Here is a 55,992-nt window from a genome sequence, read left to right as displayed (position 1 = left end):
GCAGGCCGGGGTCCCGGCCTCGACGCTGCGCGTGCTCGACCTCGGCGCGGGCAATGGGATCATGGCCGAGGAGCTCGCCGCGGTCGGCGTCGAGCACGCCGTCGGCGTCGACATCCTCACCGAGGCCCGCGACGCGGCCCTGCGCGACCGCCCGGGGCTCTACGCCGACTACCAGGTCGCGGACCTCACCCGGCTCCCCGTCGGGCAGCGGGAGACGCTGGCCGGGCACCGGCTGAACGCGCTCACCGTGGTCGCGGCGCTCGGCTTCGGCGACATCCCGCCGGCCGCCTTCCGCACGGCCTACGACCTCGTCGAGCCCGACGGCTGGGTCGTCCTGACGATCAAGGACGCGTTCCTCGAGGAGACCGACACCTCCGGGTTCGGCGGCATGATCGGCGAGTCGATCCGGTCCGGCGCTCTCGAGGTGGTGCGTCGCGAGCGCTTCCAGCACCGGCTCGCCACCGACGCCAGCCCGCTGCTCTACGAGGGCATCGTCGCGCGGAAGCGTGGTGCGCTGGCGGGCTGATCCGCGGGTGAGACCCGTGCCTCCGACTCGTCGGTAACCTGTGTCACTCCCGCCTCGGCCGGGCACTATCCCTGTCGGGGCGTGTCGGCGCGGCACGCCCAGTCGACGTGGAGGTGGTCGCCGACATGACCGTGGAGCAGCACCGCAGCCGCCCCCTGGACGGCCTGACCGGTCCGACGGTCGACCTCGCCCGTTCCCTCGAGTCGATCGTCCCGGCCGACGTGCTGGCGGAGGTCGACCCGGCCCTGTGGGGACGGACGGTCGTGCAGGTCGCCCAGGGACTCGCGACGCACCCCGCCGACGTCGGGCGCATCGTCGCGGGGCACGCCGCCCTGGCGGCCCGGATCGGGACGGCCGCCGTCGCCCGGGCGTTCGGCTCGTCTGCCGAGGGCCCGGTGCCGGTGGAGAAGGACGGCCGGTTCAAGGACCCGACCTGGGAGGAGAACCCGCTCTACTGGAGCCTGCGCCAGCAGTACCTCGCGCTGGTCGCCACGCTGCACGACCTCGTCGACGCGGCGGGCCTCGACGAGTCGTCGCGGGAGCGGGCGTCGCTGCTGGCCGACGTGCTGGGCAGCGTGCTGTCGCCGACGAACCTCCTGCCGGGCAACCCGTCGGCGCTCAAGCGCGCGTTCGAGACGGGCGGCGCGAGCGTCGTGGCCGGGTTCCGCCAGATGCTCGACGACCTGGCCACCAACCAGGGCCGTCCGCGCCAGGTCGACCGCACCGACCTGCGCGTCGGACAGGAGCTGGCGGCGACGCCCGGCAAGGTCGTCTACCGCAACCGCCTCATGGAGCTGATCCAGTTCGAGGCGCAGACCGACGAGGTCCACGAGATCCCGATCGTCGTGAGCCCGCCGTGGATCAACAAGTACTACGTCATGGACCTCGCGCCGGGTCGCAGCTTCCTCGAGTGGGCCGTGCAGCACGGGCACACCGTGTTCGTCATCAGCTACCGCGACCCCGACGAGTCGATGGCCGAGACGGGGCTGGACGACTACCTGGAGCTCGGCGACCTCGCCGCGATCGACGTCGTCCAGGAGATCACCGGGGCCGACAAGGTCAATCTCGTCGGGCTCTGCCTCGGCGGGCTCATGGCCTCGATCGCGACGGCGATGCTCCACGCCCGCGGGCAGGGCGACCGCATCAACTCGCTGACCCTGCAGAACACCCTGCTCGACTACAGCGACCCGGGGCCGGTGGCGAGCTTCGTCGACCCGGAGATCGTCGAGCGCCTCGAGCGCAAGATGGCGAAGACCGGGTACCTGCCGTCGGAGTCGATGGCGGGCACCTTCGACCTGCTGCGGGCCAACGACCTGATCTTCAACTACGTCGGGCCGAACTGGCTGGAGGGCAAGGCCCCGCCGGCGTTCGACATCCTCGCGTGGAACGCCGACTCCACGCGGATGCCGGCGAAGATGCACGCCTTCTACCTGCGCCACTTCTACCTGCAGAACGAGCTGGCGCGCGGCGAGCTCGAGCTGCTCGGCGAGCACCTCTCGCTGAAGTCGATCACCAACGACACGTTCATCGTCGGGGCGGTGAACGACCACATCGCGCCGTGGCGCACGTCGTTCACCTCGACCGGGCTGCTCGGCGGCGACGTCACGTTCACGCTGTCCAACGGCGGGCACATCGCCGGTGTCGTCAACCCGCCCGGCAAGAAGGCCAAGCACTGGATCGGCACCGTCGGCGGCGATTCGGCCCCCGACGCCGACACCTGGCTGCAGCGCGCGACCGAGGTCCAGGGCTCGTGGTGGGAGCCGTGGCGCGACTGGATCGCCGAGCGCGGGGGCGGGATGCGCACGCCGCCCGCCGTCGGCTCCGACGCCCATCCGCCGCTGCAGGACGCGCCGGGCTCGTACGTCCTGGGCACCGGCTGACCGGCATCTTCCGGTGGCGGGCGAGGGGCACGTGGGTGATGGGCGACGCACCCACGTTTCCCCTCGCAAACCCTGGGTAACGGCGTGCGTCCGTCGGTCGATCCACGGTTGACGGGCGCGGCTGCACTCGTCACCGTGTTGCACGGAGCGCATCTTCGAGGCGCCCGCCGCAACCGACCGTCCGCCTTCACCAGCCGAGGGTGTTGCCCGATGAACCGTCACGCCTCCGTCGCCCTGCGCCGCAAGGTCGACGACGCCGTGGGACCGGGGTACGACCCGATGTTCCTGCGCCTCGACCTCCTGCTCGCCAGCCGCGAGGGCCGCTGCCCGTGCGCGTCCTGCTCGTCGCGGGTCGCCGAACGCCTGGACCGCCTGGTGGCCTCGCTCCCCGAGGTGTGAGGCGCGGCCCCCCGGCTGTGACCGGCACCATCGCGCCGACGCGCCGTGTCGGGCGTGCTTGGTAAACTGAGCGCCGTCACCGACGACGCGGAGGAACGACCATGGCCACCCCCACCGCCGACCCGACCCTCGAGCAGGTCCGCGAGCGGGCCGTCGACATGTTCGCCCAGGTCCAGGAGGCCGGACTGCGCTTCGCCGGCTCGGTCGCCGAGACCTGGACCGCGGCGCTCCAGAACGTCCCCGGCGTCGGCGCCGTCACGGGTCGGGGTGCGCCCGCCGGCCTGCTGAGCTCGCCCGGCGAGGCCGTCGACCGGTTCTACGACACCGGGGTGCAGCTCCTCGAGGCGCAGCGCTCCGTCGCGCACCAGGTGCTCGACGCGGTCGCGCCGGCACTCCCGTCGTCGCGCCGCTGACGGGCATGTCCGGCCCGGGCGGGGCGTGGGAGGACCACCGCCGCGCCCTGGGCGGGTTCATCCGCAGCCAGCGCCAGCTCGCGCGCCTCTCGCTGCGGCAGCTCTCCGCCCTGAGCAACATCTCGAACCCGTACCTGAGCCAGATCGAACGAGGGCTGCACGAGCCGTCGGTCCGTGTGCTGCACGCGATCGCGGGGGCCCTCGACATCTCGGCCGAGACCCTGCTGCTGCAGGCCGGTCTGGTGCGCGAGCACGCCGGGGACACTCCGGCGGAGGCCGCGGAGCCGGCCGGATCGTCGACCGAACGGGCGATCCGGGCCGATCCGCGGCTCTCCGACGCGCAGAAGGAGGCACTGATCTCCGTGTACCGCAGCTACACCGCGGGCTCGCCCGTGCCGGGAGGCCCGCGATGAGCGCACTCGCCGTGCCGGACCCCGTGCCCGGACCCGCACCCGTCGCCCGGCCGGAGTGGGTCGGCGACCTCGTGGTCGCCGGCCACCGTCTGCACGTCGCCCACCGGCCCGGGGCGCTCGGCCGCACCCCGCTGGTGCTGGTCAACGGCATCGGCGCGAGCCTCGAGTTCCTCGACCCCCTCGTGGCCGCGCTCGACCCGGACCGCCCCGTGGTGCGCTTCGACGTGCCCGGCATCGGCGGCTCGCCGCTGCCGTGGGTGCCGCTGCCGATGGCCGGGCTCGCCGCCCTGCTCTCCGGGGTGCTCGACGAGCTCTGCTACGCCCGGGCCGACGTGCTCGGCCTGTCCTGGGGCGGCGGGATCGCCCAGCAGTTCGCGCTGCAGCACCCGGACCGCACGGCCCGGCTCGCGCTGGTCAGCACCGGGACGGGCGCGATGATGGTCCCCGCGCGGTTCACGGTGCTCGCGAAGATGCTGACCCCCCGCCGCTACAACGACCGTCGCTACCGGCACGACGCCGGCGCGGAGATCTACGTGGGCGAGGACCAGGCCGCGGTCGACGAGGTGTTCGGCCGCGCCCGGCAGGTCGCGTTCCGCGGCTACCTCTTCCAGCTGATGGCCCTGATGACGTGGACCAGCCTGCCGGTGCTGCCGCTCATCAGCGCCCCGACGCTGGTGCTCGCGGGGCGCCGTGACCCGGTGATCCCGGTGGTGAACGCGCACATCATGGGCGCGCTCATCCCCCGCGCCACGGTGCACCTGCACCAGGGCGGCCACGTCGGCATCCTCACCCGCCCGCACGAGCTGGGCCCGGTGCTCGAGGACTTCCTGGACAATTGAACAGCTGCCAATAACATCGGCGCATGACCGACTGGCGCACCTGGGTTCCCGAGCGGCTGACCTACCCGGAGGTGCCCGTCGGGGCGCTGCTCGACGGCGCGGCGCGCCGGTACGGCGACCGCGTGGCGTTCTCCCACGCGCCTCCTTCCCACCCGGGCCGCACGCTCACGTTCACCGAGCTGTGGCGCGCGGCGTGCGGGTTCGCCCACCACCTGCACGGGCGCGGCGTGGTGCCCGGCGACGTCGTCGGGGTGCACCTGCCGAACGTGCTGTCGTTCCCGGTCGCCTACTACGGGATCCTGCTGGCCGGGGCCACCTTCACGCCGGTGAGCCCGCAGCTGCCGGCCGAGGGTGTGGCGGGGCAGCTCGCGGACGCGGGGGCCGTCGCCGTCGTGGGTCTGCAGGACACGGGCTCGGGCGTCCCGCTGATCGCCACGGACGGCGTGGTGGTGGCCGACGGCGCGGTCGCCGACGAACCGCCGGTCGTCGACCTCGACCCCACCCTCGCCCGCGCCCACCTGGCCTACACGGGCGGCACCACCGGCAGCCCGAAGGGCGTGGTGCTCACCCACGCCAACGTCGTCACCAACGTCCTGCAGTACGCCTGTCACGGCAGCGGGTCGCGTCCCGTGCCGGGCGTGGCCGGGGACGTCGGCCTCGAGCAGGTCGGTCCGCCCGAGGAGTGGCCGGTCCGCCTCGGCGAGGGCACGGGCATCGCGGTCGCGCCGTGGTTCCACGCGATGGGGACGATCGGGGGGATCGGTGTCGCGGTCGTCTCCGGGGCGACGAGCATCGTCCACGAACGGTTCGACCCGGCCCGGCTGCTCGCCGACGTCGAGACCCACCGGGTGACGACGGTGTCCGGCGCGCCGCCGCTCTTCCACGCCCTGCTGGCCCACCCCGAGGCCGCGGCGCGCGACCTCACGTCGGTGCACACCGTGACGTCGGGGGCCGCGCCGATGCCGGTGGCGCTGGCGGAGCGCATCGCCGAGCGGATGCCCGAGGCCGTGATCGTCGAGGGCTACGGGATGACCGAGGCGACCATGGGGCTGACCATGGGCGCCACCGCGCGCTCGGCGTACCGCCGCGTCGGCACGGTCGGCGTCCCGGTGCCCGACACCGAGATCCGGGTCGGCCCGTCGCCCGCCGAGCCCGCCGGTGTCGGGCAGGCCGGCGAGGTGTGGGCCCGGGGACCGCAGGTGATGGCCGGCTACCTCGACCGTCCGGAGGCGACCGCGGACACGCTCGTCGACGGCTGGCTGCGCACGGGCGACATCGGCGTGGTGGGCGAGGACGGCCAGCTCGAGATCGTCGACCGCGCGAAGGACATGCTGCTCTACAAGGGCTACAACGTGTATCCGCGCGAGCTCGAGGAGCTGCTCGCGGCGCGCCCCGAGGTCGCGGCGGCGGCGGTCGTCGGCCGGCCCGACGCCGCCGTCGGCGAGGAGCCGGTGGCCGTCGTCGTCCCCGCGCCCGGCCACGCGCCGACGCCCGAGCTGGGGGCGGCGCTCGCCGGCGCCCTCGACGAGCGGGTGGCGCCGTACAAGCGTCTGCGGGCGGTGCACCTGGTCGAGACCCTGCCGGTCTCGGCGGCGGGCAAGGTGCTCAAGCGCGAGCTCCGCGACCAGCTCGGCGGCGCGCTCGGGGAGCCCGTCTGGCGGCGTGAGCAGGGCTAGAGTGTCCGCATGGCCCGGATCCGCATCGTGCGCGCCGCCGATGGACGGCAGTGGATGGTGCGCCAGAAGCTGGAGTGGACCGACCCGGCCACGGGCGAGGACTTCGAGCACGACATGCAGGGCGGCCGGCTCGCGGCCATCGGCATCGTCTCGATCATGGGCCTGCTGTGGGTGGCGCTCCTGGCCTGGTGGTTCACGGGCAGCCAGGGCGTCGTCGTCCCGATCTGGATGTGGCTGATCCTCCTGGCGATCTTCCTGTTCTTCCCGGGGCGCTGGGTGCTGCGCCGCCCGCGCACGCTGGTCGCCGAGACCCCGGGCGGCTCCGACGGGTCCGCGCCGGAGCGGTGGGTGGGCTGGGTGCGGGGCACCGCGGCCGCCCGCGAGGAGATGCTGCAGACGGTGCGCAGCCTCGAGACCCGCGCGACGCCCGCCTACGCCGACAGTCCGCTGCAGCCGGTGAGCTGAGGGGGTGAGCTGACGTGCCCGAGCTCCCCGAGGTCGAGGCCCTCGCCGAGCACCTGCGCACGCACGCGATCGCCCGCCCGGTGGCGCGCGTCGACGTCGCGAGCATGACCGTGCTCAAGACCTTCGACCCGCCGGTGTCGGCGCTCGTCGGGCGGCTGGTCACGGGGGCGTCGCGGCACGGGAAGTTCCTGGACCTGGAGCTCGACGGTCTCCACCTGGTCGTCCACCTGTCGCGGGCCGGGTGGCTGCGCTGGCACGACCAGGCGTCGGCGACGCCGCCGAAGCCGGGCAAGGGACCGCTCGAGTTCCGGGTGCACCTGGAGACCGTCGGCGGCCCCGGGTTCGACCTCACCGAGGCCGGCACGCAGAAGCGCCTGGCGGTCTACCTCGTGGAGAATCCGCAGCAGGTGCCGGGCGTGGCCAAGCTCGGTCCGGACGCGCTGGAGCTCTCCCGGGCGGGTTTCGGGGAGGTGCTGGCGGGCCGCACCGAGCGGCTCAAGACGCTGCTGGCCGACCAGCAGGTGATCGCCGGGATCGGCAACGCCTACTCCGACGAGATCCTGCACGTCGCGAAGCTCTCGCCGTTCGCCGCCGCCGGCAAGCTGGACGCCGAGGCCGTCGACCGGCTGCACACGGCGATGGTCGGCGTGCTCACCGACGCGGTCGAGCGCGCGGTGGGCCAGGACGCCGCCCGGCTCAAGGGCGAGAAGCGCTCCGGGATGCGCGTGCACGCCCGCACCGGCCTGCCCTGCCCGGTGTGCGGCGACACCGTCCGGGAGGTCTCGTACGCCGAACGGTCCTTCCAGTACTGCCCCACCTGTCAGACACAGGGCCGCGCGCTGGCGGACCGACGGCTGTCGCGTCTGGTCAAATAGCTGCCGTGCTCAGCTGGTTGACCGATCCGCGCCTCCTCGCCGCCGTCGGCGTCGTGGTGGCGCTGGTCATCGCGATCCTGGTGTACCGGCGGGTGAAGCGCCGCAACCAGTTCGCCTCCCCGCTCGAGCGCGCGACGTTCTCGACGCTGCACACGGTGTCGCTGGCCGCTCCGGCCCTGCGCGAGGGGCTCTCGGAGGGCTCGGCGCAGTTCGCCGTGCCCTACCTGCGCACGCTGCTCGACACCGAGGCCCTGTCGATGACGGGGTCGGACTGCGTCCCCCTGGCCTGGGACGGCGAGGCCGAGCACCACAGCCTCGACGTGCGCCAGTACGCCGAGAAGGTGATGCGCACCGGCCGTCAGCAGGTGGCCAGCCGCAAGGACATCGAGTGCGGCTCGCAGGACTGCCCGGTGCGCGGCATCGTCGTCGTGCCGCTCGAGGTGGACGGCAACGTCGCCGGCACCCTGGCCGCCGTCAGCGCCGACACCCCGGGCCCGGTGCTGCTGCGCGCGTCGGCCGAGGTCGCCCGGTACGTGTCGAGCCAGCTCGAGCTCGCCGACCTCGACGAGTCCCGCGCCCGGCTCAACCGCGCCGAGGTCCGGGCGCTGCGCGCGCAGATCTCGCCGCACTTCATCTACAACGCGCTCAACACCGTCGCCTCGTTCATCCGCACCGACCCCGAGCGTGCCCGCGAGCTGTTGATGGAGTTCGCCGACTTCACGCGCTACTCGTTCCGGCAGGCCGGCGAGTACACGACCCTCGCCGACGAGCTCAAGAACATCGACCGCTACCTCGCCCTCGAGCACGCGCGCTTCGGCAACCGGCTGCACGTCAAGGTGCAGGTCGCGCCCGAGGTGCTCTCGGTGGTGCTGCCGTTCCTCGCCCTGCAGCCGCTGGTGGAGAACGCCGTGCGGCACGGGCTGTCGGGCAAGCCCGGCGGGGGCACGGTGTCGCTGACCGCGGAGGACTCCGGCGCCGAGTGCACGATCATCGTCGAGGACGACGGCGTCGGCATGGACCCGAAGGCGCTGACCGAGGAGAACCGCGACGCCCACCTCTCGGGCGCCCACGTGGGCCTCGGCAACGTCGACGACCGCATGCGCTCGGCCTTCGGCCCCGACTACGGCCTGATCGTGGAGACCGAGCGCGGCGCCGGCACGAAGATCATCCTGCGCGTCCCCAAGTTCCGGGCGGGCGTGCGCGTCTGACGTCGCCCGGGGGGAGCGAGGGACTCCCCGGTGCGTCCCGGGCAGCGAGGGACGCCCTCGCTCCCCACCCGGCCGCCCGCCCGGAGTTCGCTCTGCGCGCAGAGCACCCAGTTGATCTCGGCATCATCCGGGCGGCGGCTAGCCTCGGGGTATGAACCTGCGCTTCGGCTCGGCCCTGTCCTCGGTCCTGCCCGGTCCCCTCGCGGCGGCGACGGGCCAGCGCACGGTGAGCGTGGTCCGCCTGCAGGGCGTGATCGCCGCGAACAGCGGCCCGGTGCCCCGCGCGGTCATCAACATCACCGCCGTCGAGGACGCCCTGCGCCGTGCGTTCACGGCCGACCGTGTCGACGCCGTCGCGCTGATGATCAACTCGCCGGGCGGGTCGGCCACGCAGTCCGCCCTGGTCGCCGACCGCATCCGCGGCCTCGCCGAGGAGCACGAGGTCCCGGTCCTCGCGTTCTGCGAGGACGTCGCGGCCTCCGGTGGCTACTGGCTCGCCTGCGCCGCCGACGAGATCTACGCCCACCCCACCTCGCTGGTCGGCTCGATCGGCGTCGTCTCCGGGGGCTTCGGGCTCACGGGGCTGATCGAGCGCTACGGCATCGAGCGCCGCCTGCACACCGCGGGGCAGAACAAGGCCCGCCTCGACCCGTTCCAGCCCGAGAAGGCCGAGGACGTCGAGTGGCTGCTCGGGATGCAGGGCGAGCTGCACCAGATGTTCATCGACTGGGTGCGCTCGCGGCGCGGGGACGCCCTGCCCGCCGACGACGGCCTGTTCACCGGCGAGGTGTGGACGGGGAAGAAGGCCAAGGAGCTCGGGCTGATCGACGACCTGGGCACCGCCCGCGAGGTGCTCGCCCGCCGCTTCCCCGGCGCCGAGCCCGTGACGGTCGAGCCGCGCCGCCCGCTGCTCGCGCGCCTCGGGATCGGGGGCGTGCTGGCCCCGCTCGGCGGAGCCGGCTCGACGGGGCTCGGGGTGGCCGACCCGATCGGCTCGGCGCTCGAGTGGGTCGAGCACCGGTCGCTGTGGAGCCGGTTCGGGCTCTAGGGAATCTCCCCACCGTCGCCCGGTCGGACCTACCCTCGGCAGGTCGGAGCGCGCTCGGCGCGGGGGAACGGGAGGTGGTGGACCGTGCCGGTCCCCGGCGTCCCGTGGGGTGGTCGTGACACCTCCGTCCTGAGCCACGAGCTCATCCACCGGTGGATCCACGACGGCGCCGACCCGGCCGCGCTCGACTCGGCCCGGCAGCGCCACGCCGCCCGGGGTGAGGAGCTGCGGGCGGCCGCCCAGCGGCTCGAGCGTGCCCACGGGCAGCTCGGCGCCTCGTGGCGCGGGCGCGATGCGGAGGCGGCCGCCTCGCACGTGCGCACCCTCGTGGCCCGCATGAGCCGTCTCGGTGACGCCGTCACCGGACAGGCCGGCAGCCTCCAGGGGGTCCGTGACGCCCTCGCGCGCGTCCAGACGCTCGTCGGGCCGCCGCGCGCTCCCGCACTGCCGGTGCTCGGCAGCACGCCCGCGACGCCGGGTCTGGCGGGCGCGCTGGCCGGTGGCGGGCCGACCGACGGTTTCGGCGCCTTCCAGGCCGCGCAGGCGGAGGAGCGTGCGGCCCAGGGCGCCTACCGGGCCTACCTGGAGCAGACCGGGCTCGCCGCCCGCGGCGCGCCGTCGGCCGTCGACCGGCTCGCGGGGCGCACCTCGGTGGGCGCCGCACCCGAGGTCGGCGGCACGGCCCGCGGCGCGATGGCCGGCCCCGGAGCCGTGCCGGGCGGTGGGGCGGCGCCGCCGGAGCGCGGCGGGGCCCTCGCCCGCGCCGCGGCCCCCGCGCGGCCACCCGGTGCTCCGGGAGCCCCGGGAGCGCCGGGCGTCCCGGTCGGCGGGCGAGGCGCCGTGCCGCCCGGTCGGGGGCTGCCCGGTGCCGGTCCGGCCGGCGGCCCGGCAGGCCCCGCGGGTCCCGGCCGTCCCGGTCCGGTCGGACGGTTCGTCACCCGCCTCCTCGGTGGCCCCGCGGAGGCCCCGCCGAGCGGGGGTGCCCCGGGTCGCCCCGGCGCTCCGGGCGCGGTGCCCGGCGCCGGCGCGGCCGCCGGTCCCGGCGCTCCCGGACGCCCGGCCCCCGGCGCGTCCACCGGCCGCGCCGGACCGCCCGGCACGGCGCCGAGCGCGCACGGCGCGGTGCGCCCGGTCGCGCCCACGGCCGCCGACCGCCTCACCGGCGGGAGCGGCGGGGTGGGCGCCGGTCCCGGCGGATCGCCCGCGCGACGGCGCGAGGAGCGCGGGACCGGGCCGGGCGCCGACCCGCGGACCTCCACCGACGCCACGGGGGAGACCCACGAGGCCCCGCACACCGGACGGGACACCCCGGCGCCCCCGGACAGAGCCGCCGGGCCCGCCGGCCCGACCGGGCCGGCCCTCGCCGGTCCGACGGTCGGCGTCGGCGCCCACCCCGGCCCCGGTCCCGACGCGCCCTCCGGGCACGGGTCACCCCCCGCGCCCGGCGCCGCGCCCGGCCCCTCATCTGGCCCCGCACCCGGCCCCGACGTGCCGATGGTGCCGCCGGTGACGGGAGCGGCGGGCACGGCGCCCGCCTCGACGGGGACGGGGACGGGGAGCGTGCGCCATCCCGAGTACCTCGTGGACGCCGACCCGTGGCGCGACCCGGCCGACGACCCGGACGAGCGCCGCCTCGTGACCCCTCCGGTGATCGGGGAGCAGGACGACCGGTGAGCGGTGTCGTGCTCGACCGCCACGAGCTCCTGTGGGTGCTCGAGCAGTGCGGCGCCGGGTGGCCCTACCCCCTGCGGCCGGTGCACTGGGCCGCGGAGACCGACGCGGAGGTCCGGCGCCACCGCACGGCCACCGAGGAGGCGCTGCGCGCCCGCGGCCTGCTCGAGCCCGGGCCCGCGCGGATGCTGCTCGACGCCGGGCAGGCCGTCGCGGGCTGGGCGGTCGCCGTCGACCTCGTCCGGCGGGACGCGTCGGCGCCCGTCGCGGCGGTGGCGCTCACCGACGGGCGGACCGGGGCCCTGCTCGAGTCGCCCGAGCACGCCCGCACGCCCGTGCGGGTCGCGCCGTGCGCCCCGGAGGGGCTCGCCGAGGCGGTGCTCGGGCTGGTCCCGCCCGTGCCGCCGGGCGCCGGGCCCCCCGTCCCGGTCCCGGCGGGCGCCGTGCCCGCCGACCTCCCGGCGACCGCACGGACCTCGCGGGCCCGGGACGTCGCCGAGGACCTCCTCGCGACCGTCACCGCCGTCTCCCAGGTCGGGGCGGCCGATCGCCGCGACGGCGTGCCCCGCCGTCTCGCCGCCCCCGTGTGCTGGCTCGACGGACCGCGCGGGCGGCACGTCCTGCGCACACCCCCGAACCCCGCCCCGTCCCGTCCCGCCCTGCTGGTTCCGGCAACCGGCGGACAACTGCTGACCGACATCCGTACCGTGCTGGCCGACGCGGTCGTGCCGCGTCCGTCCGGAAGGAGCACCGCATGAGCGCGCCCCAGGGACCCGGCGAGGGGGGCGGCGCCGGCGAGGCCGCGATGCGGCCGGACGAGGCGCGGGCGTTCGCGGGCAAGGTCGACGCGCTCGAGCAGGGGGTCCTCGAGGCGCAGGCCGCCCTCGACGGTCTCGGGGCGGAGTCCCTGGCGGTGGGCAGCGGTGAGGACAACGCCGCGATCGCCTCCTGGTACCGCGAGCTGGTGACGTCCGACACGGTGCCGGCCGCGCGGACGCTCGCCACCGAGCTCGCCGAGCTGCACCGAGCCATCCGGGAGAGCGCCGTCGCGTGGGAGCAGGCCGACGCCGACGCCGCGGCCTCGCTGCGCCCGGATCCGGGGCCCGTGTGACCGCTCCGAGGCTGCACGGCCGGCCCAGTACGTGCCCTCCGATCGGGTGATCCGGTCCGGCGACACCCGCGGGGGGCGCGGCTCGCCGGGAGAGAACTCCGGGGGCACGGCAGGGTGGCGAGCCGATCGGGTCCTATCGTGGACGCGGGAACCTCGGCTGGGCAGGATGGCGTGGCAGTGAACACGAGTGAGAACGACGGCCTGGTGGTCCTCGCCGTCGACGACGAAGAACCGGCGCTCATGGAGCTCGCCTACCTGCTCGAGCAGGATCAACGGGTGGGCACCGTGCTGCGTGCCTCCGACTCGATCTCGGCGCTGCGGATCCTCACCGGCGGCGACCGGGTCGATCTCGGCGGCTTCTCGGGCGGCACGCCGCCCGCGGGCCTGCCGGCGCCCGCGAAGCAGTCCGACGTGGACGTGCTCTTCCTCGACATCCGCATGCCGGGTCTCGACGGGCTGGAGCTCGCCAACGTGCTGTCCCGCTACGTCATCCCGCCCTCGGTCGTGTTCGTCACCGCGCACGACGACCGGGCGGTCGAGGCGTTCGACGTCGGCGCGGTCGACTACCTGCTCAAGCCGCTGCGCCCCGAGCGTCTCTACGCGTCCCTGTCGCGGATCCTGTCCTCGCGCGGCACCACCGTGCCGGTCGAGCCCGCCACCGACGAGGAGAGCGACGACGAGGTGATCCCCGTCGAGCTCGCCGGCACCACCAAGCTGGTGCAGCGCTCGACGGTGCGCTGGGTGGAGGCGCAGGGCGACTACGCGCGCCTGCACACCACCGAGGGCAGCCACCTCGTGCGCATCCCGCTCTCGGTGCTCGAGGAGCGCTGGTCGGACGCCGGGTTCGTGCGGATCCACCGCTCGTACCTCGTGGCGCTCCCGCTCATCACCGAGCTGCGGCTCGCCGGCTCCGGGTACGTCGTGCGGCTGGGCAGCGGTGGGGACGTCGCGGAGCTGCCGGTGAGCCGCCGGCACACGCGTGAGCTCAAGGACCGTCTCGTCCGGTCGACGAAACAGGCCTGGGGACGACGGTGACGTCCCCCGGCGGTCCGGCACGGGCCCCGGCGCCCGTGACGCGGGTCGCCGGGACCGAACGGGCCGCCGACGAGGACGCGCGCGCGGGACGGCCGTCCCCCGGGGAGGGATTGCGGTCCGTCCCCGACCCGCCGCCCGACGCCGCGGACGAGCCCGCGATGCCCGCGCCACCGGACGGCGGGACGCCGGAGGGCCCGGCGGTCCGGGCCGGCGCCGACGAGCCCGCGGTCCCCGGGGACCCCGCCGCCGACGAGCCGGCCGCCGACGAGCTCCCCGCCGACGAGCACGGGGCCCAGCCCACCTCGTCCGACCGTCGGCACGACGGCACGGGCGACGGTGACGTCGACCGCGGTGGCGACGGTGATGTCGGCGGTGATGTCGACGGTGATGTCGGCGGTGGTGTCGACGGCTGGTCCGGCACGGGACCCGACACCGGCACGGTCCGGCGGTCACGCCCGTCCCGCTCGCCGCGGACCCACGTCGGGGTGCCGACGCCGCCGAGCCCGATGAACGCCGCCACGGGCCCGACGCCGGAGACACCCGGCACGCCGGCGGGCGGGTCGCCGTCGCCGGTCCCGGACCCGCCGCGGCGCCCGATGCCGCCCACGTTCCCCTCACCCGGCCAGCCACCGCCCGGCGTCGCCCGCCGTCACGGCCGGCACGCCCGGCCGGAGCGCCCGGGCGCGGTCCACACCCCGCCGTCGGGCTACCGGCCCCGCCACGCGGCGCCCGATGCCGAGACCGAGCAGTTCGCGGCGACACCCGTCACCGGTCCCGGCGGCATCGGTCCGATGCCGCTGCCGGTGGCGCCCGACGAGGGCGAGGGCGCCGCCCCGGCGAGGTCGCCCGCCGTCGCGCCGGTGGCCCCCGCAGCCCCCGTGGGCTCAGTGGCCTCAGTGGGCTCCGTGGACGGCGCCGCGACCACCGCCGACACCCCGACCGCCGCGCCGACCACCGGCCCGTCCGCCGCCGCTCTGGCCGCCCCGGGCGGCACCTTCCTCCACACCGGCCCCGGCGTGGTCGTGCCCCCGCTGCCCGACGGCGCCTCCGGTCCGGGACGGGACGGCTTCGAGGGCTCCGACCGCGTCCGCGTCGTGCTGGCCGAGCGCCGCGTCCCGACCCGGGCGGTGCGCACGGTCGCGGAGATCGAGCAGCAGACCGAGACCGGTGAGCTGCTGCTGCGCAACCTGCTGCGCGCGCAGCTCGCCCTCGGGCTGCGTCTCGGGCTCGTCGCGGTGTTCGTCCTCGGCGCGCTGCCGGTGCTGTTCCTGGTGCTGCCGCGCACCGGCTCGGTCGAGATCGCGGGCGTCACCCTGCCCTGGCTGGTGCTCGGCCTCGCGCCGTACCCGTTCATGCTGGCCCTGGCCTGGCTCTACACCCGCACCGCCGAGCGCAACGAGCTCGACTTCGCCGACAACGTCGAGGACTGAGCCGCACGTGGACATCGCGGGCATCGTCGCGCTCGTCGCCATCGTGGTCGTCGGCGTGGTCACGATCGTCATCGGATCGCTCGGCGTCCGCGTCGCCCGCACCACCGACGACTTCCTCGCCGCGTCGCGCACCGTCGGCACCCGCGCGAACGCCGCGGCCATCTCCGGGCAGTACCTCTCGGCGGCGTCGTTCCTGGGCGTGGCCGGCATCGTCCTCAAGGACGGCGTCGACGGGCTCTGGTACCCGATCGGCTTCACGGCCGGCTACCTGGCCCTGCTGTTCTTCGTGGCGGCCCCGCTGCGCCGGTCCGGGGCGTACACGGTGCCCGACTTCGCCGAGGTGCGGCTCGACTCGTCGCTGCTGCGCACGGTCACGACCTGGTTCGTCGTGCTCATCGGCTGGCTCTACCTGCTGCCGCAGCTTCAGGCGGCCGGGCTGGCGCTCACCGTGCTGACCACCGCGCCCACCTGGGTGGGGGTGGTGGCCGTCGGCCTCGTGGTCACCGCGAGCGTCACCTTCGGCGGCATGCGCTCGATGACCTTCGTCCAGGCGTTCCAGTACTGGCTCAAGCTCACCGCGCTCGCGGTCCCGGTGCTCGTGCTGGTCGGGGTCTTCGCCCTCGGGCCGCCGCGCGACGACGCGCCCCCGCCGCCGGCGTTCGACCGGGAGACCGCGGTCGACGTGAGCACGCCGGTGACGCTGCAGGTCCCCGCGCCGGTGGAGGTCGGGGTCCGCGGCGAGGTCGACGGCACGACGATCAACGGGCCGGTGTCCTGGGCGCCGGGGCTGCACACCGTCGACGCGGGCACCGAGCTGCGGTTCCCGGCCGGTACGCCGGTGCCCGTGGTCACCGACGCCGACCCGGACGCCGCCTCGTGGTCGGCGCCGCTGACCGGGTTCGGCGAGGACGGGCACTCGCTGCTCGCGACGTACTCGCTGATCCTGGCGCTGCTGCTCGGCACGATGGGCCTGCCGCACGTGCTGGTGCGCTTCTACACCAACCCCGACGGGCGGGCGGCCCGACGCACGACCGTGGTGGTGCTGGCGATGCTGGGCGGGTTCTACCTGCTGCCGGTGGCGCTCGGGGTGCTCTCGCGGCTCTACGTGCCGCAGCTGCTCGTCACCGGGCAGACCGACGCCGCGGTGCTCCTGCTGCCCACCGCGGCGCTCCCGGGGTGGATCGGCATCGGCCTCGCGGCGCTCGTCGCGGCCGGGGCGTTCGCGGCCTTCCTCTCCACGTCGTCCGGATTGTTGCTCTCCGTCGCCGGCGTGCTCTCCACCGACCTCCTACCCCGCCGTCTGGGTGACTTCCGGATCGCCGCGCACGTGGGTGGCGTGGTGCCCATCGTGGCCGCGCTCGGCGCCACGCGGCTGGACTTCTCCCTCACGGTGTCGCTCGCGTTCGCCCTCGCCGCCTCCACCTTCTGCCCGCTGCTGGTGCTCGGCATCTGGTGGAAGGGGCTGACCGACCGGGGGGCCGTGATCGGGATGCTCGTCGGGGGCGGGGCGGCCGTCGCGGCCGTGGGGTCGACCCTCGCCGGGGTGGCCCCCGAGGGGTCGGCGGGTGTGCTGCTCGCCCGCCCGGCGCTGGTCACCGTGCCGCTCACCTTCCTGGTGATGGTGCTGGTCAGCCGGGCGACGCCGCACCGCGTGCCCGCCAACGTCGGGCGCACGCTGCTGCGCCTGCACGCCCCCGAGCGGCTCGGGCTCGGCGACGTCCGGCGTGGCGCGCGTCCTTCGGCCTGATCCCACGGTCGCGTCACGTAGCCTCCCGGCGACGCTGTGTGCACCGATGCCACACACCGTGACGTTCCGGGACGATTCGGACGAACGGGAGGACCGGAATGGTTTCGCCTCTTGCGCAGGTAGGTGAGATCGCTGTGAGTAGTCACTCAAATGGGCTAATCGGCGTGACGCACAGCGGAATAGGGTTCGGCGCGATCGTGACGACTGTGACGACGCCGGACGACCACGTGGAGACCTCGTGAGTGCCACCGACGAAACGCCCGGGGGGTCGAGCGCGCCCTCGGCCGACACGTCCGCCACCCCGTCCGCCTATCAGGAGGTGCAGAGCTCCCCGGAGTTCGCCTCCCTGCGCAAGCGTTGGCGCGGCTTCATCTTCACGATGAGCGCCGTCTTCCTCGCCTGGTTCCTGGTGTACGTGCTCCTGTCCGACTTCGCCCACGGCGTCGTCGACACCCGCCTCGGCAGCACGAACTTCACGGTCGGGCTGCTGCTCGGCCTGTTGCAGTTCGTGTCCACGTTCGTGATCGCGACGATGTACGTCCGCTTCGCCAACCAGAACCTCGACGACGACGCCGAGACGCTGCGCCAGCGCGTGGAGGAGAAGCTGTGAACACGCAGATCGGCAACCCGGCGCTCAACATCGGGATCTTCGCGCTCTTCGTCGTCGTGACCCTGCTGATCGTCTACCGGGTCAGCCGCGCCTCGAACACCGCGTCGGACTACTACGCCGCCGGCAGCTCGTTCACCGGGCCGCAGAACGGCATCGCCATCTCGGGCGACTACCTGTCCGCGGCGTCGTTCCTCGGCATCGCCGGCGCGATCGCCGTGTACGGCTACGACGGCTTCCTGTACTCGATCGGCTTCCTGGTGGCGTGGCTCACGGCGCTGCTGCTCGTCGCCGAGCTCCTGCGCAACGTCGGCCGGTTCACCATGGGCGACGTCCTGAGCTTCCGGATGCGCCAGCGCCCGATCCGCGCCGCGGCGGCCGTGTCGACGCTGCTGGTGTCGTTCTTCTACCTGCTGGCGCAGATGGCCGGTGCCGGCGGGCTCATCTCGCTGCTGCTCGGGGTGAAGAACGTCCCGGGCACGCCGTTCGACGGCCAGTCGCTGGTCATCGCCGTCGTCGGCATCCTCATGGTGGTCTACGTGCTGTACGGCGGCATGCGCGGCACCACGTGGGTCCAGATCATCAAGGCCGCGCTCCTGGTGGTCGGCGCCGCCGTGATCACCGTCTGGGTGCTGGGCCTCTCCGGCTTCAACCTGTCGGCGCTGCTCGGCCAGGCGGTGGAGAACACCGGCAAGCCGCTGCTCGACGCCGGCAACCAGTACGGCAGCTCGGTGACCTCGAAGCTGAACTTCCTCTCGCTGGCGATCGCGCTGGTCCTCGGTACCGCGGGCCTGCCGCACATCCTCATGCGCTTCTACACGGTGCCGACCGCCAAGGAGGCGCGGCGCTCGGTGCAGTGGGCGATCTGGATCATCGGCATCTTCTACCTGTTCACCCTGGTGATCGGGTACGGCGCCGCGGCGCTGCTGCCGCGCGGCACGCTGAACGCCGCGAACCAGAACGACGCGGCCCCGCTGCTCGCGTTCCAGATCGGCGGCACCCTGCTGCTCGGCATCATCGCCGCGATCGCCTTCGCGACGATCCTCGCCGTCGTGGCCGGCCTGACGATCACGTCCGCCGCCTCGTTCGCGCACGACATCTACGCGAACGTGATCAAGGACGGGAACCCGGAGCCGGGCATGGAGGTCAAGGTCGCGCGCCGGACGGCCCTCGTGGTCGGCGTCGTCGCGATCGTCGGCGGCATCCTCGCCAACGGCCAGAACGTCGCGTTCCTCGTCGCCCTGGCCTTCGCGGTCGCCGCGTCGGCGAACCTCCCGACACTGCTCTACTCGCTGTTCTGGAAGAAGTTCAACACCACCGGGGCGCTCTTCAGCATCTACGGCGGGCTCGCGATCTGCATCCTGTTGATCATCTTCTCGCCGGTGGTGTCCGGCGGACCGACCGCGATCTTCGGCGAGAGCGTCGACTTCGCGATCTTCCCGCTCCAGAACCCCGGCCTCGTCTCGATCCCGCTGTCGTTCATCCTCGGCATCATCGGCACGTTCGTCGGCTCGCGGGAGCCGGTCAACGAGGCCAAGTTCGCCGAGATGGAGGTCCGGTCGATGACGGGTGCGGGCGCGTCCCGCACCGCGGTCGACCACTAGAACGGTCGGACCACGGAGCCCGTCTCCCATCGCGGGGGGCGGGCTCCGCGGGCGTTGAGGCTGCACTGCGGGGCTGCACTGCGGGCTGCACTGCGTCCTCACGGCCCGCCGTGATGGGATGGACGCCGTGAGCCACCCCGGACTCCCCGAGATCGGACCCGGCGACATCCCGCCCGGGTCCACGCTGCTGGACGTGCGCGAGGACGACGAGTGGGCCGCCGGCCACGCCCCGGAGGCCGTGCACCTGCCGATGTCGCAGATCACCGCCCGGCTCGACGAGGTCCCCGCCGGGCCGATCGCCGTCGTCTGCAAGGTCGGCGGCCGGTCGGCGCAGGTGACGGCGTTCCTCGCGCAGCGGGGTCACGACGTCGTCAACGTGCGTGGGGGCATGCTGGCCTGGGAGGCCGAGGGACGGCCGCTGACCGCCGAGGGCGCCGGCCCGGCGGCGGTGATCTGAGAGGGGACCACCTCCCGTGATCTGTCCGCGGTGCGGGCGGCCGCAGCCGCCGTCCGACGCGCCGGGCGCGCCCCGCTCGGGGGCGACCCGGTTCTGCGTGCACTGCGGCCGCGTCCTGGCCGGGGTGCGGTGGGTGGCGCTGCCGCCCGACGCCCTGCGCCCGCGGGAGACCCGCCAGACCCGCCGTCCCTACGCCGGGCCCCCGCGCTACGGCGCGACACCGCGCTGGAGCCTGTGGGGCTGGATGCCCGCGCCCGACCCGGGTGCCGACGGCGGCTTGCCGCTGCCGCCGCCGCGCGACCCCGAGGACGTCCTGCGCCGTACCGCCGACGTCCTCGTCCGGGTCGCGACGGTGACGCTCGTGCTCGCCGGTCTCGGTGCGGTGGCCGAACTGTGGCGCTACGGGCTGCTGGTGGCCAGCCGGAACACGGCGCTCTCCGCCGCCCCCCTCGCGGTCTCCGACGGGCTCGTGACCCTGGTGGGGCTGCTCGCGCCCGTCGCGGCGCTGGCGACCGGCGCGCTGTTCCTGCGCTGGCTGCACCTCGGCCGGGAGATCGCCGGGGCGTACACGGGGACGCGCCCGGCGCGCCGGATCTGGGCGGTCGTCGTCGGCAGCGTGCTGCCGGGCCCGAACCTCACGGTCCCCGGCGCGGCGCTCACCGAGCTGGAGCACACCGCCTCGGCGCTGCCCGCCGACGCGCGGCCGTGGCCGTCGCCGACCGTGCGCCGCTGGTGGGTGGCGTGGGACGCGAGCGTCGTGCTCGGGGTGGCCGCCGTGCTGCGCGGGCTCGGAGCGAGCACCCAGGCGCTCGCCGATTCGGTGCTGCTGCACGCGGTCGCGGACGCCGCGGCGGCGGTCGCGGCGTGGGCGACCGTTCGCGTCGTCATGCACCTGACCGAGCTGCTCGCCCCCGAGCTGCGTCCCGCCGGCCGGGAGTCGGTGCTGGGGGTGGGGCCGGCGCGGTCCGACCCTGCCGACCCGCCCGCGGCCCGGGACGGCGAGGGGTCAGCCCCCGTTGCCGAGGACCGCGTTGCCGCCGGCGGCGGGCGGCGCGGTGGGGTCGGTACCGAGATCGGGTGACATCTCGCGGGCGACGAAGTCCTCGACGTGGAAGAGGTTGTCGCCCGCGCGGCGCACGATCCGCAGCAGCGTGGTCATAGAGGCGACCTCCTCGACCTGCTCCTTGAGGTACCACTGCATGAACTGCTCGCCGAGGTAGTCGCCCTCGTCGCGGGCGGTGCGCGCGAGCGTCGCGATCTGGTCGGTGACCGCGCGCTCCTGGGCGAGCACCAGCTCCACGACCTCCTCGACGGAGCCGAACTCGGCGCGCACGTCGTCGATGCCCGGGATCGACACGGGCAGGTCGTTGTCGAGCATGAACTGCACGATGCCCATGGCGTGGTTGCGCTCCTCGAGCGCCTGCGCGTAGAAGTGCGCCGCCAGCTGGGGCAGATCCAGGTCGTCGCAGTACACGGCGACGGCGGTGTACTGCTGCGACGCGGTGAACTCGTTGCGGATCTGGGCCCGGAGCAGCTCGTGGAAGGTCGTCGACGGCGCGGCCATGTCGCCGAGTGTAGGCGGAGGCCGTCGGCTCAGGTCCGGGCCGATCGCCGTCCGTGACGACTGCCATGGCGCTGGGCCGGGACGCTGCCCGACTCGGCCACCGGGATCGCGCCCGTCCAGCCGAACTGCTCGGTGTGGATGCGCGCGTCGGGCACGCCGAGCTCCTCGAGGGCGGCCAGCGAGCCGGTGAGGACCGAGGGCGAGCCGCAGACGAAGTAGTCGAGCATCCGGCGCGTGCCGGCGTCGGGCAGGACCTCGGCGAGCAGCTCGGCGTCGATCCGGCGGCCGTCGGTGCGGGTGACCTGCAGGTCGAGGCGGCGCGCCAGGGCGGTGAGCTCGTCGGCGAACAGGGGCTCGGTGCCGCGCTCGGCCAGCACGAGGCGGTGGGTGCGGGTGTCGCCGCGGTCGGCGAGCGTGCGCAGCATGCTCATCATCGGCGTGATGCCGACCCCGCCGGCGAGCAGCACCAGGCCGGCCGCGTCGGGTGCGGCCTCGTCGGTGAACGAGCCGTGCGGGCCGTCGAGCCACACCTTGCTGCCGGTGCGCAGCGTCGAGAGCAGGCCGGAGAAGTCGCCCTGGTCGCGGACGGTGAGCTCGAGGCGTCCGGTGACCCGGGCGCTCGAGGCGATCGTGAAGGGGTGCTCCTCGGTGCCGACGACGGCGCGCTTGAGCCGCAGCCACACGAACTGGCCGGGGGCGAAGCGCAGGCCGCCGCGGCGCAGGTGCACGGGGGCGAGGACGAGCGTGCTCACCGTCTCGCTCTCCCGGCGCACCCCGTAGACGACGTAGGCGCCCTGGCGGGAGAACAGGGGGCGCCACACCCAGCGGTGCGCGAGCACCCCGAGCAGCACCAGCACCAGCGCGGAGAGGACGACGCGCATCACGGGGTCGGTGACGAGGTTGCCGAGCCAGAAGACGTGCAGGCCGGCGAGGACCAGCGCGGCCGCGGCGAGCAGGACGTGCAGGCGGGCCCAGATCTCGTAGCGCGCGCCGGGCCGCCGGCCCCGGACCGCGACCAGCCCGACCAGCAGGAGCGCCGCGACCGACGTCCACCCGGCCTTGGCCGCCGCGGTGGTCGTGAAGGGGTTGAGCAGCTGCGGGTGGTTCGCGGCCGCGACCGTCAGGTGCAGGCCGACGAGCACGATGGCGAGGGTGCCGAGCCAGCGGTGCAGGCCGATGACCTTCTCCACCCCGAACGCCCGGGTCAGCGAGCGCATCCGCGAGGGCACCACGACGACCACGACGAGCAGGCTCAGGGCGAGCAGGCCGAGGCCGACCGAGAGCATCCCGACGATCGACGTCCCGCCCGCGCGCGAGGCCATGAGGACCACGGGGACCACCACGAGGGCGGCGAGCGCCGCGGTCCAGAGCGCTCGAGTCAGCTGTGCCGGCACGGCGCGGAACGGTAGGCAGTGTGGATCAGCGTCCCCGGCGCGTCTGAGAGCCCGTGCGCCGGTGGCGCGACGACGGGCGCCCACGGCGCGCCCAGGCACGGTGGATACACCCGATCGGGCGATACCGTGCTCCGTCTGCTGAGCGGCCCTCTCAGGTTCGGTCGACGAGGCACGGGGTGTCTCAGCCTGGCTGCCACGCTGACGTTGGACGTCAGGAAATCCCCCATCTCGCGCCGGAAAGCGACGGGACGGGGAGGATGCGGACGTGACGACGCGATCGACCACGCGCCTGCGCCTCCCCGCGGTACTCGCCCTCGGCGCGGCGACGGCGGCCCTCGTGCCGCCGGCGCTGCGGGCCCTGCGCGGCCGGCAGGGGACGTTCGACCGGGAATCCGCCGCGGCCGGGGTGTCGGCGCAGTTCGACCAGGACGCGGCGTCGTACGACCGCCTCGTCGGCGCGAACCCCGGCTACCACGACCACCTGCTCCTGTCGGCCCGCCGCCTCGAGCTCCCCGACCGGGGCGCCGGCACGACGCTGCTCGACGTCGGCTGCGGGACCGGCCTCTCCACGGCGGCGCTGGCCGAGACCTACCCCGCGGCCCGGATCGTCGCGGTGGACGCGTCGGCCGAGATGCTCGCCCGCGCCCGGGAGAAGACCTGGCCGGACTCCGTCCGGTTCGTGCACGCGCGGGCCGAGGACCTGCACTCCGCGCTCGCGGAGCAGGGCATCGCCGGCCCGTTCGACGGCCTGCTCGCCGCCTACCTCGTGCGCAACCTCCCCGACCGGGACGCAGGCGTCGCCGTGCTCGTCGACCACCTCGCCCCGGGCGCCCCGATCGCCGTCCACGAGTACTCGGTGGCCGACTCGACCTACGCCCGCGCGGTGTGGAGCGCCGTCTGCTGGGCCGTGATCATCCCCCTGGGCCGGCGGGTGACGGGCGACGCATCGCTCTACCGCTACCTCTGGCGCAGCGTGCTGGCGTTCGACGGCCTCGCGCGCCTCGAGCAGCGGCTGCGCGACGCCGGGCTGCGCGAGGTCCACACCCGCCCCGTCGACGGGTGGCAGCGCGGCATCGTGCACACGGTGCTCGGGCGGCGCTGAGCCCGCCCCCCTGTCGCAGCGAACGCGCTGTTCGCTGCTTCTACGCGCGCGAACTCCCCGTTCGCGACGTCACGCGACGTCGCCGAACGCCCGCCGGCGAGTGATCAACGCGGACTTTCGACGCGTAGAAGCAGCGAGATACCCGTTCGCTGCGACGAGCCGGGGCGTGCCCCCGCCGCGCCTACCCCCGGCGGCGGGCGGCGCGGACGGCGTAGGTGCGCTCCGCGTACTCGATGTCGTCGGTCCAGAGGCGCTTGGCCGCCCACTCCATCGCCGGGCGCACGAGGGCCTGGACGCGGCGGGCGTGGGCGAAGCCGGGGCGGGGGGAGTGGGCGATCGTCGCCTCGACGACAGCCGTGCGTGGACGCCCGTCGGGGTGGGGCGCCAGGGGGGTCGCGTGGGTCTCGACGACGCTGCCCGCGCCCTCCCCGTCGGTGATGTGCATGACGATCGTGCGCGGCTCCGGGCAGGTGAACCGGGCGCGCACCGGCACGCCCCAGTTCTTCGAGATCCGGAACGCCACGCGCAGGTCGAAGTGGTCGTCCTCCTCGGACGCGTCACGCCCCGGCGCGCTCTCCACCCGCAGGTCGGCGAAGGAGTGCGGGTGGAACCACGCCCCGTGCCAGGGGTCCAGCCGGTTGGCGATGACGTCGGCCGGCTCGCAGGTGCCGACCATCGACGCGACGGCCACCAGGCTCTCGTCCAGCGGCGGGCGCTCCGGCAGCACCGGCGCGTCGGTCGGCTCCTCGCGCCCGACGGCGTCGAGGCGCACCCAGGCCAGGGCGCCGTCGTCGTGGGCGGGCAGCGTGCGCCAGCCGGCGCGGCCGGACGGCCCGAGCGAGAGTCCGTGCCAGCGGCAGATCAGCTCGCAGCCCTGCTGCACGGCCGTCGACATGTCGGCGCCGAGGTGGGGGCACGCGCCCGGCCCCGCGTGCAGCTCGCCGGACGGCGAGCGCCACAGCACGAGCTCCACGCCCGCGACGGTCGTGCCGAACGGGGTGCCCGTGCGGATGTCGCGGCTCGCGCCGACGACGTACCAGTTGCCCGAGGGCCGGGCGGTCGCGCGCGAGAGCGCGGCGTCGATGACGCCGACCTTCGCCTCGCGCCACGTCGGCTCCATGGCCGCCCACTCCCGGCCGGACAGCCGCCGCAGCGGGGAGACCGGCGCGCGCCGTTCCGCCTTCTTCAGCACGGAGCGGACGCTAGGCCGGGTGCCGTAGCGGCGCAGTGACAGGGGAGCGGGCTGTGGCCGGATGCACGTCGACCTGCGCCGAACGTGCGTCCCTTCACCCGAGCGGGCCACGCTCCCACGGGCACGACAGGCACCGCGGGCCACCGCGCCCGGAGCCCAGCTCGAACCCGGCGATCGTCAGCACCTCGATCCCGGCGGCCTCCAGCCGGGCGTTCGTGGTCGTGTTCCGCTCGTAGGCGACGACGCGGCCGGGGGCCAGGGCGAGGGTGTTGTTGCCGTCGTCCCACTGCTCCCGCTCGGCCGCGATCGACTCGAGCCCGGTGTCCACGGCCCGCAGCGTGTCGATGCCCATGGCCCGGGCCGCGGCCGGTCGGAACGGTTCGGGGCCGGTGATCTGCAGGTGGTCCGGGCCGTCGGGGCGCACGGTCCACGCCTCGAGGCCCTCGAGCACCCCGGGGTAGATGACCATCGTGTCGACGTCGACCATCGTCGCCACCGTGTCGAGGTGCATCGTCGCCCGGCGCTGGGCGATCGGGACGGCGAGCACGGTGTGGGCGAGCCCGTCGGCGAACATCGCCCGCGCGAACGACTCGGCGCCGGCCGGGCTGGTGCGCTCGCCCACCCCGATCGCGAGCACGCCGGGGGCGAGCAGCAGCACGTCACCGCCCTCGACCGCCGACGGGTCGCGCGGCGCAGTCGGGGCCACGGCCCCCAGCTCGGGGTGGTGGCGCTGGGCGAGCGCGACGAGCGACGCCTCCCGCCGCCGCGCCGGCATCCCCATCGACGACGCCACGATCCGCGGCCCCACGCGCACCGACGAGTCGCGCGTGAACATGAGATTGGGCAGCGGGTCGACGGCGAAGTCGTGCGGGCCCGCCATCGCGCGCACCAGCGAGTGACCGGTGACCGTGAGCTCGGCGAACGTCCGGCCGCCCACGAGCGCGTCGGCGAGCGCGTCGTCGTCGAGCGCCGCGAGCTCGGCCCGCACCGCCCCGGCCAGCTCCCGTCCGAGCAGCCGCTCGTCCACCGCGTCGGCGATGCCGGTGTCGCGGGCGGCGGGCGCCGCGGCGAGCGACTCGCGCAGCACGTCGCCGAGCAGCAGGACCCGCACGCCCTCGGCGCGCAGCAGGTCGGCGAAGGCGTCGTGCTCGACCTGCGCCCGCTCGACCCACGGGATGCCGTCGAAGAGCAGCCGGTCGGCGTTGCGCGGTGTCAGCCGCTCGAGCTCCGGGCCGGGCCGGTGCAGGACGACGCTGCGCAGGGTGCCGACCTCGGAACCCACCTGCGGCACATCCACGGTCGGCGACCCTAGGGCGACCGCTCTACTGTGCGCGCCATGGGTCTGCTCGATGACAGGGTGGTCGTGGTCACCGGCGCCGGGCGCGGCATCGGCCGCGGTGAGGCGCTGGAGTGCGCGCGGCAGGGGGCGGCGGTCGTCGTCGCCGAGTTCGACGGCGAGGCGGGCGAGGAGGTCGCCAAGGAGATCGTCGCCGCCGGTGGGCGCGCGGTCTCCGTCGCCGGCGACGTCGCCGACGCGGACGTCGCCGACGGGCTCGTGACGGCGGCGGTGGAGAACTTCGGCGCGCTCGACGCCGTCGTCAACAACGCCGGCATCCTGCGGGACCGCACCCTGGTCAAGATGTCCGACGCCGAGTGGGACGACGTCATCCGCGTCCACCTGCGCGGGCACTTCGCGCCGACGCGCGCCGCCTGCCGCTACTGGCGGGAGAGCTCGCGGCCCGGGCACCTCGTCCACACGGCGTCGACGTCGGGGATCCTCGGCAACTTCGGCCAGGCCAACTACGGTGCGGCCAAGGCGGGCATCGCGGCGTTCTCGACGATCACGGCGATGGAGATGGCCCGCTACAACGTCACGTCGAACGCGATCGCGCCGTCGGCGCTGACCCGGATGACCGAGTCCCTGCTGCCGCCGGACGTCCGCGAGGCGCGGCAGGCGATGCTCGACCGTGGGGACTTCGACTTCTTCGACCCCGACAACGTCGCCCCGTTCGTCACCTACCTGGCCTCGGACGCCAGCTCGCACATCAGCGGCAAGGTCTTCGGCGTCCAGGGCGACTCGGTGGAGCTCTACCAGCCCTTCACGTCGGTGGCCGAGATCCGCGGCGACGGGCACAAGTGGGACCCCGAGGCGATCCCCGAGCGGATGGCCGAGCTGTTCGACGCGGCGGGCATCGACCCGGCGCCCGAGAACATGATGGCGCGCTCGCGGCACAAGCTGATCAGTTGACGGAGTGGGGACACGGACACTCGACGTCTGCGGAGCCACTCCGCTGACACGGGTCAGGCGGGGAGGAAGGGCAGCACACCGCGCAGGAGCGCCGAGCCGACGAACGCGACGACGTCGAGCAGGGCGTGGGCCCCGACGAGGGGCCAGAGCCGGCCGGTGCGCTGCCACACCCGCCCGAACACCAGGCCCATGAGCAGGTTGCCGAGCCCGCCGCCGAAGCCCTGGTAGAGGTGGTACGAGCCGCGCAGGACCGCCGAGATCGCCAGCGCGCGGTTCTCGCTGACGCCGAGGCGGCGCAGCCCGTGCAGCAGGTAGCCGACGACGAGCACCTCCTCGGCCCAGGCGTTGGCGATCGCGGAGACGATCAGCACCGGGACCGTCCACCAGTGGTCGTCGAGCAGCGACGGGATCACGGTGGTGTTCAGGCCCAGCGCGCGCGCCGCGAGGTAGAGCCCGAGACCCGGGATGCCGATGAGCGCGGTGAGCCCGACCGCACCCAGCGCGTCACGCCCCGGGCGGCGCCCGTCGAGCCCGATGTCGCGCGGACCCGACCCGGCCCGCACGAGCAGGTAGAGCCCGAGCGCGCCCCACGCCACCAGCGCGAACGACCCGGCGAGCTGGGCGGCGAGGTCGGCCCACGCGTTGCGGGCGAGGGTCTGGTCGATGGCGGTGGTCCGCTGGTCGAGCGCGACGGGCGAGGCCAGCGCGTTGAGCAACGAGACCAGACTGCGCATACCCGAGAGCCCGAGGGTGACGGCGAAGACCACCACCAGCTCGGTGCGCAGCAGCCGCCGGTCGCGCGCGCCGAGGGGCGCGACGGCCGGAGGCACCGGGCGGACCCAGCTCCGCCACCCCGCCGACGCCGTCACGACCCCCAACGTAGAGGCGGGAGATCACCGCGGCCGGGGGTGGGCGGAGGCGAGGAGGGGTAGCCCGGCGCGTGAGTCGCCACGCGCTGATCTCCGGGGCCAGCATCGCCGGCCCCGCGCTCGCCCACCAGCTCAACGCCCGGGGCTGGCGCACCACCGTCGTCGAGCGGGCGCCGCGGCTGCGCGACGAGGGCCAGAACATCGACGTCCGGGGCGCCGGGCGCGAGGTGCTGCGGCGCATGGACCTCGAGGACGCCGCCCTGGCGGCCGGCACGGGCGAGGTCGGCCTGCGCTTCGTCGACGACGACGGCGGCGCGGTCGCCGAGTTCCCGGCCGGGGAGGGCGACACGGCCGGCGGGACGGCGGAGATGGAGATCCTGCGCGGCGAGCTCTCGCGCCTCGTGTACGAGCGCACGCAGGACGCGACCGACTACCGCTTCGGCGAGCAGATCGCCGCGCTGACCGACCACGGCGACGGCGTGACGGCCCGGCTCGCCGGGGGCGAGGAGATCGACGCCGACCTCGTCGTCGTCGCCGAGGGCACGCGCTCCCGCACCCGCGAGCTCGTCCTGCCCGACGCCGAGGTCACCGAGCTGGGCCTCCAGGTCGCCTACCTGACGATCCCGCGCACCGACGACGACGACCGCTGGTGGCGCTGGCACAGCGCCCCGGGCTCGCGGAGCACCAGCCTGCGCCCCGACAACCGCGGCACCACGCGGGCGATGCTCGCGTTCCTGTCCGACGTCCGCGGGCTCGGCGAGCTCGACCGCGACGCCCAGATCACGGTCCTGCGCCGCACCTACGCCGACGTCGGCTGGCAGGCCCCGCGCGTCCTGGCGGCCCTCGAGGACGCCTCGCTGTACTTCGACGCCGTCGCCCAGATCCGCCTCCCGCGCTGGAGCACCGGGCGCGTCGCGGTGCTCGGGGACGCCGCCTGGGCCACCGGACCGTTCGGCACCGGCACGACGCTGGCGCTGGTCGGCGCCTACATCCTCGCCGGGGAGCTGGGCGAGGGGGACGTCACCACCGCGCTCGCCCGCTACGAGGAGCGCATGCGGCCCTTCGCCGCCCAGGCCCAGGACGTGAAGCCGGCCGCCCTGCGGGCCATGAACCCGCGGTCGGGGGCGGGCCTCGCGGTGCAGCGGAAGGTGCTGGGTCTCGCCGGGTCGCTGTCGTCGGTGTTCGGCGGGCTGGTCGAGAAGCTCGCGGGCCCGCCGGCCGAGGGGATCGAGCTCCCCGACTACCACTCCGCCGCTTGACCGCGCGTCGGTAACCTCGGGGACGTGCTGCGCCTGCTCGTCACCCCGCGCTGGATCGGGTGGACGCTGACCGCGCTCCTGGCCGTGGCGGTGTGCGGCGGGATGGCCTGGTGGCAGGTCGTCCGTGCCGAGTCGCCGGGCGGGTCGCTGCTCAACGCGGGCTACGCGTTCCAGTGGCCGCTGTTCGGGCTGTTCTTCGCCGCCCTGTGGTGGCGGATGCTGCGCGCCGAGGCCAAGGCGCTCGTCGAGGTGCAGGTCGAGCGCCGTCAGAAGGCCGAGGTCACGCCCGTGCGCGCCGCCCCGGCCGACTCGCCGTTCGGCCCGCGACCGGTGGGTGTCGCCGCGGGTGCGGGTGTCGACGGGGCGGACGGTGCGCCGTCGCCCGAGCGGGCACGCTGGAACGCGATGTACGCCGAGCTGGCCGCGGCCGAGCGGACCACGCCGAACGAGGAGACGGATCCCCGGTGACCACGAGCCCGGTCCAGGCACCGCCGACCCCCGAGGTCGTCGCGGCGCTCAAGCGCTACCGCGTCGGGGCGTGGGTCGTCGGCGTCGGCCTGCTCGTGCTCGTGCTCGTCGGGATGCCGCTGAAGTACCTGGGCGGTGACGGCACCGTGGTCGCGATCGTCGGCCCGATCCACGGCTTCCTCTACATGGGCTACCTGCTGCTCACCGCGGACCTCGCCTACCGCGACCGCTGGGCGGTCGGGAAGGCGGTGCTGGTGGCGCTGGCGGGGACGATCCCGTTCGTGTCGTTCGTGGCCGAGCGGAAGATCACGCGCCCGCTGCGCGACGCGACGTAGGCCGCAGGCCGGGCACCCGGTCGTCCCCGTCGCCGCAGCCGATGAGGCCGCGGACGGCCTCCCCGAGCTGGCCGGGGCACGAGAGCGGCGCGGCGAACGGCAGCCGTACGTCGTGGTCGTCCCCCGCGGTCTCCACCCGCAGCCGCAGGCCGAGCCGGTCGACGCCGAGCGGCGCGAGCCGGTGCCCGGGACGGCGCAGGTGGACCGGGAGCCGCGGGACGAGCGCGGACAGCGTGCCCGCGTGGGCGGCGGCGAGGTGGGCGAGCCACGGGTCGCCGGTGGCCGCGACGGGGTCGGGCGGCGCGGCGGCCATGGCCGTGGGCGCGAGGGCCTCCGTGCCCTCGGCGTCGGAGAGCACCACCATCGTCGGCTCCAGGCGCAGCAGCGTCTCGCCGTGGCCCACGTCGAGCAGGCGCTCGTCGGGCAGCTCCGCGGCGATCCGCAGCGCCGCCCGCCGCGCGACGCGCATCGGCAGCACGCGCAGTCGCCCGCTGACCCAGAGCAGGCCCCGCACGGGGCGTCGCACCGTCACCGGTGCGACGTCGGCGAGCTCGAGCATCACGGGCAGGAGGGCGTCGCCGCGCTCGCGGACCCGCAGCACCAGGGGGTGGTCCTCGGGGAACTGCAGCGTCGCGGCACCCGTCGAGGGCACGTGGTGCAGCGTCGGGGTGGCGCGCAGATCCCCGTCGCCGCCGTCGACGTCGCCACCGCCCTCGCCCACGGACTCACCGATCACCGCGGCGTGCCGGGCACGGCCCGCCAGGGTCCGCGCGCGCTCGGCGGGCGGCGGAACGGGCGGCGCGGGCGGTCGGCTCCTGGCCATCGGACTCCCTCGGTGCGGCGAACTAAGGGGAGCCTAATCAAACTTCGGGGCCGGACGCGAGACCTGCGTGAGCGAGACCGGTGACCGGTACCGGGCGGGCGGCCCGCTACCGTGCCGGACGTGTCCACCGTCCCCGAGGCCGGCGGGGCACCGGTCGACGGTGTGCCTGCCCTGCTCCGCGCCATCGTCGACGACGCGGCGCTCGTGGCCGAGGGCACGCGACCGGACATGGCCGAGGTCGTCGACGCGCACCTCGCCGCCCGCGCCGCCGACGCCGGCGGCCTGCTGGCCTCGCTGGTCGTCCCCGTCTCCCGGCTCTCCGAGCTGGTGTCGGTGCTCGTGAAGCGCCGCCCGCCGGGGCCCGTCCCGATCGCGCTGGCGGTCGACACCGGGCTCGGCGGCGTGCCGAAGGCGCTCTCGCTGACGTCCTCGCGGACCGCGCTGCTCGACCCGCGCACCGTCGAGATGCCGGCGCCGCACGACGTCGACTCCGTCTGGCTCGAGCGGGTCACCGAGTTCGTGCCCGAGGACGTCGTCGCGGTGGTCGAGCCGCGCCGTCCCGACGCCGACGGCTCCGAGGACTGGCTGGACGGCGTGCGCCGGGTCGTCGACCACGGGTGCCGCCCCAAGCTGCGCTGCGGCGGCGGGCGGGCCGGCGCGTTCCCGGGCGTGCAGGACGTGGCGGGCTTCCTGGCGCTCGCCGTCGGGGCCGGGCGCTCGTTCACCGCGAGCATCGGGCTGCAGTCGGCGGTCCGGCACACCGACCCCGACACCGGCTTCACCCACCACGGCTGGCTCAACCTGCTCGTGGCCACGGTCCGCGCGCTCGCCCCCGGCGACGACGCCCCCGTCGAGGAGCGCATCGGCGAGGCCCTGCTCGTCACCGACGGCGACGCCCTGGCCACCGAGCTCGGCGCGGTCGGCGCCGACACGGCGGTGCGCGTGCGGTCGCTGTTCTCCTCCTTCGGGTCGACGGCGGTCGCGGCCCCGGGCCCTGAGCTCGCGCGGCTCGGGCTGCTCTGACACGGCCCACACGGCGATCCGTACGCTCGGGTGACGTGACAGAACTGCGGGTGGGAGACGAAGCGCAGCGGAGCTCGACCCGTCGGATCGCGTTCCTCGGGCCGCACGGCACCTTCTGCGAACAGGCTCTGCGCACGCTGACGCCGACCGTGCTCGGCGACGCGCTGGGGGACCCGGAGCCGTCGCTGCACCCGTTCGCGAGCACCACCGCGGCCCTCGACGCCGTGCGCAGCGGGGACGTCGACGCCGCCTGCGTGCCGGTGGAGAACTCCGTCGAGGGCGGGGTGCCCGCCACCATGGACGGGCTGGTGGAGACGCCGCCGCTGGTGATCGTGCGGGAGATCCTGCTGGCGGTGCGCTTCTCGGTGCTCGTGCGCCCCGGCACCACGAGCGCCGACGTCCGCAGCGTCGCCTCCCACCCCCACGGCGAGGCCCAGACGCGTCGCTGGATCGCCGAGCACCTGCCCGCGGCGGAGGTGCGCCTGACGTCGTCGACGGCGGCGGCCGCCGCGCAGGTCGCCGCGGGCGAGGTCGACGCCGCGGTGTGCGCGCCGGTCGCGGCCGTCCACCACGGGCTGGTCGAGCTCGCCTCCGGGGTGCACGACACCGGCGACGCCGTCACGCGGTTCGTGCTCGTGCGCCCGCCGGGTGCGCCGGGCCTGCCGGCCCCCACGGGCGCCGACCGGACCTCGCTGGCCGCGACCACCGTCAACCGGCCGGGGGCGCTGCTCGCGGTGCTCACCGAGATCGCGGTGCGGGGCGTGGACCTCATCCGCATCGAGTCCCGCCCGCTCAAGGACCGTCGCGGCGAGTACTGGTTCTTCCTCGACGGCACCGGGCACGTCGGCGAGCCGGCGATGGGCGAGGCCCTGGCCGCCCTGCGTCGCCGGTGCACCGACGTGCGGTTCCTCGGCTCCTACCCACGCGCGACCGTCGCGGGCGAGGAGGACGGGACCGGCGCCGACCCCGGGGCCGGACAGACCGTCAAGGACTACACCGAGGCGGCCTCCTGGCTCGCCTCCCTGCGCGACGGGACCGGTGCATGAGCGACCTGCGGCTCGTCCTCGCCCGCCACGGCCAGACGCCGTCGAACGTCGACCATCTCCTCGACGCCGTCGTGCCCGGCCCGCCGCTGACCGACCTGGGCCGGGCCCAGGCCGAGGCGCTGGGCCGTGAGCTGGCCGAGGGCGTGGAGGGCACGATCACCGGGCTCTACCACTCGGAGGCGCTCCGGGCCCGGGAGACCGCGACGATCGTCGCCGGGCACCTCGGCCTGGAGCCCGTGGAGGTACCCGGGGTGTACGAGGCCCAGCTCGGCGAGCTCCAGGGCCGCAACGACGAGCCCTCCATCCAGGAGTTCCGCCGCATCGTCGACCGCTGGCAGGACGGTGACCTCGACGTCGCCCAGCCGGGTGGCGGCGAGAGCGGGCGCGAGGTGATCGACCGCTACCGCGCGGCCGTCGCGGGGCTGCGCGAGCGGCACCCCGACGGCGGCACGATCGTGCTCGTCTGCCACGGGGCCGCCCTGCGGCTGGCCGCCCAGGACCTCGTGGAGCACGTCGGCACCCCGAAGCGGGACGAGGCGCACGTCGCCAACTGCGGCCGGGTCGTCCTGCGCCCGCGGGGCAGCGTCTGGGAGCTCGTCGCCTGGCGCGACGCCGTCCCCGGGGGCCTGCCCGCCACCGTCGACGACCCCACCGCCTGAGCGGGGCCGAACGGCGTATGTGAGCGAACTTCGGGCCTATGGGCCCGAAGTTCGCTCACATGGTCAGCCCCAGCCCAGACGGTGGAGGGTGGCCTCGTCGATGCCGAAGTGGTGCGCGATCTCGTGCACCACCGTCACCGCGACCTCCTCGCGCAGCTCGTCCTCATCGACGCAGACGTCCGCGAGCGCCAGGCGGTAGAGCGTGATCCGGTCGGGGAGCACGCCGCCGTAGTCGCTGTAGCGCTCGGTCAGCGCCACGCCCTCGTAGATCCCGAGCAGCTCGGGCTCCTCGCGGTGGCGGTCCTCGACGAGCACCACGACGTTGTCCATCGCCCGCGTCAGCGCCTCCGGGAGCTCGTCGAGCGCGTCGGCGACCAGCTCCTCGAAGCGCTCGGGCCCGACCTCCACGGACCCGACGCTAGCCGCCGCCCAGACCGGGCACCGGCAGCGACGGCACCTGGATGCCGGGCTGCTGGCCCGTGCCCGGCTGCACTGCGCTGCCGCCGGCCGCGCCGCCCTCGGGGGCCGGAGCGGCGGACGACGTCTCGGGCGAGGAGGCCGGGGCGCCCGGGCGCAGGCTCGGCACCGACGCGGGCGCCTCGCCGCCGATGGTCACGCCGTCGGCGGCCTTGCCGGTCAGCGGGGCGAACCCGGAGCTGTCGGCGAGCAGCGAGCCGAGGTTGCAGCTGACCCGCCGGGTGCCGGCCGTCCAGGACTCCTCGGCGAGGTTGGTCCAGTAGACGGTCAGCTTGGAGTCGGTGAGCTTCTGCGCCGAGCCGACGTACTGCTCGGCGATCCGCTGGCACGTCGGCTGCAGGTAGTTGTCCTGCTCGTCGACCGACGGGAAGCCCTGGCGGAACTGGGTGCCGAGGTCGACGGTGCCCGCCACCTCGGCGGCGTGGGGCTGGCTGCAGGAGGTCGGGTCGGAGACCTCCTTGCCCGCGAGCCCGAGGCAGGTGCCCTGGTCGAACACCACGGCCTGGTCGGCGTCGGCCACGCGCGCCGTCGACGCGAAGAGCGCGCCGGTGCGACCCGGGGCCTGCAGCCCGCAGCGCACCGTGCGGTCGCCCGCGTCCCACGCGGCCTGGGTGGGCTTGAGCGCGCCCGCCTTGTAGCGGCCGGCCGGGTCGAGACGGCCCTGCAGGTAGGTGCGGGCCTGGGGTGTGCACTGGTCGGTGACGAGCTGCTGCCACGCCGGGTCCGCCGGGAACGGGGCGCCGGGGGGTTGGGCGGCGTTGACCGCGCCGACGCTCTCGAACAGGTGGGACTGCGCGCAGTCGACCTCGCGGACGTCGCCGGCGTCGTCGCGGCTCCACGTCAGGCAGCTGCCGGGCTGCGTGGTCAGCGGCGGGGGCTCGTCGTCGTCACCCGACGAGGCCGGCGCGCCGGCCGGGCCGGACGAGGAGCCCGCGAGCCCGAGGACGTCGGGCCCGGAGCCCGTGGCCGCGAGCGCGGTGGCGGCGATCAGCATGATCAGCGCACCGGCCAGGACGCCGACGACGCCGCGGCGGAACGCGCGGCGGCGGGGGTCGCGCGAGTCGTCCGCGCCGAGGACCCGGTCGAGCCAGCGGTCCATCCCGCGGGCGTCACGGTCGGTGGCGTTGTCGTCACCGTCGGGGCCACCGTCACCGGCCGGCCCGGACTGGCGTTCCCGGAGCAGCATCGCCCTGACATCATGCCGCTCCGGGATTCCCCGGGCCGGGTGATGCGGAGTCGGGCAGGATCGGTGGTGACCGGTGCGCGCCGGACGGTGCCGGTGACGGTTGGGCGGAGGGGACCATGACAGGCCGAGACGACGAGCGGGACCAGCCGTCGGAGCGACGGACCGAGAAGGTCGATCTGAACGCCTTCGCCGAGCAGTCGCCACGTCCCGCCGAGAGACCCACCGAGAAGGTGGACACCACCCAGGCCCGCGAGCAGGAGGCCCGCCCCACCGAGAAGGTCGACACGTCCGCGGTGTCCGCCGGACGTCACCGCAGCAGCAGTGACGACGACGCCGCCGACGACGGCTCCGACCTCGCGACCCCGCCCTCGGGCGTGCCGGCCGCGACCGGGGGATCGGGGAGCGGCGCGCTCGCCGCGGTGGGTGCCGACTCCGGTGCTGGCGACGAGGGCGAGCAGCGGCGCGGCCGCGTGCGCTACCAGGACCCGGCGACCACGAAGCCCCGCGAGCCCACGGTGGCCGAGCAGCGGGCCCGGCGTGAGGCCCAGCGCCGCGAGCGGGCGCAGCGCGACGCCGCCGCGGCCGCGGAGGAGCGCAAGAAGAAGATCCGCAAGCGGGTGCTGGTCGGCGGCGGTGTCGCGGTCGGCGTCGTCGCGCTCGTGGCGGTCGTCTACGCGGCGAGCTCGCCGGACGAGGTCGACGCCCAGTGCGTCGACCCGCAGGGCGTCGTGGTCCCCGACGAGAACTGCGGCGGCACGCAGCAGGGCGGCTACTACAACAGCAGCGGCGCCTTCGTCCCGATCTTCATCGGTGGCTTCGGCAACCAGTACCACTACAACTACGGGACCCGGGCTCCCGTGGGGACGGTCGCCTCGGGCGGGAGCACCTCGCCGCCGGCCAGCGGGACCAGCGTCCGCAGCGGCACCTCCGGCAGCTCACTGGGGTCGACCTCGAGCAGCGGCACGGTCAGCCGCGGCGGCCTGGGCGTCGGCGGCAGCTCGAGCGGCTCCAGCGGGTCGAGCAGCGGCTCGAGCGGGTCGAGCAGCGGCTCCTCGGGCAGCTCGTCCGGCAGCTGAGGCGAGTACGGCAGCCGGGGCCGGTACGGCAGGATCGACGGCGTGCAGCGCGCGACCGGAAGACCCCGCCCCGGCTGGCAGCAGAAGATCGAGGAGCAGGGCCTGGTGTTCGGCACGCCCGCGGCCGGGCTGAACGGGGCCCGGCCGTACTGGGACGAGTCGGTGCACTACGTCTTCGACATGGCGGAGATCCTCTCGCTCGAGGCCGACGTCGAGCTGCTGCACTCGATGTGCCTCGAGGCCGTCGACCACGTCGTCACCACCGAGCGCTTCCGCGACTTCGCGCTGCCGGAGTGGAGCTGGGAGGCCGTGGCGGCGTCCTGGCGCCGCGGCGACCCGCACCTCTACGGGCGCTTCGACCTGCGCTACGACGGCTCGGGCCCGGCGAAGCTCATGGAGTACAACGCCGACACCCCGACCTCGCTGCTCGAGGCGTCGATCTGCCAGTGGTACTGGCTCAAGGACGTCCACCCCGACGACGACCAGTGGAACTCGCTGCACGAGAAGCTGGTGGAGCGCTGGGGCGAGATCGCCGCGAAGCTGCCGCGCAACGAGGTGCACTTCTGCTGGTCGCAGGCCGACCCGACCGGCGAGGACCACGTCACCACGGCCTACCTGCAGGAGTGCGCCGCCGAGGCCGGGCTCGACACCATCGGCCTCGCGATCGAGCAGCTCGGCTGGGACTCCGCGCTCGACCGCTTCGTCGACCTCGAGGAGGCGCCGATCGCGGTCGTCGACAAGCTCTACCCGTGGGAGTGGATCCTCGGCGACGACTTCGGCAAGCACGTGACCCGCAGCCTGCCCGAGACCACGTGGGTCGAGCCGCTGTGGAAGACGCTGCTGTCGAACAAGGCGCTGCTCGCGGTGCTCTGGGAGATGTACCCGGGGCACCCCAATCTCCTGCCGGCGAGCCTGGGCGACCCCGGCATGCTCACCGAGTACATCCGCAAGCCCCTGCTCGGCCGTGAGGGCGCCAACATGGCGGTCGTCGCGCCTGGCTACGAGACCGAGACCGGCGGCGTCTACGGCGACGAGGGCTACGTCTACCAGCTCTTCGACCCGCTGCCCGAGTTCGACGGCTACCGCCCCGCGCTCGGGGCCTGGATCGTCGGCGACGCCTCCGCGGGCCTCGGGATCCGCGAGACGGCGGGCCTGATCACCGACAACGGCGCGGCGTTCGTACCTCACCGTATTCCTGACTAGGCCATCCGAGCGAACGAAGGTCCGATTCGCTCCGTTCTCGGTCACGATGTGTGCATGACGACCGCGGAGCGCCCCGCCGATCCGGCCCCGCCGACCCTCACCGCCGAGGCCGCTGCCGCGGTGCCGGCGCCCCTGCGGCACCTGCTGCGGGTGCGCAAGGCGTGGTCGACCCCGCTCGTGTTCGCGCTGACGGCGGTGGTCGGCGTCGTCACCGTCGTCAGCTGGTTCGAGGTGGCCGACCGCGGCCGCCCGCCGAGCTGGGCCGTCGTCGGCGTCATCGTGGGCTCGATCCTGACGCTGGCCCTCGCGATCATCGCGTTCCAGCAGATCCGCGACGTCGGGCACGAGTTCCGCGTGCGCTACGCGGAGCTGGGCGCCGACCGGCCGCGCCCGCCGGCGCCGGCGGTGGCCACCGACGAGGTCCGCGTGGTGTGGGGCGCCACGGACCGCGCGGCCGTCCTGCGCGGCGGGCGGCCCGTCGCGGCCCTGCGGCCCGACCTCCCGGTCACCGCGCCGCTCCTCGCCCGGTCCTGGAAGAACCGCGCGCCCCTCGTCGACGGTGAGGACGGCCGGGGCGCCGACGCGATCCTGCACGCCGACGGCTCCCACTGGCGCCTGACCCTCGCGGCCGCCGAGGGGCCGGACGGGGTGGCGCACCGCAGCTCGGGCGGCCCCGACGACGACTCCGGCGAGTTCGTGCAGGTCGACGGGCGACGTGTCCTCGAGGTGCGGTCGTGGCTCGTGGATCCCGACCTGCGCTGGTGGGACCTGCCCCGGCCGACGATCGAGGCCCTGCGCGCCGTCGAGGATCTCGTCTGGACACAGGTGCCCCGGTCGCTGTCCGACGACGCCGTCACCTACCTGGTGTGGCGCCGCATCGCCCGCACCCTGCTCGTCGAGGCGCGGCGGGAGCGCAGCCGGCGGGAGCAGGCAGCGACGTCCACGGCCAACAACATCACCTGAGGCCGGGTGCCCTAGTCTGGCGCCCCGTTCGTCCGGATGGAGGGCTTCTCAGGTGCTCGCTCCCGATTTCTGGCCCACCATGGGTGTCAACATCGGCCTCATCGTGGTCTACGCGGTGATCGGTGCGGTGCTGATGTACGTCGGCTACTTCGCGATCGACCTGACGACGCCCGGCGATCTGCGCGGGCTGGTGCGCGAGGGCCGCCCCAACGCGGTGGTCGTGTCCTCCGCCGGCATGGTGTCGATGGCGCTGATCATCGTCACGGCCATCTACGTCTCCGGCGGCGGCTTCGTCGCGGGCATGCTCAACACGACGATCTACGGGATCGTCGGGATCCTCGCCCAGGTCCTCGCGGTGCGCGGGCTCGAGGCGGTCGCGCGGCTCGACGTCGACGCGTGCCTGCACGACGACCGGCTCACCGCCGACTCGTTCGTCATCGCGGCCATGCACCTCGCGCTCGGGCTCGTGGTGGCCGTCGCGGTGATCTGACCGGGTCCACCAGCCGGTCCACTACCTCGTCCGTGTGCCGGACACACGCCCACCCCGGCCCCCTGACAGGGGCTTGACGACCTACCCTTCGCTCCGGTGCCCACTCCCCGGTTCGACTCCACGGTGATCGCTCGCCCGCGGGGCGACCGGTGACGACGATGGTGCGCGCCGAGGAGTCCGCCCGCGGTGACGAGTCCCCGGACACGGCCCCGCGCCTGGGTGGGCGCGCCGTGCTGGTGTGGGCGCTGCTGACCCTGCTGCTCGGCATCGCCGTGCCGCTGGCGCCGGTCACCGCGCAGGACACGACGGTCACGTGGCCCGACCCGGCGGCCGCCGCCGGCGCCCCCGCGTCGACGCAGCTCGCCCTCAACCCGCCCCGCCCGCTCGGGTTCGACGCGACGGTGCCCTGCGCGGCGCTGCGCGCGGGCGGCGACGTGCTGCGGACCCTGCCGGGCAACCCCGGCAACGGGGGGCTCGTGCTGGCGTCGGACGGTCGGCTCGCGAGCCTGACCGTCTCGGGCCGGACCGTCGCCGCCGGCCCGGTCCCCGCGGGCGACTGCGTCCTCGGGATCACCGCCGACGAGCGGGGCGTGCGGGTCACCCAGGACGGCGCGCCGCTCCCGCTCGCCTGCGGGGACTGCGCCGACGTCCTGCCGCCGATCATCGCCCAGCTCTCGACCAGCACCGACGGCACGCCGGCGGCGACGGGGCTCGGGGTCTCGCTGCGGACCGACGACCGCTACGCGTCGACCCCGGGTCCGCTGAAGACGACCCTGCTCGTCGCGCACCTCGCCGCGCTCGCGGTGCTGCTGGTCCTCGTCTACCGGCAGGGCCGGTGGCGGCGGGTCCGGGGCTGGGTCGCGCCGCGGTCCTGGCCGGCCCGGCTGCGCCGCCACCTGTCGTGGGCCGACGCCCTGGTCGTCGCGGTGTCGGCGGGCTGGGTGCTCGTCGCGCCCATGAACTTCGACGACAGCTGGTACCCGCTGATGGCGCGCGACGCCGGCGAGGCGGGCTACATCGGCAACGCCGTCTACATGTTCAACGTCACCGAGAACCCCTTCGTGGCCTCGCAGTACGCGATGCAGGCCTGGGGGGCGATCGGCGGTTTCGGTCTGGTCTGGCAGCGCTGCCTGCCCCTGCTCTACGGCCTGCTCACCTGGACGTTGCTGCGCGCGTTCTTCGTGCTGATCTCGCGACGCACGGCGGTGCGCCGGTCACTCGTCCCGTGGGCGCTCCTCGTCGCCCACCTGCTGTGGTGGCTGCCGTTCGGGCTCACCCTGCGCCCCGAGTCGCTCATCGTGCTGCTCTCGGTCGTGGTCCTGCTGCTCGTCGAGCTCGCCCGCGACCGCGGCACCCCGATCCTCTACGTCGGCGCCGTGATGGCGGCCGCCCTGGCGCTCGCGTGCTCGCCGACGGGGCTCGTCGCCGTCGCGCCGCTGCTCGTCGAGATCCCGCGGGCGTGGCCGCACATGGTGGCGGCGCCCCGACGCACCCAGGTGGCGCTGGTGCTCGTGCTCGCGGCGGCGTCGTCGATCGCGGTGCCGATCGCGTTCGCGGACGCGTCGCTGGGCGACGTCATCGAGGCGTCGGCCGTGCACGCGTACTACTACGACACCGTCCCCTGGTACGACGAGCTCGTCCACTACCAGACCCTCCTCGGGCCGGGCCGCACGCCGTGGGCGCTGCGCGCACCGATCCTGATCACCCTGGCGGTGACGCTGCTGGTGGCGGCGGGCAGCGGGCGCAGCGGACCGGAGGACGACGCCCTGCGCCGGGTGCTGCTGCACGCCGCGGCGACCACGGCCCTGGCGTTCGTGCTCGTCGCGGCCAGCCCGACCAAGTGGGTCCTGCACTTCCCGGTGATCGCGGCCGCGGGCACCGTGCTGATCGCGCTCGCGCTGCTGCGCGGGCCGATGCCGCGCCACGACCGCGCCCTGGCCACCGTCGGCGGCGTCGCCGTGCTGGTGATCGCCACGGCCGTGAGCTACGCCGGCTGGAACCTGTGGCGGCCCTACACCGACCGCGGCCAGTTCTTCGGCGACCACGCCGACCCCTACCCGACGCCCCTGAGCCAGAACCTGCTCGCGCCCCACCTCGGGCCGGTGTTCCTGCGCAACCCGCTCGTGTGGGTCGGCGTCGCGGTGCTCGCGGCCGTGTGGGTGCACTGGTCGCTGCGCCGCTGGCCGACCCGCGACCTGCCGCGCCCCGCACCGGACCGCGCCCTGCTCGCCGTGGCCTGCTGCAGCGTCGTCGTCGGGCTGATCGCGGTGATGGTGCTCGCCCCCGCGCGTCAGTACCCGGGGTGGACGGTCGCGCTCGGGAACGTCAAGGACGTCGTGCGCCAGGGCTGCGGGCTCGAGGACAACGTCACGGTGCTGCAACCGACGCCGCGCGCCCTCGGCGCGCCCGTCACCCCGGCCGTGACGACCGGCGACTTCGTCGACGACACGGTCGCGCCCACCCCCGAACCGGTCCCCGGGCTCGGGCGGGTGTGGCACGACGCGACGGACGACTCGAGCGGCCGGGGCACGCTGGTCTCCGGCTGGTACCCGGTGCCGCCGGACTCGGGGGCGACCGACGTGGTGGTGCCGCTGCTCGAGCAGGGTCCGCCCGACGAGCGGGTGTCCGTCGAGTTCGGTGACGGCGACGCCGCGGACCCGCGCGTCCTCGGGCGCACCGGGATCGACTACCTCCCGCAGGCCGACGAGCGGACCTGGCAGCACCGCCCCGTGTCCCTCGCCGACGCGCCCGGCGACCCGACCTTCGTGCGGGTCGTCGTCGACACCACGGGGGAGCGGGGCACCGACCGCCTCGCGGTCGCCCAACCGTTCCTCGCGAAGCCGGAACCGATCGCGCCGGTGCTGGACGGGCAGCCGGTGCTCGTCGACCAGATGTCGGCGGTGCTCTGGCCCTGCGTCGACCAGGTCGCGTCGCACGGCGGCATCGCCCCGCCGTCGACCGTCCGCATCCACGCCGACGAGGACCTGACGTCGTCCTACTACGGCCTGCAGGACAACCTCTACCGCGGCGGCGTGTGGCGGTGGGACACCGTCGGCGTCACCTACGTCCGCCTCGCTACGGCCGTCGCCCCGGGCCGCGAGCCGGCCAAGCCCTGGGGCCGCGTGGACATGGTCGTGCGCGACCTGCCGACCGGCCGCTTCGGCGTCACGACCACCGAGCGCTCGCAGTCCGGCTGGGAGCGCGGCCCGACGCTGGCACGCGAGGAGTACGTCGGGGTGCAGTACCAGGGTGCGGTGGGCTGATCAGCCCGGAGAGCTAGCTCTCCGCCCGCACCTCGGTGCGGACGAGCGCGGCGGCCAGGCGGGCGAGGTCGTCGCCGTCGACCTGGCCGGCCAGCTCCGCCGCGTCGCGCGGCAGACCCAGGCTCGCGGCGGCGTCGAGGGCCTTGTCGTCGAGGTGGGGCCGGAACTCGGGCCAGACGGCCTGCACCTCGCGGACGAAGATGGACGCGCCGACCGGTCCGAGGCGCGGGACCTCGGTGAGCAGGTCGCGCAGGGTGGCGAGGTCGCCGTCCGCCTCGCGGCGCAGGCGGCGCAGGTCGCCGCCCCAGCGGTCCGCGACGAGGCCCGCGCCCTCCTGGAGGGCGTCGGTGGTCTGGTCCTTGCTGAGGAACCTGGCCCGGGAGAGCGCGTCGTGGACGGCCGAGCGTTCCGCGTCGCGCATCTTCTCGGGGCTGCCGAACCCGGAGTCGACGAGCTCGCGGCAGGCGCGGGTACCCAGCTGCGCCTGGACGCGGCTGGAGAGCAGCACGCTCAGCACGAGCAGGCGGTAGAGCGGTGCGGGCTCGTCCTTCAGCGTGATCCCGGCCTCGTCGGCGAACGTCCGGCCGGACTCCTCGAGCAGCGTGTCGATGGTGGTCACCGGGGCGGATACCCACGCGGCCCGAGGTCATAGTGGAGGGGTGCAGAGCCCCCGCCTGGTCGCCACCGACGTCGACGGGACGCTGCTCGGCGCCGGGGAGGACCCGTCGCCGCGCACGCGGGCCGTGATCCGGCGGATGGTCGACGCCGGGGTGCCGCTCGTGCTCGCCACCGGCCGCCCGCCGCGCTGGATCCCGCGGGTGTGCGAGGCGCTCGGGGTGCACGCGCTGACCGTCGCCGCCAACGGCGCCGTCCTCTACGACGCCGCCGCCGACCGCGTCCTGGCCGCCGAGACCCTCGACGTCGACGTGCTCGCCGAGGTCGCCGCGGGGCTGCGCAGCGCCGTCCCGGGGTGCGGGCTCGCCGTGGAGCGGGTCGGCGACGGGGCGTTCGACCGCCGCGACGAGCAGTTCGTCTCCGAGGCCGCCTACGTGCACGCCTGGCCCCACCCCGACCACCGCCGGGTCGCACCCGGCGACCTGCTCGGGGAGCCGGTGGTCAAGGTGCTGGCGCGTCACCCCACGCGGACCAGCGCCGACATGGCCACGGCGGCCCGGCGGGCCGTGGGCCACCTCGTCGACGTCACGTACTCGGCGGGCGGCGGGCTGCTGGAGTGCTCCGTGCGCGGGATCGACAAGGCGCACGGGCTGGCGCGCGCCGCGGCCCACCACGGGGTGGCGGCGGACGAGGTCGTCGCGTTCGGCGACATGCCCAACGACCTCGCGATGCTGCGGTGGGCCGGGCACGGCGTCGCGGTCGCCAACGCCCACCCGGATGTGCTCCACGTCGCGGACGAGGTCACCGCGAGCAACCTCGATGACGGTGTCGCGTCCGTGCTGGAGAGGTGGTTCTGACCTCCCACCCCGGGAGATCCGCCGAACCGCCGCCCCGCGTGGCGCGATGGACCACTGCGGGGGTCGTTGTCAAGGCCCGCGTAACATTCCGCGCCGGAGCCCGATCAGGACATCTGCGCCGGCTGGAGGGACGACCACGTGCTCGATCGTGCCGAGGGACCCGACGTGACGGTCGGCCCGGCCCGGGACGAGGGCGGTCGGACGGTCGGCCGTGAGGTGGCCGTCCTGCGCTCCGTGCAGCGCAGCATCGGCACCCCGCCGGTGGTGGGCGCCGCGCGGGCGATGTCCTTCTTCGGCGAGCACGCCGCCGGGTGGATCGCCCTCGGTGCCCTCGGCGCGGCGCTCGACGCCCCGCGCCGACGCCAGTGGGCCACCGCCGTCGGCGGCGTCGTCGCCGCCCACGGCGCCTCGATCGCCGTCAAGCGCGTGGTGCGCCGTCGCCGGCCCCACGACCCGGGCGTCGCCGTCCACGTCGGCACCCCCAGCCGCCTGAGCTTCCCCTCCTCGCACGCGTCGTCCACCACCGCCGCCGCCCTGCTCTACGCGGGCCTCGTCGGCGGGGTGGGCGCCGGCGGCGCCACCCTCCTCGTGCCCGGCATGGCGCTCTCGCGCGTCGTGCTGGGCGTCCACTACCCGACCGACGTGCTGGCGGGCTCGGTGCTCGGTGCGGCGTGCGCCCTCGGCGCGCGACGCCTCGTGCGCCGGGGCTCGGTCGGCCGCTGGAGGACCGCATGACACCCGTCACGCCGCCCAGCCCCGCCCCGGAGAAGGAGGGCACGGCGACCGCTCCTGCGCAGGCGCCGGAGCCCGCCGCGAAGGACGCGGGCGACGAGCACGCGAAGGCCGCCGCGAAGGCCGAGAAGGCCGCCGCGCGCCCCCGTCCCGTCGCGCTGCCGCTGGGCCTGCTCAAGGCCATGCGCCCGCGCCAGTGGGTGAAGAACGTCCTCGTGCTCGCCGCGCCGTTCGCGGCGGGCCGGCTGCTCGACCTCACGGTCCTGCCCGACGTCGCGCTGGCCTTCGTCGCGTTCTCGCTCGCCGCGTCCGGTGTCTACCTGATCAACGACACCAAGGACGTCGAGGCCGACCGGGCGCACCCGAAGAAGCGCTACCGCCCGATCGCGGCGGGCATCGTGCCGCCGACGCTCGCGGTCGTCACCGGCATCGTGCTGTTCGCGGGCGCGATCGCCGTCAGCTTCGTCGCCGACCCCGACCTCGCGCTGGTCACCGGCATCTACATCGTGGTCCAGCTGGCGTACTGCCTGTGGCTCAAGCACGAGCCGGTCATCGACATCTGCATCGTGTCGTCGGGCTTCCTCATGCGGGCGATCGCCGGCGGCGCCGCGGCCGGGCTCTACCTCTCGCCGTGGTTCCTGCTGACGATGGCGTTCGGCTCGCTGTTCATGGCGGCCGGCAAGCGCTACGCCGAGATGCGGCTCTCCGAGCGCACCGGCGCCAAGATCCGCAAGTCGCTCGAGCGCTACTCGGCGTCCTACCTGCGGTTCGTCTGGTCGCTCTCGGCCACCGTCCTGATCATGGCCTACGGGCTGTGGGCGTTCGGCATCGGCGTCACCGCGATGCCCGGACGGCTGCCCTCGGCGCCCTCGACCTGGGCGATCGTGTCGATCGTGCCGTTCGTCGTCGCGGTGCTGCGCTACGCCGTGGACGTCGACGGCGGCAACGGCGGCGAGCCCGAGGAGATCGTGCTCGGCGACCGCGTGCTGCAGGTGCTCGGCCTGATCTGGGTCGTGCTCATCGGACTCGCGGTCTACACGGCGGTGGTGGCCCACCCGTGACCCGGCCGGTGCGCGAGCTGCTCGGCGGACTCGTGCGCTACGGCCTGGTCGGGATGGCCAACGCGGCCACCTACTACGGCACGTACCTGCTGGCGCACCCCCACGCCGGCTACCTCGTCGCGCACACCGTCGGGCTGGGTGCCGCGATGGTCGTGTCGTTCCTGCTGAACTGCCGGTTCACCTTCCGGGTGCGCCCGACGTGGACGCGGTTCCTGCTCTACCCCGCGTCGCAGGTGGTGAACATCCTGGCCACGACGGTCGGCGTCGTCGGCCTGGTGCACCTCGGGGTCGACGAGCGCCTCGCCCCGCTCGTGGCGGCCGCGCTGGCGCTGCCGGTGAGCTTCCTGGCGGCGCGGCTGGTCATCACGCGCACGCTCATCGGCCCGACGGCGCCGACGGCCCCGACGGCGCCGGAGGCGCCGGTGGTCACCTGGGACGCGCCGACCGGCCCGATCCCGCTGGGCGGCCGGTAGCCGTCCCCGCCGGCCCGGGCGTCAGCGACGTTCCACGGTCAGCGTCGTCCAGGCGCCGACGTGGATGCGGTCGCCCGAGCGCAGCGCCACCGGGGTGTCGGGCGTCAGCGGGGCCTCGGCGTAGTTGAGGGTCGTGCCGTTGGTCGACCCCGCGTCGATGACCACCCACCGGTCGCGCGGCAGCGCCATCAGCACGGCGTGCAGGTGGGACACGCCCGGGTCGCGCGGCGGCCCGCCGAGGTCGATCTCGGGGAGGTCGTCGCCCTTCGGGTCGCCCGCCCGGCCGATCCGGGTCTCCTCGGCGATCAGCCGGACCTCCCGCGGGGGCAGGTCGGAGGGGAACTCGCCGGCCGCGGCGGTGTCCTCGCCGGCGCGCCGGGCGAGGACCTGGTCGTGGTAGTCGCGGTCGGCCCACACCGTCACGACCCACACGCCACCCGGGTCGGGCGGGCCGGTGGTCGTGTCGTCGCTCACCGGTCGACCACACCCTCCCCGTCGAGCGGGATGGGACCGGTGCGCTCGTCGGGTCCCCGCGCGTCCACGACCACCGAGGCGCGCTCGGGGCCGGAGGCGGGCGGGACGACGGGGACGAGCGCGAGCGTCGCGTTGTCGCTGCCGCCGTCGTCGAGGGCCGCGGCGAGCAGCGCCGCCGCGGCGGCCAGCGCCGGGTGGTCGGGCACACCGGGCTCACCGGGGTCGTCGGGGGGCTCGATGTTCTCGGCCGCCTGCGTGCCCCCGAGCGCGGGCCGGGCGAGCCGGGCGAGGATCTCGGGGTCGGGCAGGTGGTTCCACAGGCCGTCGCTGCAGAGCAGCAGCAGCCCGGGCGCCCCGAGCCGGACGCGGCGGGCGTGGGCCGGGCCGCTGGGGGCGTCGCGGCCGAGCCACCGGGTCAGGACGTGCGCGCGCCGGTCGCGGGCGGCCTCCTCGCGGGACATGATCCCGGCGTTGGCGATCTCCTCCGCCCACGAGTCGTCGGTGCTGAGCAGGCGCGACGACCCGTCCCCGGCCAGCCAGTACGCGCGGCTGTCGCCGATCCACGACACGACCGCCTCGCCACCGCGCACGACGGCGGCGACGTAGGTGCAGGCGGGGCTGTCGCCGCCGGCGTGGGCGAGGTCGGCGGCGGCGGTCGCCGCGGCCGCGGACGCCGCGGTGGCCAGCGCGTCCAGCTCGCCGGACACCCCCGTCCCGGCGCGTCCGGCGGGAGCGACGGCCGTGTCGGTGGTGTCGGCCGTGTCCGCCGTGTCGGTGCTCCGGGCGGCGCCCGGGTGCTCGCCCGTCTCGAGGGCCACCGGACCGGTGTCGCGGGACGAGATCGCCGGGAAGCCGGTGGGCGGGGTGGCGGGCGCCGCCGCGGTCTCCAGCGCGGCGCCCACGGCGGCCCCGACGGCGACGAGGGAGGCCTCGTCGCCGCGGCGCGCGGACGCGACGCCGTCGCAGACCACCGCGACCCAGGTCTCGACCCCGGCTTCCACCCGGCGCCCGAGCTCGACGGCGTCCTCGTTGCGGCGCCGCCGCAGGCCGCGGTCGGTGATCGCGGCGGCGTCGCCGAGGGTCAGCTCGACGTGGTCGCGCAGGGCCGGTCGCGGCGCCCCGCACGTCGGGCAGGTGCCGTCGGGCGCCGCCGGGGCGGCGTCGCCGCACTGCGGGCAGGGCGGGGGCGTGCCGTCGGCGAGCGCGGCGCGCAGGTCGGTGCGCTCCACCAGCGGGCCGCCGTCGGCCTCGGTGGCGGCACTGCGGGTGGTCCTCGCGCGCCACCCGGGCAGGGGGGAGGTCCCGGCCGTCTCCATCACGGGATCGCTGCTCCTCGGGCGTCGCGGGGGTCGTGGACGGTGTCGGCCGCGCCGGCCGGACGGCCCCCGCCACGCCGGGTGTGGTCATCCTCCGGCCCGGCGCCGACGGGGACGCCGTGCCCCACGCCGGAGTCGCCCGGACGGGCGGTGTATCGGGACAGCACGCGGCGGGCGTCCTCGGCGAACGCCTCCACGCTGCGGTGGCGACGGGCGGCGTCCACGTCGGTGGCGCGGGTCAGGAGGGCGACGAGGTCCGGGTCGTCGCGCAGCACCGGGACGCCGGCCGGGTCGGGCAGGCGCAGGGCGTGCTGGCGCAGGTGGTCGAAGTCCGCGAGCAGCACCGCGAGCGTGCGCCCGAGCGCGAACACCTCGGAGGCGACCGACGGGCCGGGGCCCCCGGGGTGGATCTCGGGCGCGACGAAGCCGGTGGTGGCCCACACGTCGCTGTGGCGGTCCTCGACGCGGCGCACGCTGCCGAGGTCGAGCACCGTGATGCTGTGACGATCGGAGGCGGGTCCGCGCAGGATGTTGCTCGGGTTGAGGTCGGCGTGCAGGAGGCCGTGCCGGTGCAGCGCCGCGAGCGGGGGCACCGCGCCGACGACGGCGGCGAGCGCCTCGGCGGGCGGGTGGGGCCGGCCCTCGGCCAGCACCTCGCCCGGCACGTGGTCGAGCGCGAGCAGGCGCACCGGCCCGTCGCGCCCGTCGGCGACGACGACGTCGCGGGCACGCACGAGCCCCGGGATGTCGAGACCGAGCAGGACGTCGGTCTCCTCGACGGCGAGCGACCCGGCGGCGGGCCCGTCGGGGCCCTCGAGCCTCCCGAGCACGACGAGCGCCCCGTCCGCGTCCCGCACCGCGGTGTACGACCAGCCCCGCGCGCCGCGGACCAGCGGGGCGTGGACGCGGTAGCGACCCGCGCGCCCGGCGAGCTCGGCGCCCACCGCGACGTCGGGGCGCACGTCGTAGGCCGCGCCGCACCACGGGCAGGTGCCGCGCTCGGGACCCGGGCGGCCGGACCGGCCCCGACCCACCGGCCCGTCGCAGCGCGCGCAGAAGCGCGCCTGCTCGGGAACCGGGGTCACCGGAGGCGCCGTGGCCACCGTGCTCCCCCGACCGGGTCGGTCCATGTCGTGTCGTCTCCGTGTCCTGGCGGGTCGTCCTGCCTGCTCTGCGCCTGCTCTCCGCCTGCTCCGTGCCATCGTGTCATCGCCCTGCCCGCGACCGCGCTCCGCCGTCGGGCGTGGATCACCTCGGGGCGCGGCAACGCTCCCCCGTCCGGGTGGTGAGAGCCACCCGGACAGCTCAGACGCAGGTCGACCGGGGTTTCCGGAAGCGCTCCCGGGGAGGGTGCCCGGGCCGATCGGGTCGTGGCCTGCCATGCTGTCGCGGCACCGAAGCCGATCGGGGGGTTGGGTGCCGCGCCTCCTCGAGGCCCGGCGCCGCGGCCGTCCGCGCGAGAGTCCGGAGGTCGTGCCGTGAGCACAGCCGACGACACCGACCGACCCGTCGGGTCGGAGGAGCAGGCCATGGGTCACGTCGACCGGTCTGCCCAGCACCGCCGTCCCGAGGCCACCGAGGGGCCCATGGGACCCGAGGGCCCGGAGTTCACCGACCGGGGCAGCATGCCCGGTGCGGGCGCGGGAACGCCCGCCGCCACGCCGGGCGGGTACGGATCCGAGGCGTCCGTGGGCGGCGCGGGACCGTCGGGCTCCGACACGTCGGTCGCCGACGCGGCCGCGGAGGCCGAGCGGGCGCTGGCCCAGGCCGCGCGCGACGCCGAGCAGGCGGTGCGCGACGCGCACAGCGACGGCACGCAGGCCGTGGAGAAGGGTTTCGCCGACGCCCAGCGCGCCACCGAGCGCGCCTACGAGGAGGCGGCGGCGAAGCACGACCGCATGGCCTGAGGCGATGGCGGTCCAGATCCGCGTCACCGCCGACGGCGTCGTCGTCCGCTTCACCGGCTCCGACCGCGTCTGGGCGTGCCGGCGCGGGGTGTACCTGCCGCTGAGCCGCGTGCTGCTCGCGCGGCCGATGGACCGGCACGACGCCGTCACCGCCAGCCCCCGGGTCCACCTGCCCGGGGTCAGCGTGCCGCGCGTCCTGCGCGCCGGCTCGTACGGCGTCGGCGAGCGTCGTCAGCTGTGGATGGTCCGGCGGGCAGACCGCCTGCTCGCGATCTTCCTGCGGGGCGACCCGTACCACCGCATCGTCATCGAGGTCCCCGACCCCGAGGCGACGAGCCGGACCATCAACGAGGCCCTGCCCCCGCGACGCCTCCCGGCTTAGAGGGCGTCGGCCACCAGCGGGGCCAGGAGCATGTCCGGGTTGTTCTGCGTGACGGCCTGCAGGCGCCACTTGTGCGGGAAGAGCGCGAGCATCTCGCCGTCGATGCGGCGGGTGAGCACCTCGATGCCGACCGCTCCCTTGAGCTTCTCGGCGCCGGCCTCGTCGGTGCGCCGGGCGAGGGAGTAGTCGAGGCGGTCGAGCTTCACCGGCGCGCCGAACTCGTCGGCGAGCCGCGCCGACACCACCTCGAACTGCAGCGGGCCGACCGCGGCCAGCACCGGGGCCTGGTCGCCGCGCAGGTCCGACGAGAGCACCTGGATGACGCCCTCGGAGTCGAGCTGCTCGATGCCCTTGCGGAACTGCTTGGTCTTCGACATGTCCGCGACCCGGCACACCGCGAAGTGCTCGGGGGCGAAGCTCGGGATCGTCGGGAACGTGACGGGCTCGTCGGCCCACAGGGTGTCGCCGGGCCGCAGCGCGGTGGCGTTGACCAGGCCGACGATGTCGCCCGGGAACGCCTCCTCGATGGTCGAGCGGTCGCGGCCGAACATCGCCTGCGCGTACTTGGTGGCGAAGGGGCGCCCGGTGGCGTCGTGGGTGAGCACCATCCCGCGCTCGAAGCGCCCCGAGCAGATGCGCACGAACGCGACGCGGTCGCGGTGCGACTTGTCCATCGAGGCCTGCACCTTGAACACCAGCCCGGAGAACGGCGCGTCGACGGGCCGAGGGTCGCCCTTGCGGTCCGGGCGCGGTCCGGGCGGTGGGGCCAGCTCGACGAGCGCGTCGAGCAGGCGGGCGACGCCGATGTTGGACAGCGCCGACCCGAACATCACCGGGGTCGCGGTGCCGGCGTGGAACGCCTGGTCGTCGAACTCGGAGCCGATCTCGTCGAGCAGCGCGAGCTCCTCGGTGGCCCGCTCCCAGTCGGGGCCCTCCTCGGCGGCGGCGCGCTCGGCGTCGAGCACCTCGGAGGTCGCCTTCGACGCCCCGTGCGCCGCCCGCGTGAAGCGGTGCATCGTGCCGTCGGCGCGCTCGACGAGGCCGTGCAGGTCGCCGGCGATGCCCACCGGCCACGTGATCGGCATGGGGCGCAGGCCGATCGTCTGCTCGACCTCGTCGACGAGCTCGAGCGCCTCGCGGCCGGGCCGGTCCCACTTGTTGACGAACGTCAGCACCGGGACGCCGCGGTCACGGCAGACGTCGAAGAGCTTGAGGGTCTGCGGCTCGAGGCCCTTGGCGGCGTCGAGCAGCATCACCGCGGCGTCGACCGCGGCGAGGACGCGGTAGGTGTCCTCGGAGAAGTCGCCGTGGCCGGGGGTGTCGAGCAGGTTGATGACCTGGTCGCGGTAGGCGAACTGGAGCACCGCGGAGGTCACCGAGATGCCCCGCTCGCGCTCCATGTCCATCCAGTCGGACGTCACGCCCTTGCGTCCGCCCTTGCCGTGCACCGCACCCGCCGCCGAGATGACCTCGGCGTGCAGGGCGAGCGCCTCGGTGAGGGTGGACTTGCCGGCGTCGGGGTGGCTGATCACCGCGAAGGTGCGCCGGCGCCGGGCCTGCGCCGCGGGGTCGTCGTCGGAGCCGTCCCTGGACTCCACCGGTGCGGACACCGCGGTCATCGCTCTCCTCCCTCACGGGCCGCCCGAGGTCGACCGGCCCGTACCCGAGGGTACGACCGTGGCCGGGGGGAGCCGGTCAGGAGGAGGGGCGCAGCGCCCGCAGCGGCTCGGCGAGCTCCGTGGCGAAGTGGTCGAAGAAGCCGTCGACGTCGGTGCCGGCGTTGATCAGCGCGAGGTGGTCGTAGCCGCCGTCGACGAACTGCTGGGCCACCGAGAGCTGCTTGTCGGTGTCCGGCCCGCAGGCGAAGGCATCGCGCATGTGGTCGGCGGTGATCGTGGCCGTGGCGGCGTCGAAGTTGACCGGGTTCGGGAGCTCGGCCTGCACCTTCCAGCCCGTGAGCCCGAAGCGGAACAGGCGCCGGGCCTCCTCGGCGGCTTCGTCCTCGGTGGCTCCGTAGGCCATCGGGACCTCGGTGTAGCGCGGCCCGTCGCCGCCGGCGTCGGTGAAGGCCTGGATGAGGTCGGCGCGGGGCTCGGTGGTGAAGATGCCGTCGCCGAGCTCGGCGGCGAGCTTCGAGGCCTGCGGCCCCCCGGTGGCGACGACGATCTCCGGCAGCGTCTCCGGCAGGTCGAACACCTGCGCGTCCTCGAGCGTGAGGTGCTTGCCCTCGTAGCTCTGGTAGCCGCCCTGCCACAGCAGACGGATGATCTCCAGCGACTCGCGGAACATCTGGTGCCGCACGCTGACGCTCGGCCAGCCGCGGCCGACGACGTGCTCGCTGAGCCGCTCGCCCGAGCCGACGCCAAGGGTGAAGCGGCCGTCGGAGAGCAGCTGGGTGGTCGCCGCGGCCTGGGCGATGATCGCCGGGTGGTAGCGGATGAACGGGCAGGTCACGCCGGTGGCCAGCTCGATCCGCTCGGTCTTCGCCGCCATCGCGGCGAGCATCGACCACGCGAACCCCGAGTGCTGCTGCTCGGACACCCACGGGTGGTAGTGGTCGGAGATCTCGACGAAGTCGAAGCCGGCCTCCTCGGCGCGCACGCACTGGCGCACCATCTCGGTGGGCGAGTAGGCCTCGGCGATGAGCTTGTAACCGATCTTCACGCGGGGACACCTCCGGGTCGTCGGCAGGACCCGGCGGGTGTTCCCGATCGGTCCGCGACTCCACGCGCGGTGAGGCGTAACGCTCCCCGTCCCGGGGGCGACACACGGGTGGCCCCGCGGGGTCGGCGGACCCCCGACCCGCCGGCCCCGCGGGCCTTCACCGTCGGGGATCCGGTCGTCCTCAGTTGGCCCCGGCGCCGTCGAGCGGCTTGTCGGGCTCGACGCGCGGCATGTTGCCGCCGCCTCCACCGCCGCCACCCGAGTCGGGCTCGACCCAGATCGTCACGGCCTCACCGGCCGGCACGCGCGTCCCGGCGTCGGGCCGCTGGGCCGTCACGGTCCCCTCGACCGTCGGCGGCGTGTCCGGGTCCGGGTCGACCGCGACCACCCGGGCGGCCATCGCGACCTCGTGGGCCTGCGCCGCCGGCAGCCCCACGAGCGCGGGCACGAGCACCAGCTCGGGTGTCCTCATGGGCAGGGACGGTAGCCAGCTCACGGTGGCCGGTGCCACCACAGTCGCACCCGGGTGCCGTCCTGTTCCTGCTGGAGGTCGTGGCCGTCGGCGAGCCCGGAGAGCAGGAGCAGACCCCGCCCGCGGTGCCCCGGGTCCTCGGGGGCGGGGCGCCAGCCGCCGCGGTCGGCGACCGTGATCTCCAGCCACGGCCGGTCCGGCGCGCCGGTCGCGGCGAGCCGGGCCGTGACGTGCACCGGCCCGCCGCCCTCGGGGTAGGCGTGGTCGACGACGTTGGTCAGGGCCTCGTAGAACGCGGTGGCCACGTCCTCCAGGCGCTCGGTGAGCGCCGGCTCCCGGACCTCGTCGGACGTCTCCGCGGCGGCGCGCACCCACTCGACGAGGTCGATGCGCAGCGAGCGCAGGTCCGCGGCGTGGACGACGTCGTGGGCGACCTCGTGCACCACGCTCCGCGTCTCGCTGCTCGCCGTGCCGTGCATGGTCACAGGGTCGACGGCCGCGGTCGGGCCAAACCATCGCAGGTGGGGGACAGTGTGTGTACCGCGTGAAGTCGCCGGGGCAGAGCCGAGCGCAGCTGCAACGAGCGGCCGGGCATGATGGGCCGCCCGGCGCAATCGGGCGCGCGGGGAACGGCAGGAGTGGCACATGGCCCAGCGGCACGCCGAGCCCGACCCGTTCCCGACGGAGCAGGGTCGGCGCGGCGGGAACCGCCGGCGCCGGCGCCGGGGAGCGCGCGGGGTGCTGGTCGTGGCGGTGGCGGCCCTCGCCGTCGCGGGCTGTGCCCGTGGCCCCGAGCCGGGGGTGCCGCCGATCCCCATGTCGTCGACGTCGCCGGCGGCCGAGGCGCCACCACCGCCCCCCGGGCCGGACGGCGGCGCGCGGTTCGCCCCGTGCCGCGGCGGGCTGGAGTGCGCCTCGGTGGCGGTGCCGGTCGACTACGCGAACCCGGCCGGTCCGACCCTGCCGATCGCCATCGCCCGGCGTCCCGCGACGAACCCGGCCGCGAAGGTCGGGGTGCTGCTGGTCAACCCCGGCGGTCCGGGCGGCTCGGGCATCGAGATCGTCCAGGCCGGTGTGCTGCCCCCGGAGATCACCGACCGCTTCGACGTCATCGGGTTCGACCCGCGCGGGGTGGGCGACAGCTTCGCGCTGCAGTGCCCGGTCGGCCCGGACACGCCGTACCTCGGCGACCCGGACCCCGGTGACCCCGCGGACGAGGCGGCCACGAACGCCGCGGTCGACCGGTACGACGCGTCGTGCGGCCAGCGCTACGGCGACCTGCTGCCGCACCTCGGCACCCGGAACGTCGCCCGCGACATGGACCGCATCCGCGAGGCCCTCGGCGAGGAGCAGATCAACTACCTGGGCTTCTCGTACGGCACGTCGATCGGCCAGACCTACGCCCAGCTCTTCCCGACCCGCCTGCGCGCAACCGTGCTCGACGGCGTGGTCGACGTGAGCAGGCCCGGCCTGGACTCCGCGCAGGCCGAGAGCTTCGAGAACTCGCTGCGCCAGTTCGACGCCGCCTGCCGCGCGGACGCGACCTGCCCCGTGCGCGCCGACCCGATCGGCACCCTCGACCGCGTGCGCGCCCGCGTCACCGCCGCGCCGCTGCCCGTGGCCGGCACGACGCCGCTGTCGGCGGGCCTGCTGGAGATCGGTGTCGTCTACCCGCTCTACAGCAAGGAGAGCTGGCCGCAGCTGGCCCAGGCCCTCGCGGCGGCCGACCGCGGCGACGGCACCACGATGCGCGCCCTCGCGACCGCCTACTTCCGGGGCAGCAACTCCGACACCTACAACGCGGTGACCTGCCTGGACAACGCCTGGCCCACCGAGGACGCGCAGGTGTTCGACGCCGCCCGCGCCACCGAGGCCCGCGCGCCGCACTTCTCCGGCAACGTGCTGGTCAGCGGCCTGACCTGCGCGGACTGGCCGGCGCCCCAGCAGCCGCTGACCCCGCTCGAGGGCTACACCGGCCCGCCGATGCTCATCCTCGGCACCACCAACGACCCCGCGACGCCGTACCAGAACAGCGTCGCGCTGGCGGGCCGCCTGCCCGGCTCGGCGCTGCTGACCTACCGGGGCGACGGCCACACGGTGTACACCAGCGGCGTCCCGTGCGTCGACGACGCGGTGAACCGCTACCTCCTCGACACCACCCTCCCCGCCCCGAACACCGTCTGTTAGCAGGCCCCGTGTCAGCGGAGTGGCTCCGCAGACGTTGAGTGTCCGTAACGCCACTCACTCGATTCGAGGGCCAGGGGGATGCGCTGACGTAGGGTCACCATCGGTGCGCCGGGAAGTCTGGTCGGCAGTCGCTGCCGCCCGCCCGCCGGAGGACCGCTCGTGACCCGCTCGACGCCCCGTCTCTTCGCCCGCCGCTCGTGGTCGGAGACGAGCCGGATCGGCGACATCCTGCGGCGCGAGACCGTCGGCGGCGTCCTGCTCCTCGTCGGCGCCGCCGCGGCCCTGGTCTGGGCCAACACCCCCTGGCGCGAGGCCTACACGGCGCTCTCCGAGCTGCGGGTCGGCCCGGCGTCGCTGCTCCTCGACCTCACCCTCGCCACGTGGGCCGCCGACGGGCTGCTCGCGATCTTCTTCTTCGTGGCCGGGCTCGAGCTCAAGCGCGAGTTCGTGGCGGGCGACCTGCGCTCGCCCTCCCGGGCGCTGCTGCCGGTGGCCGCCGCGGTCGGCGGCATGATCGCGCCGGCGCTGATCTACACCGCGATCAACGCGGGCGGCCCCGGCGCGGCGGGCTGGGCCATCCCCACCGCCACCGACATCGCCTTCGCGGTCTCGGTCCTCGCGCTCATCGGCTCGCACCTGCCCGATGCCCTGCGGACGTTCCTGCTGACGCTGGCGGTGGTCGACGACCTCCTCGCCATCACGATCATCGCGATCTTCTACACCGACACCCTCGAGATCGCACCGCTGCTGCTCGCGCTGATCCCGCTCGCCGCGTTCACGGTCCTCGTCCAGCGCCGCGTCCGTTCCT

58 protein-coding genes (2 of these 58 running past the window's edge) are annotated in these 55,992 nt (G+C 75.1%); 42 read left to right on the top strand and 16 right to left on the bottom strand.

From position 1 onward, the window contains the following. The 21 genes from WCD41_RS09630 to WCD41_RS09530 all read left to right on the top strand — a co-directional run. On the top strand, positions 1-526 hold the 3' portion of the coding sequence (locus tag WCD41_RS09630; RefSeq protein ID WP_337713173.1) for a class I SAM-dependent DNA methyltransferase. Its footprint begins 350 nt before the window's first position; only the last 526 of its 876 coding nucleotides appear in the window; its start codon lies off the left edge, out of view; the stop codon is at positions 524-526. Between the two features lie 125 nt (positions 527-651). Continuing rightward, positions 652-2,406, top strand: coding sequence for a PHA/PHB synthase family protein (locus tag WCD41_RS09625; RefSeq protein ID WP_337713172.1), 1,755 nt, complete (start codon positions 652-654; stop codon positions 2,404-2,406). Between the two features lie 210 nt (positions 2,407-2,616). After that, the gene (locus tag WCD41_RS09620) at positions 2,617-2,805 is read left to right on the top strand and encodes a hypothetical protein (RefSeq protein WP_337713171.1); all 189 of its coding nucleotides are present in this window, start codon (positions 2,617-2,619) and stop codon (positions 2,803-2,805) included. 101 nt (positions 2,806-2,906) lie between these two features. Then, the gene (locus tag WCD41_RS09615; protein ID WP_337713170.1) at positions 2,907-3,218 is read left to right on the top strand and encodes a hypothetical protein; all 312 of its coding nucleotides are present in this window, start codon (positions 2,907-2,909) and stop codon (positions 3,216-3,218) included. A gap of 5 nt (positions 3,219-3,223) precedes the next feature. After that, complete coding sequence (locus WCD41_RS09610) at positions 3,224-3,631, top strand: helix-turn-helix domain-containing protein (RefSeq protein ID WP_337713169.1); 408 nt, start codon at positions 3,224-3,226, stop codon at positions 3,629-3,631. Beyond that, positions 3,628-4,470 carry an alpha/beta fold hydrolase gene (locus WCD41_RS09605; RefSeq protein ID WP_337713168.1) on the top strand — a complete coding sequence of 281 codons (843 nt, stop codon included), beginning with the start codon at positions 3,628-3,630 and terminating at the stop codon, positions 4,468-4,470. The genes WCD41_RS09610 and WCD41_RS09605 overlap by 4 nt, the downstream gene beginning before the upstream one ends. A gap of 23 nt (positions 4,471-4,493) precedes the next feature. Continuing rightward, positions 4,494-6,146: a class I adenylate-forming enzyme family protein gene (locus tag WCD41_RS09600; protein WP_337713167.1), complete on the top strand. Its 1,653-nt coding sequence runs from the start codon at positions 4,494-4,496 to the stop codon at positions 6,144-6,146. Positions 6,147-6,155: 9 nt separating this feature from the next. Beyond that, positions 6,156-6,611 (top strand): hypothetical protein, encoded by a 456-nt coding sequence (locus WCD41_RS09595; protein WP_337713166.1) that lies wholly within the window; start codon positions 6,156-6,158, stop codon positions 6,609-6,611. Positions 6,612-6,625: 14 nt separating this feature from the next. Next, on the top strand, positions 6,626-7,486 hold the full coding sequence (locus tag WCD41_RS09590; RefSeq protein ID WP_337713165.1) for an Fpg/Nei family DNA glycosylase: 861 nt from the start codon (positions 6,626-6,628) through the stop codon (positions 7,484-7,486). Positions 7,487-7,491: 5 nt separating this feature from the next. Next, entirely contained in the window at positions 7,492-8,694 is a 1,203-nt protein-coding gene (locus WCD41_RS09585; protein WP_337713164.1) for a histidine kinase, read from the top strand. A gap of 151 nt (positions 8,695-8,845) precedes the next feature. Next, positions 8,846-9,742, top strand: a complete 897-nt coding sequence (locus WCD41_RS09580) for a S49 family peptidase (RefSeq protein WP_337713163.1) — start codon at positions 8,846-8,848, stop codon at positions 9,740-9,742. 84 nt (positions 9,743-9,826) lie between these two features. Then, a complete protein-coding gene (locus WCD41_RS09575) occupies positions 9,827-11,416 on the top strand; it encodes a hypothetical protein (RefSeq protein WP_337713162.1) in 1,590 nt (529 codons plus the stop codon). Further along, positions 11,413-12,171 (top strand): ESX secretion-associated protein EspG, encoded by a 759-nt coding sequence (locus WCD41_RS09570; RefSeq protein ID WP_337713161.1) that lies wholly within the window; start codon positions 11,413-11,415, stop codon positions 12,169-12,171. The genes WCD41_RS09575 and WCD41_RS09570 overlap by 4 nt, the downstream gene beginning before the upstream one ends. Further along, entirely contained in the window at positions 12,168-12,524 is a 357-nt protein-coding gene (locus tag WCD41_RS09565) for a hypothetical protein (protein WP_337713160.1), read from the top strand. Before WCD41_RS09570 ends, WCD41_RS09565 begins: the two co-directional genes overlap by 4 nt. 177 nt (positions 12,525-12,701) lie before the next feature. Beyond that, positions 12,702-13,559 (top strand): LytR/AlgR family response regulator transcription factor, encoded by an 858-nt coding sequence (locus tag WCD41_RS09560; RefSeq protein ID WP_337713159.1) that lies wholly within the window; start codon positions 12,702-12,704, stop codon positions 13,557-13,559. Positions 13,560-13,717: 158 nt separating this feature from the next. Next, positions 13,718-14,989: a hypothetical protein gene (locus WCD41_RS09555; protein WP_337713158.1), complete on the top strand. Its 1,272-nt coding sequence runs from the start codon at positions 13,718-13,720 to the stop codon at positions 14,987-14,989. 7 nt (positions 14,990-14,996) lie between these two features. Continuing rightward, on the top strand, positions 14,997-16,736 hold the full coding sequence (locus tag WCD41_RS09550; RefSeq protein ID WP_337713157.1) for a sodium/solute symporter: 1,740 nt from the start codon (positions 14,997-14,999) through the stop codon (positions 16,734-16,736). A 238-nt stretch (positions 16,737-16,974) separates the two neighbouring features. Beyond that, positions 16,975-17,346, top strand: a complete 372-nt coding sequence (locus WCD41_RS09545) for a DUF485 domain-containing protein (protein ID WP_337713156.1) — start codon at positions 16,975-16,977, stop codon at positions 17,344-17,346. After that, complete coding sequence (locus WCD41_RS09540; protein WP_337713155.1) at positions 17,343-18,947, top strand: monocarboxylic acid transporter; 1,605 nt, start codon at positions 17,343-17,345, stop codon at positions 18,945-18,947. Before WCD41_RS09545 ends, WCD41_RS09540 begins: the two co-directional genes overlap by 4 nt. Before the next feature lie 118 nt (positions 18,948-19,065). Further along, positions 19,066-19,404, top strand: coding sequence for a rhodanese-like domain-containing protein (locus WCD41_RS09535; protein WP_337713154.1), 339 nt, complete (start codon positions 19,066-19,068; stop codon positions 19,402-19,404). Between the two features lie 16 nt (positions 19,405-19,420). Next, positions 19,421-20,485: a DUF4328 domain-containing protein gene (locus tag WCD41_RS09530; protein WP_337713153.1), complete on the top strand. Its 1,065-nt coding sequence runs from the start codon at positions 19,421-19,423 to the stop codon at positions 20,483-20,485. Here WCD41_RS09530 and WCD41_RS09525 read toward each other — a convergent pair. Continuing rightward, a complete protein-coding gene (locus WCD41_RS09525) occupies positions 20,411-20,968 on the bottom strand; it encodes a ferritin (protein WP_337713152.1) in 558 nt (185 codons plus the stop codon). The two genes, WCD41_RS09530 and WCD41_RS09525, sit on opposite strands and share 75 nt — an antisense overlap. A gap of 29 nt (positions 20,969-20,997) precedes the next feature. Further along, on the bottom strand, positions 20,998-22,362 hold the full coding sequence (locus WCD41_RS09520; protein WP_337713151.1) for a ferric reductase-like transmembrane domain-containing protein: 1,365 nt from the start codon (positions 22,360-22,362) through the stop codon (positions 20,998-21,000). 358 nt (positions 22,363-22,720) lie between these two features. Here WCD41_RS09520 and WCD41_RS09515 point away from each other — a divergent pair, with 358 nt between their 5' ends. Beyond that, on the top strand, positions 22,721-23,464 hold the full coding sequence (locus WCD41_RS09515; RefSeq protein ID WP_373695109.1) for a class I SAM-dependent methyltransferase: 744 nt from the start codon (positions 22,721-22,723) through the stop codon (positions 23,462-23,464). 181 nt (positions 23,465-23,645) lie between these two features. Here WCD41_RS09515 and WCD41_RS09510 read toward each other — a convergent pair whose 3' ends face one another. Both WCD41_RS09510 and WCD41_RS09505 read right to left on the bottom strand, forming a co-directional pair. Next, on the bottom strand, positions 23,646-24,584 hold the full coding sequence (locus WCD41_RS09510) for a Rieske (2Fe-2S) protein (RefSeq protein WP_337713355.1): 939 nt from the start codon (positions 24,582-24,584) through the stop codon (positions 23,646-23,648). Between the two features lie 166 nt (positions 24,585-24,750). Beyond that, the gene (locus tag WCD41_RS09505; protein ID WP_337713150.1) at positions 24,751-25,953 is read right to left on the bottom strand and encodes an arginine deiminase; all 1,203 of its coding nucleotides are present in this window, start codon (positions 25,951-25,953) and stop codon (positions 24,751-24,753) included. Positions 25,954-25,992: 39 nt separating this feature from the next. Here WCD41_RS09505 and WCD41_RS09500 point away from each other — a divergent pair, with 39 nt between their 5' ends. After that, positions 25,993-26,904 carry an SDR family NAD(P)-dependent oxidoreductase gene (locus tag WCD41_RS09500; protein ID WP_337713149.1) on the top strand — a complete coding sequence of 304 codons (912 nt, stop codon included), beginning with the start codon at positions 25,993-25,995 and terminating at the stop codon, positions 26,902-26,904. A gap of 53 nt (positions 26,905-26,957) precedes the next feature. On the opposite strand, the gene WCD41_RS09495 is transcribed toward WCD41_RS09500, so the two are convergent. After that, positions 26,958-27,773, bottom strand: a complete 816-nt coding sequence (locus WCD41_RS09495; RefSeq protein ID WP_373695095.1) for a CPBP family intramembrane glutamic endopeptidase — start codon at positions 27,771-27,773, stop codon at positions 26,958-26,960. A 71-nt stretch (positions 27,774-27,844) separates the two neighbouring features. Between WCD41_RS09495 and WCD41_RS09490 the strand changes: the two genes are divergently transcribed. From WCD41_RS09490 to WCD41_RS09480, 3 genes are read left to right on the top strand one after another with little or no spacing between them, the layout of a single operon-like run. Continuing rightward, positions 27,845-29,032, top strand: coding sequence for an FAD-dependent monooxygenase (locus WCD41_RS09490; protein ID WP_337713148.1), 1,188 nt, complete (start codon positions 27,845-27,847; stop codon positions 29,030-29,032). Between the two features lie 24 nt (positions 29,033-29,056). Continuing rightward, positions 29,057-29,500, top strand: a complete 444-nt coding sequence (locus WCD41_RS09485) for a hypothetical protein (RefSeq protein WP_337713147.1) — start codon at positions 29,057-29,059, stop codon at positions 29,498-29,500. Next, positions 29,497-29,835, top strand: coding sequence for a DUF3817 domain-containing protein (locus WCD41_RS09480; RefSeq protein ID WP_337713146.1), 339 nt, complete (start codon positions 29,497-29,499; stop codon positions 29,833-29,835). Before WCD41_RS09485 ends, WCD41_RS09480 begins: the two co-directional genes overlap by 4 nt. On the opposite strand, the gene WCD41_RS09475 is transcribed toward WCD41_RS09480, so the two are convergent. Beyond that, positions 29,807-30,658: a DUF2470 domain-containing protein gene (locus tag WCD41_RS09475; RefSeq protein WP_337713145.1), complete on the bottom strand. Its 852-nt coding sequence runs from the start codon at positions 30,656-30,658 to the stop codon at positions 29,807-29,809. The genes WCD41_RS09480 and WCD41_RS09475 overlap by 29 nt on opposite strands. A 120-nt stretch (positions 30,659-30,778) precedes the next feature. Between WCD41_RS09475 and WCD41_RS09470 the strand changes: the two genes are divergently transcribed. The 3 genes from WCD41_RS09470 to WCD41_RS09460 are packed head-to-tail and all read left to right on the top strand — an operon-like array spanning position 30,779 to position 33,386. Continuing rightward, positions 30,779-31,681, top strand: a complete 903-nt coding sequence (locus WCD41_RS09470; RefSeq protein WP_337713144.1) for a hypothetical protein — start codon at positions 30,779-30,781, stop codon at positions 31,679-31,681. A gap of 35 nt (positions 31,682-31,716) precedes the next feature. Continuing rightward, positions 31,717-32,727: a prephenate dehydratase gene (gene pheA / locus WCD41_RS09465; RefSeq protein WP_337713143.1), complete on the top strand. Its 1,011-nt coding sequence runs from the start codon at positions 31,717-31,719 to the stop codon at positions 32,725-32,727. Next, positions 32,724-33,386 carry a histidine phosphatase family protein gene (locus WCD41_RS09460; protein ID WP_337713142.1) on the top strand — a complete coding sequence of 221 codons (663 nt, stop codon included), beginning with the start codon at positions 32,724-32,726 and terminating at the stop codon, positions 33,384-33,386. The genes pheA and WCD41_RS09460 overlap by 4 nt, the downstream gene beginning before the upstream one ends. Before the next feature lie 63 nt (positions 33,387-33,449). Here WCD41_RS09460 and WCD41_RS09455 read toward each other — a convergent pair whose 3' ends face one another. After that, positions 33,450-33,794, bottom strand: coding sequence for a metallopeptidase family protein (locus tag WCD41_RS09455; RefSeq protein ID WP_337713141.1), 345 nt, complete (start codon positions 33,792-33,794; stop codon positions 33,450-33,452). Between the two features lie 10 nt (positions 33,795-33,804). Then, positions 33,805-35,049 carry a septum formation family protein gene (locus WCD41_RS09450; protein WP_337713140.1) on the bottom strand — a complete coding sequence of 415 codons (1,245 nt, stop codon included), beginning with the start codon at positions 35,047-35,049 and terminating at the stop codon, positions 33,805-33,807. A gap of 116 nt (positions 35,050-35,165) precedes the next feature. Here WCD41_RS09450 and WCD41_RS09445 point away from each other — a divergent pair, with 116 nt between their 5' ends. From WCD41_RS09445 to WCD41_RS09425, 5 genes are all read left to right on the top strand, one after another. Next, positions 35,166-36,125 carry a hypothetical protein gene (locus WCD41_RS09445; protein ID WP_337713139.1) on the top strand — a complete coding sequence of 320 codons (960 nt, stop codon included), beginning with the start codon at positions 35,166-35,168 and terminating at the stop codon, positions 36,123-36,125. 42 nt (positions 36,126-36,167) lie between these two features. Next, a complete protein-coding gene (locus WCD41_RS09440; protein ID WP_337713138.1) occupies positions 36,168-37,328 on the top strand; it encodes a glutathionylspermidine synthase family protein in 1,161 nt (386 codons plus the stop codon). Between the two features lie 54 nt (positions 37,329-37,382). Continuing rightward, positions 37,383-38,291: a hypothetical protein gene (locus tag WCD41_RS09435; RefSeq protein WP_337713137.1), complete on the top strand. Its 909-nt coding sequence runs from the start codon at positions 37,383-37,385 to the stop codon at positions 38,289-38,291. A 79-nt stretch (positions 38,292-38,370) separates the two neighbouring features. Further along, positions 38,371-38,781: a DUF350 domain-containing protein gene (locus WCD41_RS09430; protein ID WP_337713353.1), complete on the top strand. Its 411-nt coding sequence runs from the start codon at positions 38,371-38,373 to the stop codon at positions 38,779-38,781. A gap of 158 nt (positions 38,782-38,939) precedes the next feature. Beyond that, positions 38,940-42,044, top strand: a complete 3,105-nt coding sequence (locus WCD41_RS09425; protein WP_337713352.1) for an arabinosyltransferase domain-containing protein — start codon at positions 38,940-38,942, stop codon at positions 42,042-42,044. A 13-nt stretch (positions 42,045-42,057) separates the two neighbouring features. Here the strand turns inward: WCD41_RS09425 and WCD41_RS09420 are convergent, their stop codons facing one another. Next, complete coding sequence (locus WCD41_RS09420) at positions 42,058-42,663, bottom strand: endonuclease (protein ID WP_337713136.1); 606 nt, start codon at positions 42,661-42,663, stop codon at positions 42,058-42,060. A gap of 40 nt (positions 42,664-42,703) precedes the next feature. On the opposite strand from WCD41_RS09420, the gene WCD41_RS09415 reads away from it, so the two are divergent. The 4 genes from WCD41_RS09415 (at position 42,704) to WCD41_RS09400 (ending at position 45,782) form a co-directional block, all read left to right on the top strand. After that, a complete protein-coding gene (locus WCD41_RS09415; protein WP_337713135.1) occupies positions 42,704-43,516 on the top strand; it encodes an HAD family hydrolase in 813 nt (270 codons plus the stop codon). Between the two features lie 138 nt (positions 43,517-43,654). Next, positions 43,655-44,251, top strand: a complete 597-nt coding sequence (locus WCD41_RS09410) for a phosphatase PAP2 family protein (protein ID WP_373695094.1) — start codon at positions 43,655-43,657, stop codon at positions 44,249-44,251. Next, positions 44,248-45,309, top strand: coding sequence for a decaprenyl-phosphate phosphoribosyltransferase (locus WCD41_RS09405; RefSeq protein WP_337713134.1), 1,062 nt, complete (start codon positions 44,248-44,250; stop codon positions 45,307-45,309). Before WCD41_RS09410 ends, WCD41_RS09405 begins: the two co-directional genes overlap by 4 nt. Next, a complete protein-coding gene (locus WCD41_RS09400) occupies positions 45,306-45,782 on the top strand; it encodes a GtrA family protein (RefSeq protein WP_337713133.1) in 477 nt (158 codons plus the stop codon). Before WCD41_RS09405 ends, WCD41_RS09400 begins: the two co-directional genes overlap by 4 nt. Before the next feature lie 21 nt (positions 45,783-45,803). Here WCD41_RS09400 and WCD41_RS09395 read toward each other — a convergent pair whose 3' ends face one another. From WCD41_RS09395 to WCD41_RS09385, 3 genes are read right to left on the bottom strand one after another with little or no spacing between them, the layout of a single operon-like run. Then, positions 45,804-46,256 carry an FHA domain-containing protein gene (locus WCD41_RS09395; RefSeq protein WP_337713132.1) on the bottom strand — a complete coding sequence of 151 codons (453 nt, stop codon included), beginning with the start codon at positions 46,254-46,256 and terminating at the stop codon, positions 45,804-45,806. Beyond that, positions 46,253-47,572, bottom strand: a complete 1,320-nt coding sequence (locus WCD41_RS09390) for a PP2C family protein-serine/threonine phosphatase (RefSeq protein WP_337713350.1) — start codon at positions 47,570-47,572, stop codon at positions 46,253-46,255. The genes WCD41_RS09395 and WCD41_RS09390 overlap by 4 nt, the downstream gene beginning before the upstream one ends. Continuing rightward, positions 47,572-48,657 (bottom strand): protein kinase domain-containing protein, encoded by a 1,086-nt coding sequence (locus WCD41_RS09385; protein ID WP_337713131.1) that lies wholly within the window; start codon positions 48,655-48,657, stop codon positions 47,572-47,574. The genes WCD41_RS09390 and WCD41_RS09385 overlap by 1 nt, the downstream gene beginning before the upstream one ends. Before the next feature lie 393 nt (positions 48,658-49,050). On the opposite strand from WCD41_RS09385, the gene WCD41_RS09380 reads away from it, so the two are divergent. Together WCD41_RS09380 and WCD41_RS09375 are read left to right on the top strand one after the other, a co-directional pair. Beyond that, a complete protein-coding gene (locus WCD41_RS09380) occupies positions 49,051-49,479 on the top strand; it encodes a hypothetical protein (protein WP_337713130.1) in 429 nt (142 codons plus the stop codon). Positions 49,480-49,483: 4 nt separating this feature from the next. Further along, positions 49,484-49,861: a hypothetical protein gene (locus WCD41_RS09375; RefSeq protein ID WP_337713129.1), complete on the top strand. Its 378-nt coding sequence runs from the start codon at positions 49,484-49,486 to the stop codon at positions 49,859-49,861. Here WCD41_RS09375 and WCD41_RS09370 read toward each other — a convergent pair. From WCD41_RS09370 to WCD41_RS09355, 4 genes are all read right to left on the bottom strand, one after another. Continuing rightward, positions 49,858-51,480, bottom strand: a complete 1,623-nt coding sequence (locus WCD41_RS09370) for a peptide chain release factor 3 (RefSeq protein ID WP_337713128.1) — start codon at positions 51,478-51,480, stop codon at positions 49,858-49,860. The two genes, WCD41_RS09375 and WCD41_RS09370, sit on opposite strands and share 4 nt — an antisense overlap. A 76-nt stretch (positions 51,481-51,556) precedes the next feature. Beyond that, positions 51,557-52,525 (bottom strand): TIGR03557 family F420-dependent LLM class oxidoreductase, encoded by a 969-nt coding sequence (locus WCD41_RS09365; RefSeq protein ID WP_337713127.1) that lies wholly within the window; start codon positions 52,523-52,525, stop codon positions 51,557-51,559. A 181-nt stretch (positions 52,526-52,706) separates the two neighbouring features. Then, positions 52,707-52,997, bottom strand: coding sequence for a PASTA domain-containing protein (locus tag WCD41_RS09360; RefSeq protein ID WP_337713126.1), 291 nt, complete (start codon positions 52,995-52,997; stop codon positions 52,707-52,709). A gap of 20 nt (positions 52,998-53,017) precedes the next feature. Continuing rightward, on the bottom strand, positions 53,018-53,476 hold the full coding sequence (locus WCD41_RS09355; RefSeq protein WP_337713125.1) for an ATP-binding protein: 459 nt from the start codon (positions 53,474-53,476) through the stop codon (positions 53,018-53,020). A 166-nt stretch (positions 53,477-53,642) separates the two neighbouring features. Here WCD41_RS09355 and WCD41_RS09350 point away from each other — a divergent pair, with 166 nt between their 5' ends. Further along, entirely contained in the window at positions 53,643-55,184 is a 1,542-nt protein-coding gene (locus tag WCD41_RS09350; RefSeq protein ID WP_337713124.1) for an alpha/beta hydrolase, read from the top strand. A gap of 159 nt (positions 55,185-55,343) precedes the next feature. Beyond that, positions 55,344-55,992, top strand: the 5' portion of a protein-coding gene (gene nhaA / locus WCD41_RS09345) for a Na+/H+ antiporter NhaA (protein ID WP_337713123.1). 647 nt of this gene lie beyond the right edge of the window; 649 of the gene's 1,296 nt are visible here — the first part of the coding sequence; its start codon is at positions 55,344-55,346; the stop codon falls past the right edge of the window.

Source organism: Actinomycetospora aeridis, assembly GCF_037400275.1.
Lineage (GTDB): Bacteria > Actinomycetota > Actinomycetes > Mycobacteriales > Pseudonocardiaceae > Actinomycetospora > Actinomycetospora aeridis.
The sequence above is the reverse complement of the archived record's forward strand: the minus strand, read 5'-3'. Positions and strand labels throughout refer to the sequence as shown.

Excerpts from the sequence above, each read along its gene's own strand:
- WCD41_RS09625 (WP_337713172.1), top strand. The coding sequence starts at position 652 with ATGACCGTGGAGCAGCACCGCAGCCGCCCCCTGGACGGCCTGACCGGT.
- WCD41_RS09620 (WP_337713171.1), top strand. The coding sequence starts at position 2,617 with ATGAACCGTCACGCCTCCGTCGCCCTGCGCCGCAAGGTCGACGACGCC.
- WCD41_RS09615 (WP_337713170.1), top strand. The coding sequence starts at position 2,907 with ATGGCCACCCCCACCGCCGACCCGACCCTCGAGCAGGTCCGCGAGCGG.
- WCD41_RS09610 (WP_337713169.1), top strand. The coding sequence starts at position 3,224 with ATGTCCGGCCCGGGCGGGGCGTGGGAGGACCACCGCCGCGCCCTGGGC.
- WCD41_RS09605 (WP_337713168.1), top strand. The coding sequence starts at position 3,628 with ATGAGCGCACTCGCCGTGCCGGACCCCGTGCCCGGACCCGCACCCGTC.
- WCD41_RS09600 (WP_337713167.1), top strand. The coding sequence starts at position 4,494 with ATGACCGACTGGCGCACCTGGGTTCCCGAGCGGCTGACCTACCCGGAG.
- WCD41_RS09595 (WP_337713166.1), top strand. The coding sequence starts at position 6,156 with ATGGCCCGGATCCGCATCGTGCGCGCCGCCGATGGACGGCAGTGGATG.
- WCD41_RS09580 (WP_337713163.1), top strand. The coding sequence starts at position 8,846 with ATGAACCTGCGCTTCGGCTCGGCCCTGTCCTCGGTCCTGCCCGGTCCC.
- WCD41_RS09565 (WP_337713160.1), top strand. The coding sequence starts at position 12,168 with ATGAGCGCGCCCCAGGGACCCGGCGAGGGGGGCGGCGCCGGCGAGGCC.
- WCD41_RS09555 (WP_337713158.1), top strand. The coding sequence starts at position 13,718 with ATGCCCGCGCCACCGGACGGCGGGACGCCGGAGGGCCCGGCGGTCCGG.
- WCD41_RS09535 (WP_337713154.1), top strand. The coding sequence starts at position 19,066 with ATGGACGCCGTGAGCCACCCCGGACTCCCCGAGATCGGACCCGGCGAC.
- WCD41_RS09525 (WP_337713152.1), bottom strand. The coding sequence starts at position 20,968 with ATGGCCGCGCCGTCGACGACCTTCCACGAGCTGCTCCGGGCCCAGATC.
- WCD41_RS09510 (WP_337713355.1), bottom strand. The coding sequence starts at position 24,584 with ATGGAGCCGACGTGGCGCGAGGCGAAGGTCGGCGTCATCGACGCCGCG.
- WCD41_RS09500 (WP_337713149.1), top strand. The coding sequence starts at position 25,993 with ATGGGTCTGCTCGATGACAGGGTGGTCGTGGTCACCGGCGCCGGGCGC.
- WCD41_RS09475 (WP_337713145.1), bottom strand. The coding sequence starts at position 30,658 with ATGGCCAGGAGCCGACCGCCCGCGCCGCCCGTTCCGCCGCCCGCCGAG.
- WCD41_RS09460 (WP_337713142.1), top strand. The coding sequence starts at position 32,724 with ATGAGCGACCTGCGGCTCGTCCTCGCCCGCCACGGCCAGACGCCGTCG.
- WCD41_RS09450 (WP_337713140.1), bottom strand. The coding sequence starts at position 35,049 with ATGCTGCTCCGGGAACGCCAGTCCGGGCCGGCCGGTGACGGTGGCCCC.
- WCD41_RS09445 (WP_337713139.1), top strand. The coding sequence starts at position 35,166 with ATGACAGGCCGAGACGACGAGCGGGACCAGCCGTCGGAGCGACGGACC.
- WCD41_RS09435 (WP_337713137.1), top strand. The coding sequence starts at position 37,383 with ATGACGACCGCGGAGCGCCCCGCCGATCCGGCCCCGCCGACCCTCACC.
- WCD41_RS09430 (WP_337713353.1), top strand. The coding sequence starts at position 38,371 with ATGGGTGTCAACATCGGCCTCATCGTGGTCTACGCGGTGATCGGTGCG.
- WCD41_RS09425 (WP_337713352.1), top strand. The coding sequence starts at position 38,940 with ATGGTGCGCGCCGAGGAGTCCGCCCGCGGTGACGAGTCCCCGGACACG.
- WCD41_RS09405 (WP_337713134.1), top strand. The coding sequence starts at position 44,248 with ATGACACCCGTCACGCCGCCCAGCCCCGCCCCGGAGAAGGAGGGCACG.
- WCD41_RS09390 (WP_337713350.1), bottom strand. The coding sequence starts at position 47,572 with ATGGAGACGGCCGGGACCTCCCCCCTGCCCGGGTGGCGCGCGAGGACC.
- WCD41_RS09375 (WP_337713129.1), top strand. The coding sequence starts at position 49,484 with ATGGCGGTCCAGATCCGCGTCACCGCCGACGGCGTCGTCGTCCGCTTC.
- WCD41_RS09370 (WP_337713128.1), bottom strand. The coding sequence starts at position 51,480 with ATGACCGCGGTGTCCGCACCGGTGGAGTCCAGGGACGGCTCCGACGAC.
- WCD41_RS09360 (WP_337713126.1), bottom strand. The coding sequence starts at position 52,997 with ATGAGGACACCCGAGCTGGTGCTCGTGCCCGCGCTCGTGGGGCTGCCG.
- WCD41_RS09355 (WP_337713125.1), bottom strand. The coding sequence starts at position 53,476 with ATGCACGGCACGGCGAGCAGCGAGACGCGGAGCGTGGTGCACGAGGTC.
- WCD41_RS09350 (WP_337713124.1), top strand. The coding sequence starts at position 53,643 with ATGGCCCAGCGGCACGCCGAGCCCGACCCGTTCCCGACGGAGCAGGGT.